This is a genomic window from Thioalkalivibrio sp. ALE16 (assembly GCF_000381305.1).
In the GTDB taxonomy this organism is placed as follows: Bacteria; Pseudomonadota; Gammaproteobacteria; order Ectothiorhodospirales; family Ectothiorhodospiraceae; genus Thioalkalivibrio.
The window spans coordinates 1-57,671 of sequence record NZ_KB906355.1 but is presented as its reverse complement, the minus strand read 5'-3'; the positions used below and the strand labels follow the sequence as shown (position 1 = coordinate 57,671).

Genomic DNA, 57,671 nt, shown 5'->3' with positions numbered 1-57,671 from the left:
GAATCAACAGGCACATCAGGATCCACGTATGGCACATACTCGCCACCTACACGAAAACGCGTTTGGAACTTAGTGTGAATATCACCGTAATGGATATTCTTGACCGTTCCGCCTTCGTAGTTGAGCTTGTCGCGCGAGAGCGTGTTTGTTCGCTTGAACCTATAGAGTTCAGTTAGTTGCAGCGACTGCCAAGCGTCACCATCCCGAAACTCCGGAAACCGCACCCGAGGCACAAGCGCATGTTCTTTGCCCTTCTTGCTCACACGTGTCGCCTCATTGCTCATAAGCACTCAATCCCGAAATCGCCCGCCCACCGGCACGTCTCTTCAGCAGCGGCACAAGGTCTTCCATAAGGGCGAGTTCGCGGCGGGTCCGTTCGCGCCAGCCCAAATCCAGCGGCGCGAGCAGGTCAACGAGCTGCTCACCATCGAAAATCATCCGGTGCAGGATGCCGTCCACGAATTCGGTCAACGCCTTCGCGGGCAGTCCGTGCTTGTCGGCGAGGTCGCGAATTTCCTGCCCCTGCTTTTCAGCCCTGAACTTCTTGTAGCCAGCCCTGACCTGGTTCTCATCGAGTGGCTTGCCGGTTTCCAGTGAGCGGACGTAATCGGCGATTTCCTCGCGTTCATCAAGAAACTTGGCATCCGACTCGATCAGACCGATGAGCTGCTCGCGGCTGATCTTGAGCTTCTTCGGGTCCTGATCGGTGAAGCGCGCGATCAGGTTCGTGATGTAGTCGTAGTCGATGGTTGCCGATGCGAAGAGGACGAACTCGAAGTCGAGCTGATCGACCGCAGGGCTCTCCGAGCCCCCCGGTTTCTCGCGCTGCTCTCGCAGGCGCTGGGCGGTTTCGAGATAGACCCCGCGGTAGCTGCGCAGCTCGTCCTTGGGCAGCGTCTGCTCGATGGCCTGCTTCTGCTCGTCGGTGAGGTCTGTGTACTGGTCGAGCTGGGTCTGAAAGCGCTGGACCTCCCTGAAACGGTTGATGAACTGGGCGCGGGCGTCGTCGCCCTTGAGGTTGGCGATGGCCTCCGGTTTGGGCTCGAGGCCCTGGGAGGTGAGGAACTCGTCCAGGTCGGCCCTGGCCTGCTTGAATTGTTCGATGACCTTCGGCGCCTTGTCCACCAGCCAGATTTCGCGGGCCGTATCGGCCTGGGCGCCGGAGAACAGCGCGATGGCTTCATCGACATTGGCCTGCTGGCCACGGAAGTCGAGGATGTGGCCGTAGGGCTTGCTCGCATTGAGAATGCGGTTGGTGCGACTGAAGGCCTGGATCAGGCCGTGGTGCTTCAGGTTCTTGTCGACGTAGAGGGTATTCAGGTACTTCGAGTCGAAGCCGGTCAGCAGCATGTCGACGACGATGGTGATGTCGATCTTCTCCGCGCCTTTTTCCGGCAGATCGGCGTTGGGGTGCTGCTGGTCCTTGATGCGCTGCTGAACGTCCTTGTAGTAGGCGTCGAACTCAGCCACCGAGTGGTTGGTGCCATAGCGGGTGTTGTAGTCATCGATGATCTGTTTGAGCGCGGCCTTCTTCTTGTCCGGCTCGGTGGCGTTGTCTGCCTTTTCCTGGGGCAGGTCCTCCTGGAGCTGACGGACGTCGGCGTTGCCATCTGCGGGCGGCGAAAAAATGGCAGTGACTTTGAGTGGCTCAAAATCGGGATTCTCGGCCTGCCGCTCAGCCTGCACCTCATTGAACATTTCGTAATAGGCGATCGCGTCGTTGATGCTCGATGTGGCAAGCAGTGCATTGAAGCGCCGCCCCGCGGTGGCAGCATTGTGCTTGTAGAGGATGGCATCCACGACGGCCCGCTTGGTCAGCGTATCACCCGGTTTGGGAGGGTTTTCGCCGTCTGGCTTGAAGTAGTCCACGTGGAAACGCAGGACGTTGCGGTCTTCGATGGCGTGGGTGATGGTGTAGGCGTGGAGTTCCTGCTGGAAGACGTCCTCGGTGGTCTTGAGCGTCTGAATATCGTCGTCGATCTGCTTGACGGTGGCGTTCTGCTCGAAGATGGGCGTGCCGGTGAACCCGAAGAGCTGCCCCCTCGGGAAGAAGTCCTTGATGGTCTGGTGCGTATCGCCAAACTGCGAGCGGTGGCATTCGTCAAAGATGATGGCCATGCGCTTATCGCGGAGCGGTTCGAGAAGGTCCGAGTAGGTGGCCTGGCCCCGTTCTTGGCGATTCCGGTTGCGCTTGCCCTGTTCATCCAGGGCAAGGCCGAGTTTCTGGATCGTGGTGACGATAACCTTGTCGCTGTAGTCGTCGGAGAGTAGCCGGCGCACGAGCGTAGCCGTGTTGGTGTTCTCTTCGACGCAGCCCTCCTGGAAGCGGTTGAATTCCTCGCGGGTCTGGCGGTCCAGGTCCTTGCGGTCGACGACAAACAGGCATTTGTGGATGTCGGGATTGTCCTTGAGGAGCGTAGACGCCTTGAAGGATGTGAGCGTCTTGCCGCTGCCGGTGGTGTGCCAGATATAGCCGTTGCCGCTGTTCTCCTCGATACACCTCACGATGCGATCCACGGCATAGATCTGGTAGGGCCGCATCATCATCAGCTTCTGCTCGCTGGCGACCAGCACGGTGTAGCGGCTGATCATGTCGCCAAGCGTGCACTTGGCGAGAAACGCATCGGCGAAGTCATCGAGGTGCGTGATCTTGGTGTTGTCCTCGGCCGCGAACTGGTAGATCGGAAGGAACCGCTCTTCGGCGTTGAAGGCGAAGTGACGGGTGTTGTTGTTCGTGAAGTACCAGGTATCCGTCCGGTTGCTCACGACAAACAGCTGCACAAAGCACAGCAGCGTACGCGTGTAACCGTTGCCGGGATCATTTTTGTAATCGACGATCTGCTGCATCGCGCGGCGGGGGCTGATACCGAGGGATTTCAGCTCGATCTGGACGGCGGGGACCCCGTTGATCAGGAGCAGCACGTCGTAACGGTGGTGACTGTAGTCCGTATTGATCCGGAGCTGGGTAACCACCTCGAAGGTGTTCTTGCACCAGTCCTTGATGTTGACCAGGGTGTAGTTGAGCGGCGTGCCGTCATCCCGGGTAAAGCCGTTGATCTCGCGCAGCGTCCGGGCGGCGGTGAAGACATCGGGTGTGACGATCTCGTCGAGCAGACGCTCGTACTCGCCGTCGGTGAGTCTGACCCGGTTGAGCGCCTCGAACTTCTCGCGAAAGTTCGCTTCAAGGGCGGCCCGATCATGAATGTCAGACCGAATCGTGTACTTCAGGCCGCCCAGTTTGTCGATAAATGCAGTTTCAAGGTCCACCTCGCGGACACCCTGAGGCCTTGGTGTTGCCGGACGATCATAGGTGAAGTCAGATGGGCTCATAAAGAAGTCCTATGTGGCAGATCTCGCCTTGTGATATACACGTTTTCGAAAACAATCGGGGATTCATGCTGCCAGGCCTTGAGGGTCTCCACCGGCGTGATGTGTCCCAGCGCGAAGGTATAGGGGGGAGGCAGACCTTGCGTTTTGCCCGCACACCGGCCAAGCGGAAGGCAACTCTGGCCGCGTAAATCGCGCATTCAAGCCCTTAATCCGCCTACCCGGCCCGGCCATTTCCTCTAGGTTTCCGCAACTTAACGAGGCCCGACCCCGCTCTCCTGTTCCTGAAGCACTTGAACTGGACCCGCAATGTTACACGGCTCACCTCAGTCGGAAGATCGCGGCCTCAGCCGAAGCGGTAGTGCTTGCGGATGTCGCGGTGGATCTCCCAGGTGCAGCCCATGCCCTCGGGGAAGGTCACCAGATCGCCCTCGCCCACGGTGACGGGCTCGCCACCGTCGTCCGGGGTCACCGTCACCTGACCCTCCAGGATGTAGCAGACCTCGCGCTCGTCGTAGTGCCAGGGGAAGGTCGAGACCTCCTTCTCCCACACCGGCCAGTCGAACACCCCCAGCCGCTCCAGGTGGTCGTGATCGGGTCGATGCATGACTTCGATGGACATGGCGCCTCCTGCGTTGCGCTGCGTCGTATTGGGAATCGCGCAAGACCCTACCGTCTCGCTGCGTCATCGGCCAGCCCGGGCAATCCGGGCTATCGAAACAGCCGCCTCTCCTCGCGCCGGAAACGGCGCACAACCAGCAGCACGAAAGCCACAATGCCGAGTCCGGCCGATATGTAATCGAGGGGCATCCCCAGTTCCCAGGCCATGTAGCCGGTGACCAGCGCCCAGAGACACGGGATGATCGCCAGGATCAGCGGCGGTCGCGGGTATCCGAGCAGCAACAACCCCAGGGTCAGCAACATGGTCGGGCCCGGCGCCACCCCCACATACGACAGTTGCGACCAGGAAGTATCCACCAGCGCGAGTCCAACCAGGGGATAGGCGACGACTGCGTAAAACATCAGTACAACGGCCAATAAACCCGCCCATCCGCCGGGCCAGGCGAAGGCACCGCGCCCCATCACCGTCAGGGCGAACACCATCATCACCCCCTGCGCCACGAACACCCCAGCCAGCCAATGGGCGGCGAAGTGATACGGCGCCAGCGAACCACCAAAGAACGTCAGTCCGATCCAGACCCACAGCACGCCCATCAACAGTCCGATCGCGCGACCCGCGAAACGCCCACTGAAAAACGCCATCGCAATCGATACCAGCACGAACAAGGCCGCCATCCCATGCAGCGGCCAGATCGCCTGGTTGTACTGGTCGAGAATCGCCAGCCAGGTGGGTCCGTCAAACGGCAGCATTTATCTACCCCGTATCCATGGGTTGAAAATCATTACTGTAGGAGGCCAGCCCTCTGGCCGATTCGGCGTGCGACAAGAACCATCGGCCAGAGGGCTGGCCTCCTACAGGTCGCCGACGTAGGCGACCATGCGGCTGCGCATATCGGCATCCGGAAGCGGGCCGTACAGCGCGCCCATGTTCTCCTCCATGTGCGCCACGACCGAGGTCGCCGGGATCGCGCAGGTGACGTCCGGGTGCGAGACGATGAACTTGAGCAGGAACTGCGGCCAGTTCGCGCATTCGATCTCCGCCGCCCAGTCCGGCAGAGGATGACCCTCGAACTGATTGATCAGCGCCTTGCGCCGAAACGGCCGGTTGGCGATCACCGCGACCCCGCGCTCCCGTGCCATGGGCAACAGGCGCTGTTCCGCCTCGCGGTCGAGGATGTTGTAGGTCAGCTGCACGAAGTCCAGATCCTCGCGCCGCAGGATACGCTCCAGCTCGTCGTGGCGGCGTCCGTGCGAGGTGGTCACGCCGATATAGCGCAGCTCCCCCGCCGTGCGACGCTCGCGCAGCGTCTCCAGGTGGGCCTCCCAGTTCTGCAGGTTGTGCACCTGCTGCAGGTCGAGGGTGTCGACGCCCCACAGCTCCCGGGATTTCGCGTGCTGCTCGCGCCCGGTAGCGGTGCTGCGCGTCCAGACCTTGGTGGCCGCGAAGGCACCTTCCGGATGCCCCAGCTCGCGCAGCCCGTGGCCCACCACCGCCTCGGCGCGGCCGTACATCGGGGAGGAGTCGATCATTCCGCCGCCGCGACGGATGAAGGTGTCGAGGATGCGCGTGCGCACCGCCAGCGCCTCCGGGTCCTCCGGCACGTTGAAGGTAATCCAGGTCCCCATGCCGATCACCGGGATGCGTTCCCCGGACGACGGGATCGGCTTGCGCTGCGGTTCACGGCCTTCGGAGGCGCCCGCGACGACCGGCCAGCCCGCCCCGACCACCAGGGCAGAGCCGGCCATCCAGCGCAGGAAGGATCGGCGCGAACGCCGTGTGGACGTTGGTTTCATGGCCCGGATCAACGCAGGGGGTTCAATTCGTGGGCCATTCGCCCGGGTCACAAGTTCCCTACGCAGCCGCCCGCAGATGCCGGGTGAGCGCCGAGACCAGGGGCTTCATGAAGTAGCGGCTCTCGGGGACCACCGTCGGGTGCACCCCGTGGGCGCGCAGCTCGTCGGCCACCACCGGGCCGATCGCGGCGACGACGGTGCGGCCGAGCGCTGCCAGCAGCGCGTCCTCGCGCCCCGCGTCGCGGGCGACGTGCAGCAGGCGCCGGACCTGGGCCTGGCTGGTGAAGGCGATCGCATCCACCTCCCCCGCGATCAGGGCCTCGATCAGCCCGCTCACGCGCCCGGTCTCGGCGGCGTCCGCATAGCGATAGGGCCAGACGGGAAAGACTTCGGCGCCCGCCTGCTCCAGGAACCCGAGCAGGCGGCGGTTGGGTTCCGCGCCGTAGAGCTGCACCCCGATGCGCTGCCCGGCCAGAGGCTGCCCGGAAAGGGTTTCGATGATGCCCTCGGTCGTCGGTGCGGCCGCGATCGCATCCGGCCGCACGCCGAAAGGCTTCATCGCCCGGCCGGGCTTGGGGCCGCGCACCAGGGTCGGCGTCCGCGCCACGGCCGCCAGCCAGGCGTCCTCGCGTTCGGCACTCCGGGCAAAACCGGTCAGGCGGGTAAAGCCCTCGCCGGTCAGGAAGATCAGGCGATCGAACGGGGCCTCGATCGCCCTGTGCAACCAGGCCTCGATCGCCGTGCGGTCGGGGCTGTCGTGGATCGCGATCAGTGGGCAGCGCCAGACCTCGGCCCCGCGCCGCTCCAGCAGACCGGCGAAGACCTCCAGCGCCCGGCTCTCCGGCAGGGCCACGCGGCGACCCGCAAGGCCACTGGCCGCCGCCTCCGGCAGGACGGATGCGGCCGTCACGCCGCGCTCGCCGCCGCGGCCCGCGGCCCCGGCCCCGACATCGGCATCGGCTGCGGGAACACCGTGGAGGCCCCGGCATCCGGCTGGAACCAGGCCAGACGCGCGTGGCAGGCCGCCACCTCGCCGATCACGATCAGGCTGGGCGAACCCACCTGCTCGCGCTCGGCACGCGCGGCCAGGGTATCCAGCGTGCCGCTGACCACGCGCTGGCGGGCGGTGGTGCCGTTCTCGATGATCGCCGCCGGGGTCTGTCCGGCGCGGCCGGCACCCTTCAGCCCCCGGCAGATCTCGCCCACCCCCTTGCGGCCCATATAAAACACCAGGGTCTCGCGGGTACTGGTCAACTGCGACCAGTCCACATCCAGCCGCCCTTCGCGGGTATGGCCGGTGATGAACCGCACCGACTGGGCATGGTCGCGGTGGGTCAGCGGTATGCCCGCATAGGCGGCGCAGCCGCTGGCCGCGGTAATGCCGGGGACGACCTGGTAGGCCACGCCGTCGCGCGCCAGCACGTCCAGCTCCTCGCCGCCACGGCCGAACACGAACGGGTCGCCGCCCTTCAGCCGCGCCACGCGCTTGCCTTCGCGCGCCAGCCGGGAGAGCAGCGCGCTGATCTCCTCCTGCGGCACGCAGTGGTGGTCGCGCTCCTTGCCGACATAGAAGCGCTCGGCCTCGCGCCGGGCCAGGTTCACCACCTCGGACGACACCAGCCGGTCGTAGACGACCACATCCGCCTGCTGCAGCAGGCGCAGCGCGCGAAAGGTCAGCAGGTCGGGATCGCCCGGCCCGGCGCCGATCAGGTAGACCTCGCCCGGCGTACTAGCCGCCGCGTCGGCCAGTTCCTGTTCCAGGCGCGCCTCGGCCGCGTCCATGCGACCGGCCAGGGCGAGCTCGGTGGCCGGCCCGGCAAAGGCCCGTTCCCAGAAGGCGCGCCGGGCGTTCACATGGTCGAAACGGGCGCGCACCCGGTCGCGCAGCCGCCCGGCGAGATCGGCCAGCCGGCCATAGCCGGCCGGGATCAGGCTCTCGATCTTCGCGCGCAGCAGGCGCACCAGCACCGGGGCGCGGCCACCGGAGCCGATCGCGATGGTCAGCGGCCCGCGCTCCACGATGGCCGGCAGAATGAAGCTGCACAGCTCGGGCTGGTCGGCGACGTTCACCGGGATCGAGCGCGCGATGCAGTCCTCCGAGACCTGGCGGTTGACCGCCGCGTCGTCGGTGGCGGCGATCACGATCGCCACCCCCGCCAGGCATTCGGTGTCATAGACCCCCGAATCGCGGCTGATCGACCCCGGTTGTTCGCGCAGCAGGCGCTCGGCGGCCTCGCTGTACGCCGGGGAGCGCAGGCGCACCCGCGCCCCGGCCTCCAGCAGCAGCGCCGCCTTGCGCGTGGCCACCGGACCAGCCCCTACGACCAGGGCCTCGCGGCCGTGCAACTGCATATAAATCGGCAGGTGTTCCATGCTTATCCCTCCCGCGCCACGGGGTCCGTGGGCGCCTCGGCTTCCTCGTTCAACAGGTTCTGGATCTCGGGTCGGCAGGAGCCGCAGTTGGTCCCCGCCTCGAGGGACGCACCCACGGCCTCGCAGGTGGCCAGCCCCTGCTCGCGGATCGCGGCTCGGATTCGCGTCTCGTCCACGCCGAAGCAGGCACACACCATGCGCCCGCGCGCGACCTGCCCGTTCGGCGGTCGCCCGGTCAGGAGCGCCATGCGCTCGGTATCGCTGATGGTCTCGGCCGCGAACAGGCCCGCCAGCCACTCGCGCTCGGGCAGGCCCCGGTCGGGACCCGCGAACAGCACGCAGGCGAGCCGGCCCTCGTGGATCCGCGCGGCGCGGTAGCGGCCCCCGGCGGGATCGGCGAACTCCAGCCATTCCCCCGGCCCGTCCAGGCGTTCGCGCCACGCATCCATCGTGGGCGGTGCGCCCCGCCCGGCCAGTTCGATGCGCAGGTGCCGGGGACCACGGGCGGTGACCGCATAGTCGGCTGCGGGCGCAGCGACCGGCTCGCGGCTCAGCACGAAGCCGTGCCAGTCCAGCGCCGCCGGGCACACGGCCACAGCCGTGTGCTTGAACGCCGGCTGACCGGAGACCGGGTCGACATGCGCGGGCACCAGCGCATCGACCCGGGCGAGCCGCGCGATCGGCCGGCTCCAGTGCATGGGCACGAACACGCTGCCCGGGCGCTGCTCGCGGCTCACCTGTACCCGCGCCAGCAGGCGTCCGTGGCGACTGGTCACCTCGGCGAGATCGCCGGCCTGGACCCGGAACAGCCCGGCATCCACCGGATGGATCTCGACGAACGGCTCCGGCTGATGCGCACTCAAGCGCGGGGTGCATCCCGTACGGGTCATGCTGTGCCACTGGTCGCGGATGCGGCCGGTGTTCAGGCGCAGCGGATAGTCGGCAGCGACGGGGTCGGTCGGGGCCTGCGGAGTCACGGCCGCGAGCCGCGCCCGGCCATTGGCGGTGAAGAAACGGCCATCGGCATAGAGGTGTTCGGCGCCCGTCCGACTCCCCGCCGGCAGCGGCCACTGCACCGGCTCCAGGGCCTCGTACTCGGCGTCGGACAGCCTGGCCAGTGCGCCGATGTCGAAGTCGCGCGTGCCGTGGTTCTCGAAGGCGGACAGCGCCGCATGCTCGCGGAAGATCTCGCCCGGATGGGTATAGGGAAAGGCGTCGGCGAAACCCAGCCGCTGCGCGACTCGGGCCAGCGCCCACCAGTCGTGGCGGGCCTCGCCCGGGGGCGCCCGGAACGGGCGCTGGCGCGAGATGCGGCGCTCGGAGTTGGTTACCGTGCCGTCCTTCTCGCCCCAGGTGGTCGCCGGCAGCAGGACGTCGGCCACCCGCGTGGTCTCGGTCTCGCGCACGCAGTCGGAGACCACGACCAGCGGGCATTCGGCCAGGGCCTGCTCGAAGCGCGCGGCCTCGGGCAGGCTGAACAGCGGATTGGTGCCGATGATCCAGACCGCCTTCACCTGCCCCGACTCGACCGCGCGGAACAGGTCCAGCGCCTTCAGCCCCGGCTGGCGGGCGAGATTCGGCGCGCCCCAGAAACGCCCGACCCGGTCCAGGGCCGCGTCGTCGAAGCCCATATGCGCGGCCAGCTGGCTGGCCAGTCCGCCGACCTCGCGCCCGCCCATCGCGTTCGGCTGGCCGGTCAGCGAGAACGGGCCCATGCCCGGGCGCCCGATGCGGCCGGTGGCCAGGTGGACGTTGAGGATCGTCCCGGCCTTGTCCACGCCGCTGTCGGACTGGTTGATGCCCTGGCAGAAGGCGGTCACGGTGCGTTCGGTACGGGCAAACCACTGGAAGAACGTCGCCACCGCCTCCGGCTCCAGCTCGCAGGCCTCGGCGGTCGCGGCGATCGACGGGCTGGAGGCCCGCGCGGCCGCCAGGGCATCGGCAAAGCCGTCGACGTGGCGCTCCAGGAAGCCGGGGTCCAGCGCATCCTCCCGGCGCAGGTGGTCCAGCAGGCCGTTGAACAGCCAGGCATCCGTGCCCGGCGCCAGCGGCAGGTGCAAGTCGGCCGCCTGGGCGGTGGCCGTGCGCCGCGGGTCGATCACCACCAGCTTCATCCCGGGCCGCGCCGCGCGGGCGGCCTGCAGGCGCTGGAACAGGACCGGGTGGGCCCAGGCCATGTTGGAGCCCGTCACCACGACCAGATCGGCCTGCTCGAGGTCGGTATAGCTCCCCGGCACGCCATCCACCCCGAAGGCGCGGGTATGGGCGGCCACGGCCGTGGACATGCAGAGCCGGGAGTTGGTGTCGATATTGGCCGAGCCGACGAAGCCCTTCATCAGCTTGTTGGCGACGTAGTAGTCCTCGGTCAGGATCTGCCCGGAGACGTACAGGGCGACCGCATCCGGCCCGTATGCCGCGATGGTCTCGCGAAAGCCGTCCGCCACATGATCCAGCGCGGTCTCCCAGTCGACGCGCCGCCCGCCGATCTCCGGGTGCAGCAGCCGGCCCTCGTCATCGAGGGTCTCCGCCAGTGCCGCGCCCTTGGAGCACAGGCGACCGGCATTCGCCGGATGGGCGAGGTCGCCGCGCACCGCGACCGGAAACTCGCCTTCCGGCGTCGCGGTCACCTCCACGCCGCAGCCCACCCCGCAATAGGGGCAGGTCGTGCGGGTCACCGACTCAGCCGTGGCCATCTCAGCCCGCCTCGCGGCAGGCGACCGGCACTGCCGAGGGATCGTCCGCGGAATTGGCCGTGGCGCCGGAGAGATCCAGCCACACCTGACCGTCGGTCACCCGGATCGGGAAGGCATGGGTGCAGCCACTGTCCGCCCCGGTGGCCTCGCCGGACTGCAGGTCGATCACCCAGTTGTGCAGCGGGCAGGTCACGCGCTCGCCGTGGACGATGCCCTGCGACAGCGGCCCGCCCTTGTGCGGGCACTGGTCGCGCAGGGCAAACACGCGGTCATCCGCGGTGCGGAACACGGCGATGTCGCCGTTCGGGCCCGCCACCACGCGCGCACCCAGCGGCGGGATGTCCTCGAGCGGACAGATCGCGAGCCAGCTCATGCCGACACCCCCTGGCGCGGGGCCGCGTCCACCGGCGTGATCGGGATGAACTCGTGCGCCGCATGCCCGGCGGCCCGCTCGGCCCAGGGGTCCACCTGCGCCACCTCCTGCGACTCCAGGAAGCGGGCGTACAGCGCGGCGCGGTTCTCGGCGTCGTCCACCAGGCGTTCCTTCACGCGGGTCAGCCCGACGCGCTCGATCCACGGGGCGGTGCGCTCCAGGTAGCGCGCGTCTTCGCGATAGAACTGCATGAAGGCCCCTGCGTATTCGAGCACCTCGGTCTCGGTTTCCACCTTGCAGAGGAAGTCGGTGGCGCGGACCTTCACCCCGCCGTTGCCGCCCACGTGCAGCTCGTAGCCCGAGTCCACGCAGACCACGCCCAGGTCCTTGATCGTCGCCTCGGCGCAGTTACGCGGACAGCCGGAGACCGCCATCTTGAACTTGTGCGGGGTCCAGGAGCCCCAGGTCATCCGTTCCAGCTGGATGCCGAGCCCGGTCGAGTCCTGGGTGCCGAAGCGGCACCACTCGGAACCGACACAGGTCTTCACCGTGCGCAGGGCCTTGCCGTAGGCATGGCCGGAGACAAACCCGGCGGCGCCGAGATCGCGCCACATCGCCGGCAGGTCGACCTTCTTGACCCCCAACAGGTCGATGCGCTGGCCACCGGTGAACTTGACCGTGGGCACCTGGTAGCGCTCGGCCACCTCGGCGATCGCGCGCAGCTCGGCCGGCGTGGTCACTCCGCCCCAGATGCGCGGCACGACGGAATAGGTGCCGTCCTTCTGGATGTTGCCGTGGGCACGCTCGTTGATGAAGCGCGACTGGGCGTCGTCCTGGTAGTCCTTCGGCCAGGCCGCCAGCAGGTAGTAGTTGAGCGCCGGGCGGCAGACATGGCAGCCGTTCGGGGTCTTCCAGTCGAGGGCCTCGAACACCGCGTCCATGGTCTTCAGCCCGTCGCGGCTGATCGCCGCGCGCACCTCGTCGTGGCTGTGGTCGGTGCAGGCGCAGACCGGCTTTTTCGCCGGGGCGTCGGAGTAGTCGCCGCCCAGCGTGGTGGCGAGCACGGACTCCACCAGCCCGGTGCAGGAGCCACAGGAGTTCGACGCCTTGGTGTGGGCGCGCACGTCCTCCAGCGTGAACAGCTTGTGCTCGCTGATTGCCTGGACGATCTCGCCCTTGCACACGCCGTTGCAGCCGCAGATCTCGGCCTCGTCGGGCATCGCCGCGACCCGCGAGGCCTCGTCGCCGTGGCCGGAGTCACCGATATGCGCCTGGCCGAACAGCAGGTTCTCGCGGATGTCGGCCACCGGCGTGGCATCGCGCATCAGCTGGAAGTACCAGGAGCCGTCCAGGGTATCGCCGTACAGCACCGCCCCCTGGATCCGGTTGTCCTTCAGCACCAGGCGCTTGTAGACGCCGCGCGCGGCATCCTTGAACACCAGGTCCTCGGTGGTCTCGTCGCCGGTGAAGTCGCCGGCAGAGAACAGGTCGATCCCGGTCACCTTCAGCTTGGTGGAGGTCATCGAGCCCTCGTAACGCCCGATGCCGTACTCGGCCAGGTGGTTGGCGCAGACCTTCGCCTGCTCCCACAGGGGCGCGACCAGGCCGTAGGTGGCGCCGCGGTGCTGCACGCACTCGCCGACCGCATAGATCGACGGGTCATAGGTCTGCATGGTGTCGTTCACCACCACGCCGCGCTCGCAGTGCAGCCCGGCGGACTCGGCCAGCGCGGTGTTCGGGCGGATGCCGACCGCCATCACCACCAGATCGGCATCGACCTCGCTGCCGTCGGTGAAGCGCACGCCGGTGACGCGGTCCTCGCCCAGGATCGTCTCGGTCTGGTGCGCCATGCGAAAACGCATGCCGCGCTGCTCCAGCGAGCCGCGCAGCATCCCGGCGGCCTCGGCATCCAACTGGCGCTCCATCAGGTGATCCATCAGGTGCACCACGGTGACCTCCATGCCCTGGCGCATCAGACCGTTGGCGGCCTCCAGGCCTAGCAGGCCACCGCCGATCACCACCGCATGCCGGTGTGCGCGACTGGCCGCGAGCATCGCGTCCACGTCGTGGATATCGCGGAAGGCGACCACGCCCTCGAGTTCGTGCCCCGGCACCGGGATCATCACCGGGTCGGAGCCGGTCGCCAGCAGCAGGCGGTCATAGGGCGCCTCGGTGCCGTCCTCGGCGATCACCCGCCGGTTTACGCGGTCGATCCGCTCAATGCGCTTGCCCTTGTGCAGGGTGATGCCGCGTTCGGCATACCAGGCATCGTCGTTCAGCATGATCTCGTCGACGGTCTTCTCCGAGGCCAGTACCGGCGAGAGCATGATGCGGTTGTAGTTGCCCCAGGGCTCGGCACCGAACACGGTGATGTCGTACATGTCCGGCTTGAGCTTCAAAAGCTCCTCGACCGTGCGCATTCCGGCCATGCCGTTGCCGATCAGGACCAGCCGCGGCTTGTCGTTCGCGGTATCCATCACGCGGCCTCCGACTCGGGGTTCTTGTGGCGCTCGTGGAGAAAGCGCAGCACCTCGGCCCGGTAGTGGTTGTAATCGGCGTTGTCGGCCATCGCCAGGCGCTCGCGCGGCTTCGGCAGGTCGATCTCCAGAATCTCGCCGATGGTCGCCGCCGGGCCGTTGGTCATCATCACGATGCGGTTGGACAGCAACACCGCCTCGTCCACGTCGTGAGTGACCATCAGCACGGTATTGCCCAGCTCCGACTGGATGCGCATCACCTCGTCCTGCAGGTGCGCCCGGGTCAGCGCGTCAAGCGCGCCGAAGGGTTCGTCCATCAGCAGGACCTTCGGCTCCATCGCCAGCGCCCGGGCGATGCCCACGCGCTGCTTCATGCCGCCGGAGATCTCGTCCGGGCGCTTGTCCAGCGCGTGGCTCATGCCGACCATATCCAGCGTCTGCAGGATCCACTCGCGGCGTTCGGCGGCGGACTTGGTGCCCTTGAAGGTCTTGTCCACCGCCAGCGCCACGTTGTCGCGCACGGTCAGCCAGGGCAGCAGGGAGTGGTTCTGGAACACGACACTGCGATCCGGACCCGGCTTGCTGACCTCCTTGCCATCCAGGATCACCGCGCCGGTGCTGGTCTCCAGCAGCCCGGCGACGATGTTGAGCACCGTCGACTTGCCGCAGCCGGAGTGGCCGATGATGGAGATGAACTCGCCGCGGTCCACGTGCAGGTCGACGTCGCGCAGCACCTCGCTGGCCGTCGGGCCTTCGCCAAAGGTCTTGTGGACGTGTTCGATGGAGAGATAGCTGGTCATGATGATTCTCCTTTGAGGGGGCCGGCTCAGCCGGCCTGCGTGCCGCGGGTGACCCAGTTGCCGACGATCGCGACCAGACGGTCGAGGAAGAACCCGACCAGGCCGACGTAGACCAGGGCCAGCACGATGTCGCTGAGCATGGAGGCGTTCCAGGCATCCCAGATGAAGAAGCCGATGCCGACCCCGCCGATCAACATCTCGGCGGCAACGATCGCCAGCCAGGCGAGGCCGATGCCGATGCGCAGACCGGAGAAGACATACGGCGCGGCGGCCGGGAGCATGATCTTGGTGAAGTACTCGAAGCCGTTCAGACGCAGCACGCGGGCCACGTTCACGTAGTCCTGCGAGATGTTCCGGATGCCGACCGAGGTGTTGATGATGATCGGCCAGATCGCGGTGATGAAGATCACGAAGATGGCCGACGGGTTGCTGGCCTGGAAGGCAGCCAGGGAGATCGGCAGCCAGGCCAACGGCGGTACAGTGCGCAGCACCTGGAACAGCGGGTCCAGCCCGCGCATCGCCCAGGTGGACTGGCCGACCAGCACGCCGAGACCGATCCCGGCCACCACCGCCAGGGCATAGCCGTAGGCCACACGTTCCAGGCTGGCAAGCAGCTGCCAGGCCATGCCCACGTCGTTGCCACCGTGGTCATAGAACGGATTGACGATCAGTTCCCAGGTGTCGGTGATCACCTGACTCGGGCCGGGCAGTACGGCTCCCTGGGAGGACGTCATCATTTCCCACAGAAACAAAAAAATCGCGGTCACGATCACCGGGGGCAGCACCACGGTGGCCGCGTGGCGCATACGCCGGCCCCAGAGCCCGGGGTCGGGCGGCGGGGCACCGCCGGAACGGGCCGACGGCGGGGCCGAGCGGGCCACCGGGGCCGTGGAGGTCTCCGCGGCCGCCGGACGTTCGCGCCCGGCGCCGAAGGTCATGTTGCGATCGAGAATGGCACTCATCATCGAATCCTCTTGAATCGTCTGTGCAGGTGTCGGCGGGCCGCCGCGTCAGGACGCGATCGCCTTGATCTCCAGGCTGTCGAGGTAGGCCTGCGGGTCTTCCGGGTCGAAGACCTTGCCGTCGAAGAACGTTTCCTGGCCGCGCGAGGTGGATTCGGGGATGTCGGCCGAATCGATGCCAAGCGTGTCGGCCGCCTCGCGCCAGATATCCTCGCGGTTGACCTCGTCTACCAGGGCCTGCATGTCGAGATCCGGCGGCAGGTAACCCCAGCGGATGTCCTCGGTAAGGAACCACAGGTCGTGGCTCTTGAAGGGATAGGAGGCCTGGTCCTTCCAGTAGCGCATCTGGTCGGGGTGGTCCTCGACCACGCGGCCGGTGCCGTAGTCGAAGTTCCCCTGCATGCGATCGATGATGTCGGCGTACGGGGCGTGGATGTAGCGCCGGCGCGAACAGATCTCGGCGACCTCTTCCTTGTTCGCCGGATCCTCGCAGTACATCTGCGCCTCCATTACCGCCATTGTCAGGGCGCGGGCCGCATTCGGATTGGCTTCCACCCAGTCCGCGCGCATCCCCAGCGCCTTTTCCGGGTGGTTGTGCCAGAGCTCGCCGGTGGTGTTCGCGGTGTAGCCGATGCCCTGGTTGATCAGCTGCATGTTCCAGGGCTCGCAGACACAGAAGGTGTCCATGGAACCGACGCGCATGTTGGCGACCATCTGCGCCGGCGGGACGACGATGGTGGCGATGTCGCGATCCGGGTCGATCCCACCGGCGGCCATCCAGTAGCGGATCCACAGGTCATGGGTCCCGCCGGGAAAGGTCATCGCCGCGCGGATGTCGTCACCGCCGGCGGCCTTCTCGGCCAGCGCGCCCTTGAACTCGGTCGTGTCGGTCCCGACCTTCAGGTCCGCGTATTCGTCGCCCACCGAGATGCACTGCCCGGCCAGGTTCAGCCGCGCGAGGATCGTCATCGGCGTGCCACGGCGGTGGATCAGGTAGGGCATCGGCGTCAGGATGTGCGAGCCATCGATACCGCCGCGGCGCGAGCCCAGTTCCAGGTTGTCGCGCACCGTGCCCCAGGAGGACTGCTTCAGCACCTGCACGTCGGGCATGCCATGGGCGGCGAAGAATCCCTTCTCCAGCGCGACGAACAGCGGCGCGGCGTCGGTCAGGGCGATAAAGCCCAGCTTCGCCTCGGTCGTCTCCGGCTTGCCGTTGCCGGCCTTCGCATAGCCCCACGGCGCGGCCCCGGAAACACCCAGCGCGGTCGCGCCGATCCCGGCGGCCATGCCGCCCAGGAAACGCCGGCGCGACAGGCCGGAGGTCTTTTTCGTGTCATTCGTGTGATCGGTCATTGCGGGTTCACTCCCCTTGTCAGCAAACACATCCCAAAAACGAAAAAAGGCGTCACATCAGCCCGGCCGCGTTTGCAGCCGGGTGATGGACGCCTTTGTCCAGTCCCTTGGGAGGCCCGGTCGTCGGGTCTCCCTGTTGTCAGGCGACGAACCGCCGTTGGCTCGTCTTGCTCAATGTCTTGCAGGAGGTGTGCCAATTAGCCGTTGCTAATCGACCCCGCCAGAAACAATCGCGCCATGGCGCGGGAAAATCGGATGGTTCGCCGTATGGAGTCGAACGCTTTCGGAAAACCCGGCGCCCGGGAGACGATCCGCAAGGCACCAGACTGGGGCGCGCTTGCGGTGCAGATGAACCGCGCTGGTGCACTACCTGTAGGAGCCGCCCTGGCGGCGAAGCCCCTGCCAGTCGCGGACACTGGCAGGGGCTTCGCGGGCAAGCCCGCTCCCACAGGGCCGGCATCCATTTCCCGGGGAGTTAGCTACAGGCCGCCCTTGCCCAGCAGGTCGGACATCGCGACGGTCGCCTCGGCGACCTCGGCCAGGCGCCGGTTCTGGTTCATCGCCGTCTGGCGCAGGAGCTTGTAGGCCTGGTCCTCGCTGAGGCCGCGGTGCTGGATCAGCAGCGCCTTGGCGCGCTCGATGGTCTTGCGCTCGGCCAGGGCCTGGCGTGCCGCATGCAGCTCGTCCTCCACCGACTGCAGCCGGGCCGCCTGGCGCTGCACCAGGTCCATCACCGAGTGTCCGACGATCGGTACGTTGAGTGCGGCATCGCCCTCCTCCTGCGCGGGCTCCAGGCCCTCCGGCGCGCCGAAGAACACCGCATACGGGACGCTGTCGCGCAGTTCCGACTCGGCGAGTTGCGCGACCCGGTCACGCACCGCGCCGAGGTCCGCGCGATCCGCCGTGATGCGTGCCGAGCAGCACTCGTTCAGGTGCATCTCCAGCAGATCCTCGATCTCCTTCATCGCGTCGATGCGCGCGGTGGTACAGGCAAACCATTCCTCGGCCCGGGCGGGGTCGTGGTGCCCGGAGACCTCGGTACAGGCCCGGCGGCGCAGACGCTCGATGTCGGCGGCGAAGGCCGCCGTCTGCAGCTCGCGCCAGGCGGCACAGGCCGCCGGTGCCGCGAACTCGGAGAAGATGCGGAACGCCCGTTCCTGGGCATCGATCCGATGGACCAGCGCCTGGCGCAGTTCGGGCTCGAAGTTCGCGGCGCCAAACCCGGCGGCCCCGATCGCGCGCTCCTGCCCTGCCAGTTCCTTGCCCTGCATGAAGTTCAGCAGGGCCACCAGGGCCCGCGAGACCTCGGGATCGGTCGCCGAATCCGCAGCCTCGAACACCAGGGCCATCAGGGCGCGAATCAGCTCGCTGAAGCCGCGGGTCGAGTCCATCGGGCTCAGGGTCAGCTCCAGGACCTCCTCGCGCAGGCTGCCCAGGCCGGACAGGCCATGCAGCGCCAGCGCCATGCGCCCCAGCAGCCGGCTACGGCCATGGGCGCAGGCGTCCGGGGCCAGCCAGCCATCCAGGTGCTCGCGGAACGCGGCCGCGGCGGCGTCCGACTCGGCCCGGTACTGCTCCAGTTCGCGGGTATAGCGCTGGCCGCCGGACCCGATCCAGAGGCTGGAGGCCCCGCGCTCGCGCTGCAGGGCATGCACCAGCGCACGGATGCGCCCGACCAGCTGCACCGCCTCCAGCAGGCGCTCCAGGCTCACCACCTCGCACTTGCGCGAGGCGACCAGGAAATCGCCAATGGACTCTTCGAGGGAAAAATTAGGGGATGTGTTCTGGGTCATGCTCGTCGTCCGTGAATCACTCCCGGAACAAACAAGCATGCGATGTGCCAGTTCGATCGACTGGCAGCGGGGGTACAAACAAAAACGGGTGGGGCATCACGCCCCGCCCGCGGAACGGCACGGCCGATCAGAAGCTCATGGAGCGGTCGAACTCGGCGACGGCCTGGACGTAGTGGCCCATGCCGGCCATCTCGGCGTTCGGCAGGAAGTTGTGCTCGCCGACGTCGCGACCCTTGGCGCAGGCCTCGCAGGCCCAGAACGGGACGCCTTCACTGACCAGCGAATCCACGATGTCCTTCATTGCCGGCATGTTGTGGCCGACGATCTTGTCGTACACGTTGCGGTTGGCGATGTTCACCGCCTCGCCCTGCAGCCAGACGGTAACATCGTGGCCCTGCTGCTTGGCCACATTGGCGGCGATCATGCCAAGCGTGGCGCGGGTCGGGTCGTCGGTACCGGCGGTGACGGCAACAATAAAGCGCATGGGAGTCTCCCGGGGTTGAAAAGGTGCGAAAACGGTAGCGGCCGGTGATCGCGGCGTCGATTTCCCACAAGCGGCGGGGAAACACTCGGGTCAGGGGGTGCCGCGGGCCGTGACGCTGTTGCGGTAGAGCTTGAAGGCCATCAACAGCCACGGTGTGGCGTGGAGGACCAGGTCAAGAATGTCCGGTAGCCGCGTCAGCTCACCGGCGAACAGCCAGCGCAGTTTCTCCGCAACATGCGGCTCGGGGGTCCAGGGGGCCAGGCCGACGGTCGCAACCAGCAGGGCAAACAGCCACAGGGGTGCGCGATCGACCCAGTGAACGAAGGTTTTCATCGCGCGCATGCTACCCAAGCCCCGGCGGCGGCGCAGCCCGGAGCCGCGATCGTCCTTGCCCGCGCGGACCTGGATGACTAGAATCCTGCCAGCTTCAGGGGAGTAGCGACCCGGGTGGCCTGGCCTCACCGGGGTCTGCATCAACAGATTCGATCCTCCGCTCGGAGGACCGTGGTGCAGACAGCCCCGCCGCCGATGCGGCACCGGGCCCCGCGAGACCTGTGGCATGGCGCCCCGATCCGTGGCCGGGTGGGTGGTGCGATGTCACGTGTCTTGCACACCCACCCGGCCCGGAAGACCGTCATGGAAGCCCTGCTCGTCTCTACCGTCATCGTCGCCATCGCCGAGATGGGTGACAAGACCCAGCTCCTCGCGCTGCTCCTGATCTGCCGCTACCAGCAGACCTGGCCCATCATCTGGGGCATCGTGGTGGCGACCCTGGCCAATCACTTTCTCGCCGCGCTGGCGGGGGTCTGGATCGGCGCCAGCGTGCCGGACGAATGGCTGCGCTGGGGGCTGGGGATCGGCTTCATCATCATGGCCGCCTGGGTACTGGTCCCGGATGGCGAGGACGAGCTGCCGGCCACCTCGAAGCACGGGGTGTTCTGGACCACCACGGTGCTGTTCTTCCTGGTCGAGATGGGCGACAAGACGCAGGTGGCCACCGGCGCGCTGGCCGCGACCTTCGACAACCTGATCCTGGTCGTGATCGGCTCGACCATCGGCATGGTCCTGGCCAATGCGCCGGTGGTCTGGCTGGGCCAGCGCTTCGCCTGCCACCTGCCGCTGCGGCTGCTACGCGCGCTCGCCGCGCTGCTGTTCTTCGCTCTGGGCCTCGGAGTCCTGCTCGCCTGGGTCTGAAACCAGCGAGGTCTCGGCGCGCAGCGTCTTCTGCCCCAACCAGATGCGCCGCACCAGGCGCGGCAGCAACAGAAGCAACGCCAATACCGCGAGCAGCGCCAGACCCAGCTGCACGCCGCTGTCGGCCCCGCTGGCCATCGCGCGGGTGGCATGGCCCAGCCAGGCATAGGCGAACAGGCCCGGGATCAGGGCCAACACGGTCGTCAGTGCAAACACGGGAAGCGGCAGGCGCACCAGCCCCAGGGCATAGTTCGTAGGCGCAAACGGGAACACCGGCACCAGCCGGGTCAGGGCCACCACCCGCCAGCCCTCGGCCTCGACATCCTCGCGCAGTCGGGCACTGCGCGGCCCCATGCGCGGGACCAGCCAGGGCTGCAACCAGGTGCGGGCCAGCATGAAGGCGATGACCGCCGCCAGGGTGGCCGCCAGCAGGCTGAGGGCGCCGCCGGTGAAAGGCCCGAACAACGCCCCGCCCAGCAGGATCCAGAAGGTACTGGGCAGCGGGAACAGGGCCAGCACCATGAAGGCCAGCACAAACACCAGGTAGGCACCCGCACCCCAGCCACGCAGCCAGGCCTCCAGCTCGCCCAGCGGGAACCCGAGGCTGGGCCACTCGGTGGTCAGCAGGATCCACGCCAGCGAGATCCCGAACAGGACCGCCGCGAGCACGAGCGAGCGCTTGTGATGCCGGATCATCATGCCCCGTCAGCCCTCCTCTCCGGACCCTTCGCCATCGCCGCGAAGACGGTCCAGGCGCTCCGCCAGCGCCCGCTCGGTGCCATCCCGACGCGGGCGGTAGAAGCGCGCGTCCTCGAGGCCTTCCGGCAGGTACACCTGACCGCGCGCGAAACCATCCGGTTCGTCGTGATCGTAGCGATATCCCGCACCGAAGCCCTCCTCGCGCATCAACTCGGTCGGCGCGTTGCGCAGGTGCAGCGGCACACCCGCGCTGCCGCTATCACCGATCGCCGAACGTGCCTCGTTCAGGGCCGCATAGGCGCTGTTGCTCTTGGGTGCGGCGGCCAGTTCGATCACCGCCTGCACCAGCGCCAGGTCGCCCTCCGGCCGCCCCAAACGCTCCATGGTCTGCCAGGCGGCCAGTACCCGCGCGCCCAGCCCGACCGCGGCAAGGCCGATGTCCTCGTAAGCCATACGCAGCAGGCGCCGGCCCAGGTAGTCCGGGTCGCATCCGGCATCCAGCATGCGGGTCAACCAGTACACGGCGGCATTCGGATCCGAGCCGCGAACCGATTTGTGCAGGGCGGAGATCTGGTCGTAGAAGGCATCGCCCTGGCGGTCGAAGGCCAGGGACTGCGCGCCCATGACCGCGCGCAGGGCATCACCGGTAATGGCCCCGTCGCGGGCGAGATCGGAGGCGGTCTCCAGCCAGTTCAGTGCGCGCCGGGCATCCCCGTCCGCGGCCCGCGCCAGGCGCTGGCGCTCCTCCGGTTCCAGGGTCAGGCCGCGCCCGCCCAGGCCTCGCTCCGGATCCTCCAGGGCGCGCTCGATCAGGGACTCGACCGCATCCGCCCCCACCGCCTCCATGCGATAGACCCGCGCCCGCGACAGCAGTGCGCTGTTCAGGGCAAACGAAGGGTTCTCGGTGGTCGCGCCGACGAAGGTCAGCGTGCCGTCCTCGATATGCGGCAGCAGCGCATCCTGCTGGCCCTTGTTGAAGCGGTGGATCTCGTCGATGAACAGCAGCGTGCCGACGCCGTTACGCCGGCGCGCCTTCGCGGACTCCACAACGGCGCGCACGTCCTTCACCCCGGCCAGCACGGCGGACAGCGTGACGAGTCGCTGGGCGCCGGCCGCGGCCACCAGTCGCGCCAGCGTGGTCTTGCCGCAGCCGGGCGGGCCCCACAGGATCATCGACGGCGTCTGGCCCTGCTCGATCGCCTGGCGCAGGGCGGCATCCGGGCCGACCAGGTGGTCCTGGCCGACCATCTCGTCCAGCCGCGCCGGACGCATGCGTTCGGCCAGCGGCGCGGTCGGGTCGGGGCCAGCCGGGGGCGGCTCCGGTTCAGGTTCGGGCGAAGCCATGTCCGGATCCGGACCGAACAGATCGCCTTCGGGGGAATCGCTCATAACGGAGATTGTAACCCTTCGGGCGAAAACCCTTTTTTCACCACGAAGCGCACGAAGGCACGAAGAAGGTCAAGGCCGGATTGCACCACGGAGGGCACAGAGAACACGGAGAAGGGCTGGTGTTGGGGTTGGGAACATCCACGGCAAAAGGGATGTACGAACGCTCCGGCCGGAATGACAGCGCGCAGGGCGTCTGTCCAGACACACCATGACGGATGGTTCGGCGTTGCGGGGGGTCGGGATTACACCAACGTCGTCACGTAGCCCGGGCCGTCGGGATTCAAACCAAAGCGCCACACTTCCAGCGACCTCCTTGCAGTTTCCCCACCTTCCTGTAAACGCCCTTGACCTTCTTCGTGCCTTCGTGCGCTTCGTGGTGAACAACAGGACGCGGGCTTGGTTACGGGCGGTAGATGTCGGTGCCGGAGGGTGGGTCGAAGGTGAAGATGGCCGGGTCGAGGTCCGCGTTGCGCTCGGTCTCGTGGAAGCGGATCACGGTCTCCTGGCCGAAGATGTCGCGGAAGGCCATGCGGGTGAGATCCCCCTCCGCGGTCAAGTCCAGGTCCAGGCTGGTGAAATCGGCCTGCTCGTTGCGCGGCACCAGCACCAGGCGCAGGGCGTCGCCCCCCGGCACCGGCTGCAATGACATGCGGAAGTGTTCGTCCAGGCGCTCCGGCTGAGTGATCGCGGCGATCGGGGTCGCATCGAAGGCATCGCCCAGCGGGCGCACCGTGGCCTGCGACAGGTCCGGGTCGTACATCCACAGGTCCTGGCCGTCGGAGACGATGGTCTGCGGAAACGGCTCGGTCACCTCCCAGTGCAGGCGGTTGGGCATGCCCAGCTGCATGCGCCCGTCGGACTCCTGCAGCACGTACCCCGTGTCGTCGCGCACCGTCTGGGTAAACACGGCGGAGAAGCTCTCCAGCCCGTCGACAAAGCGATCCAGCGCGGCGCGGGCATCCGCGGCGGGCGTGCGGTCAGCCGCCTGCACGGCGCCGGCGAACAGCACGGTCGCGACGACCACGGCCACCAGCAAGCGGGGAAGAAGACGAACGTTCATGCAAGCTCCGGAAGGATGGTTGACCTCATCCTGCGCCCGGTCGCTTAACCGGGCGTGAATGTATCGTTCGGGGATGGCGCACCACGTCACCGATCGGGAACATGGACCCTGTCGCTGCGCCGGGGTTCAAGGTGCTCAGTCGTTCGGCCCGGGCACCAGGACCTCGCGGTTACCATTCGACTGGACGGGGCTGACCAGGCCGGCGGCCTCCATGTCCTCGACCATGCGCGCAGCGCGGTTGTAGCCGATCTTGAGGCGCCGCTGGACGAACGAGATCGAGGCCTTGCGCGACTCGATCACTACCTGCACCGCCTGGTCATACAGCGGATCCGACTCGCTCTCGCCCCCCTCGGGCGACTCCAGCCCGGGGATGCTGGCCGCACCCGCCTCGGGCTCCTCGAGGATCGACTCGTTGTAGTCCGGCTCGCCGGTGGATTTCAGGTACTCGACCACCTGGTGCACCTCGTTGTCGCCAACGAAGGCCCCGTGCACGCGCTCGGGCATGGCCTTGCCGGGCGGGAGGTAGAGCATGTCGCCGTGGCCCAGCAGGTGTTCCGCGCCCATCTGGTCGAGGATGGTGCGCGAGTCCACGCGCGAGGAAACCTGGAAGGCGATGCGGGTCGGGATGTTCGCCTTGATCAGGCCGGTGATCACGTCCACCGACGGGCGCTGGGTGGCCAGGATCAGGTGGATGCCGGCGGCACGGGCCTTCTGTGCCAGGCGCGCGATCAGCTCCTCGACCTTCTTGCCGACCACCATGATCATGTCGGCAAACTCGTCGACCACGATCACGATAAACGGCAGCGGCTCCAGCTCCGGCGCCTCGGTCTCGGTAATCGCTTCCTCGGGCTTGAACAGCGGATCCTTCAGGGGCTCGCCGGCGGCCTGGGCATCACGCACCTTCTTGTTGTAGCCGCCGATGTTGCGCACGCCCATTGCCGACATCAGCTTGTAGCGGCGTTCCATCTCCGCCACCGCCCAACGCAGGGCGTTGGAGGCGTCCTTCATGTCGGTCACGACCTCGCACAGCAGATGCGGGATGCCCTCGTACACGGACAGCTCCAGCATCTTCGGGTCGATCAGGATCAGCCGTACCTCGTCCGGAGTCGCCTTGTACAGCAGCGACAGCAGCATGGCGTTCACGCCCACCGATTTGCCGGAACCAGTCGTCCCGGCCACCAGCAGGTGCGGCATCTTCGCCAGATCCGCCATCACCGGGGCACCGCCGATATCCTTGCCCAGCGCCATGGTCAGCGGCGACTTGTTCGAATCGAACAGGTCGGAGCGCAGGATCTCGGAGAGCGCCACGATCTCGCGATTCTCGTTCGGGATCTCCAGGCCCACCGTGGACTTGCCCGGGATCACCTCGACGATGCGCACCGCCATCACCGACAGCGAACGCGCCAGGTCGGTGGACAGCCCGGAGATACGCGAGGCCTTGACCCCGGCGGCCGGTTGCAGTTCGAAGCGCGTAATCACGGGGCCCGGCTGCACCGCGACCACCTCGACCTCCACGCCGAAATCCTTCAGCTTCAGCTCGACCAGCCGCGACAGCGCCTGCAGCGACTCCTCCGAAAAACCTTCGGGCGGCGGTGGCGGCTCGTCCAGCAGCGACAGCGGCGGGTGCGGATCGGCCCCGCTGCCCTCGGTGAACAGCGGAACCTGCTTCTCCTTCTGCACGCGCGGGCTGGGCGGCGGCGTCTCGATGCGCGGCTCTACCCGCGACGGCGGCCGCTTCTCGGTGCGCTTGCGCTCCTTCTCCACCCGCGTCTCGCGCTCGGCGCGCTCGCGGGCGCCAATACGCCGGTCACGGGCCGAGTCGATCGCCGCACGGGTACGCTCCCAACCGCGCACGGCCAGCTGGCCAAGGCGGTCCATCAGCAGGAACCAGGATAGCCCGGTGAACAGGGTCACCCCCGCCAGGAACAGCGCCAGCAGGACCAGCGTGCCACCCACCAGGCTCAACCCGGCGACCGCCCAGCCACCGAACAGGTCACCGAGGATGCCGCCGGCATGCACCGGCATGCCGCCCGGCATCAGGTGCAGCGCGGCCAGCGCCGAACCGGCGATCAGCGCCACGATCAGCGCCAGGCCACGCACAGTCAGCTCCATGGGGCTGGCGATCTGCGCCTCGCGGCGATGCCGGAACAGCCACCAGCCAATGCCGGCGACCGCCAGCGGGATCAGGTAGGCCAGATAGCCCAGCAGGTGAAAGGCGATATCCGCGAACCAGGCCCCGGTAGTACCGCCGAGATTGCGCAGGCCCTCGCCGTCGCCGGTGGTCGACCACGCCGCATCACCCGGGTGATAGCTGGCCAGCGCCACCAGCAGATAGAGCGCCAGCATGCCGAAGATCAGCAGCGCGCCCTCGCGCAGCCCGCGCAGCAGCTGCCCGCTCAGGCTCGGCGGGGCCACCGGCTCCGCCGTCTTCTTCCCCTTGCCCCCGGTCTTGGCCTTGCTTGCGGCCATGCACTCCCCACTGGTCAGGCCCGCGTCGCGGGCAACTCGAATCATCGCGCAGTTTACCGGTTAAACCGGCGTTCGTGGGCGCGCCCGGCCCGGGCTGCGAACCGGTTCCGGGTCGGCGGACCAGATCCATCCCTCGCGCGCGGCGATCGCGGCCTCGTCTGCCGTCGGCGCAACCGCCTGCCCGTCCAGAAAATCGGCCCCGGCCAGTACGCACAGCACGGCATCCACCACATCGTCAGTGACATCGTCCAGGTCCGGCACGGACACCTCGAAGGACCCCGGCAGCCGGGCTCGGACGTCGACCCGAGTCTCCCAGCCTCGGACCTTGCGCAAGGCAGCCGGATACACCTCGATCGCGGTCGAATCGGCAATCGGCCCGGCCACCCTGGGCAGCGGAAGCGACTGCCCGCTGTGGTCGCGCAGGGCCTGCAACAGGTTGACCGCCGCCAGCGCGGTGCGCGCGATGAAGTTCGCCCCCACCTCCAGCGGGCGTTTGCCAAGGCGCTCCCGGATCACCCGGTCTGTATGACGGTGGAACATTGCATCGGCGTGCGCCGCGATGCCCGCCCCGGCCTGGTGCCCGGCCAGCTCGCTTGCCAGGCTCGATGGCCAGCCAAGCGGCGCATCCAGGCACAGCAAAACGGGTTCCGGTGTATCCATCCAGCCGCCCAGGATCGCGGCGGGCGGTTCAGTCGGGGATGCGCGCCGTGCCGCCTCCAGACGCAGAACCCCGCCGGACCAGCGGGCCAGAGCCAGGCCCGTCTTGCGTGGCTGGGTCGCACAATCGACGCCGATGATGCGGACGGTGCCGCTCACGGCCGCCGGCTCCAGACCGCGAACACCGGATCGGCATGCCCCAGTCGCCCGGCATACGGGTCGTCCGGGGGCCGCGGCAGCCCACGCAGGGAGAAGGTCGACAGATCCACGAAGCCGGCGCGCAGAAAGACGTCGAGGACCAGCCCCATGCGCTCGAAGTCGTACAGCGGCTCCCAGGCCGCGATCGCCTTGGTCGGAAAGCAGCGATCGGAGAACGTGACCATGAACACCCCGTCCGGGCGCAGCACCTCGCGTACCGCGCGGAACACCGCCTCGGGCTGCGTCAGATACTCGACCGACGCGGTACAGACCACGGCATCGAAGCTCGCCGCCGCATATGGCAGTTCCGGACGGAGGTTCAGGTCGTGCACCAGGGATGACGTCAGCCGGGGGTTGTCCGCCAGCTCCTCGGCGTTCATGCCCAGCCCGATCACGGCTTCCGGCGACTCGACTCGGTCCAGGTGGGACTCCCAGCTGCTCATCAGGTCGAGCACCCTCGCGCCTGGCGGGATGCAGGAGGCATACAGCGCGGCGATCTCGGCCCGCGCGGTCGCGTCCAGGTGGTGCACCCGGCGCGGCTCGGCATAGAACACCGCATCGGACTCCGGGTCCTCGCGCCCCAGCGCCCCGTCGGCCCAGAAGTCGGTCGGCCGTCCACGCCAGCGGGCCTGCATGCCCGGCCCGCGGGCCGTCAGCAGCCGGGCAACATCCACCGTCCGCTCATCGTCACGCCCAACCTCGTGGCGCGCCATAACCCGCGCCTGCAGCCGCAGGTCGTGCCCTGCCAGCGGATGATTCAGATCCGCCACCAGGTGATCACCCTCCAGCGCCCCGATCCGGAACAGCTCGCGATCCCCGGCCTCGATCCCCGCATAACCGGCAAGGAACGCACGCGGGTAGAAACGCCCCGCACGGGGCTCCACCCGGCGATGCCGGCGCAGGTCCCGGTTGAATGCCGACGCCGGGAGCTCCAGCACGCGGTCGGGCTCCTCTTGCGGAACCAGGGTCGCGGCGGCCTCGCGGGAGGCCTCGTGCACCACCCCCGCGCCCGAGCCGCGCAGGGCGGCCCCGAGATCGCCCGGCCAGCGGTCCCGTTCCAGCTCCAACCACGGCAGGAACAGACACTCCCGGTGACGGGCCTCGGCACTCGCCCAGTCCAGCGTGAAGCCGACATCCACCGCCATTCCCTGCGTCGGTCGCGCTTCACTGTTATTCGGATTGGCGAATGGATCCCGCATGAACACCCTCCCGTAGACTGCCTCGTTGACGATCTTCCGGTTATGGTACGGGCAAGCCCCCACCGGATGTCCGCATGCCCCGTACCCTCTGCTCGCTCCCGTTTGTGTCGCTGCTGGCCGGCGCAGTGTTCGTGTTCGCCACGTTGCTGACCCTGCCGTCCGCTCAGGCCGAGGGAGATGGGGCCCGCGGCATCGGCGCCGACTCGCCCCTGCGCGTGGGGACGCGCTTCGTGCCACCGTTCGTGATTGCGCCGGAGGAGCCGGGCGCCGCTCCTTCCGGCATTGCCATCGAACTGTGGGAGCGGGTCGCCGAACGCATGGAACTGGACTCCGACTACCGGGAGACCAGCCTCGAGGGACTCATCGAGGGCCTGGGGGATGACCGTATCGATATCTCGGTCGCGGCCCTAACCGCGACCGCTGAACGCGCCGAACGGGTCGACTTCACCCATCCGTACTACAGCACCGGGCTGTCGATTGCAGTGCCCCAGCAGGGCAACCCGGTCGCCGGGGCCCTGCGCGCGTTCATCTCCATACCCTTCCTGATGGTCATCCTCGCGCTCTCCGGACTGCTCCTGCTGGTGGGTGCGCTGCTCTGGCTGTTCGAACGCCGGCGCAACGCTGACGAGTTCGGCGGCAGTGCCGCACAAGGGCTCGGCTCCGCGTTCTGGTGGGCCGCCGTGACCATGACCACGGTGGGCTATGGCGACAAGGCCCCGCGCACCCTGCCCGGCCGCGCGATTGCGCTGGTCTGGATGTTCGCGGCGCTGATCCTGGTCTCCACCTTCACCGCCGCCATTGCGACCACGCTGACCGTCAGTTCGCTGGACACCGGCATCCAGAATGTCTCCGACCTGGAGGGCCAGCGCATCGCCACCATCGGCGGCTCCAGTGCCGCCGCCTGGCTGGACGACCAGGGCTTTGCCTACCGTGACCATGCGGACCTCGCCACCGCACTGGGCGCAGTCGCCGAGGGCCGGGCCGACGCCATGGTCTACGACGCTCCGCTGCTGCGCTATCAGGTCCGCGAGCACTTTGCGGGGCAACTGGAGGTTCTGCCGGTCGAGTTTCTGCGCCAGGACTATGCCCTCGCCCTGCCCCAGGGCTCGCCGCTGCGCGCCCCGATGAACGTCGCTATCCTCGAGATTCTGGAATCCGACGAATGGCAGCGCGTGCTGCGGCGCTATCTCGGCAACTGACGGAACCCGTCACGGGGGGGACAGCATCATGGAGGAGACCTTTCTGATCGCGATCGTCGACCAGGACCGCGAGGAGCAGGCCCTGGCCATCGCCGCCGAGGAAGGCGGCGCGGACGGGGCGGTGATCCAGGGTTCGGGCCTCGGTTTCCCCGAGCACATGACCTTTCTCGGCGTGACCTACCAGGGCAACGAGTCGGTCTGCATCTGGCAGCTGGATACCGCGCGCGCCGAACGCATTGCGCAGCGCCTGAACCTGGAGCTCGACCTGTTCCAGCCCTACAACGGGCTTGCCTTCACCCTGGACGTGAACGCCCTTCAGGGCATGGAGTTCGTCGGCCACCTGACCACCACGCCCTGACGCCCCCGGATACGGAGACTCTGCCATGCAATTCGTTCTGCTCGCCGCCGTCATCCCGCGCAGCCTGGCCGACCGCGCGATCGAGATCGTTCAGCGCGACGGGGCCGCCGGCCTGACCCTACTGGATGCCCAGGGCATCGCCCAGCTGCGGCGCAACCCGGTCATGGACCTGAAGGACACCTCCGGCCGCAAGGTGCTGCTGATGGTGCTGGAGTCCAGCCTTGCCCGGCGCATGCTGGACCACCTGGACGCGGAACTGGAACTGAGCCGACTGGGCAACGGGTTTGCCGTGACCCTGCCGATCAAGGACATCGCCGGCATCAAGCCGGAACAGATCGAGCACCTGCGCAAGACGCTCGGGAAACACTGAACGCGGCTCAACGCCAGGGCGGATCCACGCCCTCCACACGATACTCGCGGCCCAGCGCGCGCAGCAGGCTGAAGCAGCAGAAGACCAGGATGATTGCCACTGGCAGCCCGGCGGTCAGGGAGCCGGTCTGCAGGCTGTCCAGCGCGCGCTCGCCGCCGACGATCAGCAGCGTCGCGGCCACCGCGCCCTCGGTAATCCCCCAGATCACCCGCTGGCGCTTCGGCGAGTGCTTCGAGCCGCGCGAGATCAGTGCATCCACCACGTAGGTGCCGGAGGCCGACGAGGTGATGAAGTAGGTCGCGATCAGCAGGGTCGCCACGCCAGAGGCGATCGTGGTCCAGGGCAGCTGCGCGAGGGTCGCGTACAGGGCCACGGTGGTGTCCTCGGCGACCGCCGCGGCGATGCCCGCGCCGTCGTCGAACAGCTCCATGTGCAATGCAGTGCCGCCGAAGATCGCCATCCAGGCGAACACGAACAGGCTGGGCAGGGCGAGCACGCCGACGATGAACTCGCGGATGGTGCGCCCGCGCGAGATGCGCGCGATGAAGATGCCGACGAACGGCGACCAGGCGATCCACCACGCCCAGTAGAACATGGTCCAGTCCTTCTGCCACTGCGAACCGCCGATGGCGTCGGTGTGCAGGCTGAGCTGGATGATCTGCTGCAGATAGCCGCCGGTGGAGTCGAGGAAGAAGCGCAGGATGAACAGCGTCGGCCCGGCGATCAGCACGAACAGCATGAAGCTGATCGCCAGCACCAGGTTGAACACGCTGACCCACTTCAGCCCGCGATCGAGCCCGGAGATCACCGACAGCACTGCCACCGCGGTGATCGCGGTAATGATGCCCACCTGCCACCAGTGCGAGACCGGCATGTCGACCAGCACGTTGAGCCCGGTATTGAGCTGCATCGCCCCGAACCCCAGCGAAGTCGCCAGCCCGAACAGGGTGCCGAACACCGCGAGGATGTCGATCACATGCCCGATCGGGCCGTAGATGCGATCCCCCAGCAGCGGGTAGAAGATCGAGCGGATGGTCAGCGGCAGGCGGTGCCGGAAGCTGAAATAGGCGACCGACAGCCCCAGCACCACGTACACCGCCCAGGCGTGCAGCCCCCAGTGGAAAAACGTGTAGACCATCGCCTGGCGCGCGGCCGCGTCGGTCTCGCCATCGCCGGTCGGCGGGTGCTGGTAGTGCAGGATCGGCTCGGCCACACTCCAGAACACCAGCCCGATCCCCATACCGGCGGAGAACAGCATCGCGAACCAGGCAGCGAAACCGAACTCCGGCCGGTCGTCCGGCTGCCCCAGCCGGATCACGCCATAGCGGCTGAAGCCCAGCCAGATCAGGAAGCCGAGGAAAAAGGTCACCACCAGCAGGTAGCCCCAGCCGAGATACTCGGTGATGAAGCCGTGGATGCTGGCGAACACCTCGCTGGCCGTGGCGGGGAAGATCACCCCGAAGGCGACGAACACCACCACCATGATCGCGGAGGCGGTGAACACCGTCGGGTTCACCGTGGCGAAGAAGGCCTCCGGGCGGTAGTCATTCATGCCGCCGCCTCCCCGCTGGCCGGATCAGCCCGGCGCATCGGGATCCGTGCCCTCGTCGGCGGAGCACAGCGCCCCGGTGAGATCCGCCTCGTCCAGCACGTGCCCCTCGGCCACGGCATCGAACTGGCTGCGGGTCGCCCCCGCCTCCAGCTCCAGCTCGGCATCCAGCGCCAGCAGGCGGAAGCGGTAGTGATGACAGCCCTCCGGCGGCACCGGGCCGAGATAGCCGACCTTGCCGAAGGCATCCATCCCCAACCGCCCCTCGCTCGGCAGATGCAGGGCATCCACCCGCGTCGTATCCGGCGGCAGGTTCCAGACCAGCCAGTGAGTGACCTCCCCCAGCGGCGAATCCAGGTCCTCCAGGATCAGCGCGAGGCTGCGCGCGCCCGCCGGCACCTCGCGGATCTCCAGTTGCGGCAGCTCGTTGGCATCCCGCGCCGAGACCTCGATCGGCATCCGTTCTCCGTCAGCAAACGCCGGACTGCTCAATCGCATGGCCCGCATCCTCCTCCATGACCCGATTACAGGCTCGCCCGCGGCCGGGGGCGGGTCAAGCCGTGCGTCGGACAATCCGGGGCCGGATTGATCGGGATCAAGCCCGGACACTTTGACTGCCCATCGCACCCGCGTCCCGCGTACACTTCTCCCCATGGCACAACTGACCTTTCAGGGGGCGACCGGCGAGGTCACCGGATCGCGTTATCTCCTCGAGACCGACGACGCCCGCGTCCTGCTGGAATGCGGCATGTATCAGGGCAACAGCGATGCGGACGAGGCGAACCGCGCCCCGCTCGCCGAACTGGCGGAAAGCCTCGACGCGGTGGTGCTGTCACACGGCCACCTCGACCACTCGGGGCTCCTGCCCAAGCTGGTGCGCGATGGCTACCGCGGCCCGATCTACTGCACGCCGGGCACCGAGGAACTGCTCGAGATCATGCTCGAGGATGCCGCGTTCGTAATGAGCAAGGACATCGAGTGGGAGAACAAGTGGCGCCGGCGGGCGGACAAGCCGCTGCTGGAGCCGGTCTACGACATCGATGATGTCGCCACCACCCTCGGGCTGTGCGAGGCCGTGCCCTACGGCCAGGCGCGCAAGATCGCGGGCGGGATTGGCCTGACCTTTCGCGATGCCGGGCATATCCTCGGCTCCGCGATCGTGGACCTGATCGTGCCCGCTGGCGGTCGCGACCGGCACCTGGTGTTCTCGGGCGATCTCGGCAATGCCGACGCCGTGCTGATGCACGAGCCCGCGCGCCCGGAACACGCCGACCACGTGCTGCTGGAGAGCACCTACGGCGACCGCGACCACCGCCCGATGGAGGAGACGGTCGAGGAGTTCGCGCAGGTGCTGGCCGAGGCCGACAAGAGCGGCGGCAACGTGCTGATCCCGGCCTTCGCGGTCGGCCGCACCCAGGAGGTCCTCTACCACCTGAGCATGTTGCACCACGCCGGGCGCCTGCCGCAGCAAAAGGTCTTCCTCGACAGCCCGATGGCGATCAAGGTCACCGAGCTGTACGCCCGCCTGCGCCGAACGCTGGACCCGGAGGACATGGACCGGCTGCACCAGGCCGCGAATGGGGATCCGGCTGCCTACCTGCCCGGGCTGCAGGTCTGTCGCACGGTGGAAGAATCCATGGCGATCAACCGCATCACGGGCGGCGCGATCATCATCGCCGGCTCCGGCATGTGCAATGGCGGGCGCATTCGTCACCACATGAAATACAACCTGTGGCGGCGCGAGGCGCATCTGGTGATCGTCGGCTTCCAGGCCGCCGGCACGCTCGGGCGGCGTCTGGTGGACGGCGCCGAGAAGGTCAAGCTGCTGGGCGACGAGGTCGCGGTGAACGCCAAGATCCATACCCTGGGCGGCTTTTCCGCTCACGCCGGGCGCAGCCAGCTGCTCGACTGGGCACGCGGCTTTCAGGACCAGCCGGTGTTCCATCTGGTTCACGGCGAGCCGGAGGCGCGCGAGGCCCTGGCCGCCGGCCTGCGTGACGAGCTGGGGGCCGAGGCGCATGTGCCGGCCTTTGGCGAGACCATCACCCTGTAACGCCGCATCCCCACAGCTGCGATGCCGGAGGCCGAAGCCGTCAGCACCTACGCCCTGATCGCCGGTTTTCTCGGCGGTCTCGGCCTGTTCCTGCTCGGGATGACCCTGCTGACCGACGGCCTGAAGACCGCCGGCGGCAAGGCGTTGCAGCATATCCTCGGGCAATGGACCCGCACCCGGCCGCGCGCCCTCGCCTCGGGCATGGGCGTGACCGCACTGGTGCAGTCCTCCAGCGCGGTCACCGTGGCCACCATCGGCTTCGCCAACGCCGGCCTGCTGACGCTCGGACAGTCGGTCTGGGTGATCTTCGGCTCTAACGTCGGCACCACCATGACCGGCTGGCTGGTCGCGCTGATCGGCTTCAACATCCGCATCGAGGCCTTCGCCCTGCCGGCGATCGGCATCGGCGCCCTGCTCTACCTGTTCATGAAGGCCGCGCGGCCGCGCTACCTGGGACTGGCCCTGGCCGGCTTCGGGTTGCTGTTCTTCGGCATCGACGTACTGCGCGAGGCCTTCGAGGGGCTTAGTGCCACCTTCGACCTGGGCGCGCTGGCCCGCCCCGGCTTCCTCGGGCTGGTCATCATGGTCGGCATCGGCGCGCTGCTGACCGTGCTGATGCAGAGCTCCTCGGCCTCCATGGCCATGGCCCTGACCGCCGCGATGAGCGGCGCGGTCCCGCTGGAGGCGGCGGCCGCCGCCGTGATCGGCGCCAACCTCGGCACCACGGTCAAGGCACTGCTGGTCGTGATCGGCGCGACCCCGAACGCCAAGCGTGTCGCCGCGGCCCATGTGATCTTCAACGGCCTGACCGCGATCGTCGCGCTGCTGATCCTGCCCTGGTTCCTGGCCGCAATCGCCTGGATCTGGGGCAGCACCGGCGAGGCCCCGGCCCCGGCGGTGCTGCTGGCGCTGTTCCATACCGCGTTCAACCTGCTGGGCGTGGCGCTGATGATCCCGGTCGCCCCGCCGATGATCCGCTGGCTGCAGACTCGCTTTCGCACCATCGAGGAAGACATCGCCCGGCCCCGGTATCTGGACCGCAGCAGCTCCGGGGTCCCGGATCTTGCCCTGCAGTCGCTGATCCAGGAGACCGAACGCCTGGCCGACATCGGCCACTCGATGGCGCGCGAGGCCCTGCAGACCGCACCGCCGGCGGCCGGCATCCTCGACCGCCGGCGCCTGGCCGCGGAGCAGCTGACTCAGGCCATCGCCGAGTTCGCGGCGCATACCGCCAATCACCCGATGCCGGAACAGGTCGGGCACGGGATCGCCGAGGCCGTGCGCATCGCCCGCTACCACCGCGAGGTCGCCATACTGGCCGACGACATCGCCGACCTGCGCCGCCAGTCCAGCGGCGAGGAGCGCCCGATCGTGACCGAGCAGCGCCGCGCCTGGCAGGAACAGGCGATCCGCGCCCTGGACCTGTGCAACCTGGAGGCGGACGACGGTGACAATGGCCATGATCTGGCCGCCGCCGAGGCCGTGGACACGGTGGAAACCGCCTATGCCGAACTGAAGGCCGCCCTGCTACGCGAGGGCACCTTCGGCTCGCTGAGCATGGCCGAGATGGAACGCCAGCTGCGGATCATCAGCATGGCGCGGCGCCTGGTCACTCAGGCGGCCAAGGCGCGTCACCACACCGAGGCGCTGAAAGACCAGATCCGGGGGCTGCGCAAGGGAAACACGGATTGATGTACACGCTCGCGTTGGCAATGGAGAACGCATGATCGACCGGGACACGCTGCAGGACGCGATCGCGAACCACCGAGCCGAGGCCCTGACCTTTGACGGGCTGGAATACGCCCGTCTGCTGGAGCCGGTGAACCACTACCCCCGGGGCTCCGTGGTGCTGACGGACGGTGCGGTAGTACCCGGCTACCCGGCCATCGGACGGATCCAGTCACTGGAGGCCGGGTTGCCGCGCCAGTTCGAGCAGCCGTTCTGGGCGGAGGAGAAGATCGACGGCTTCAACGTGCGCATCCTGCGCCGGGACGGCCGGGTCTACGCCTTCAGTCGGGGCGGCTTTGTCTGCGCCTTCAGCACCGACCGGGTGCCCGATTTCGTGGACCTCGGGGTGTTCGACGCCGAGCCCGACCTGGTGCTGTGCGCGGAGATCGCCGGACCGGACACCCCCTACCTGGAAGGCTCCACGCCGCGCGTCGCACAGGATGTCGGCCTGTTCGTGTTTGACCTGATGCGGTTGGGCCAACCCGGATTCGTGCCGCAGGACGAGAAATTTGCCCTGATGCAGCGCCACCAGCTACCCCCGGCACCCCTGCACGGACGGTTCACGCCCACGGACAGCGCAGCCCTCGGGCAGCTGATCCGGCAACTGGATGCGGAGGGGGCCGAGGGGCTGGTACTGAAGACCGCGGACGGCCAGCACCGCGCCAAGTACGTGGCCGGGGGCTCCTGCATCAACGACATCCGCGTGTGTTCCGAGCAGCTGCTGGACCTCCCGCCGGAGTACTTCACCAATCGCCTGACCCGCCTGGCGGTGTTCCTAGCGGAGCACCCGCCCAGTGAACGTGCCGCCGTGGAACGGGAACTGGGCGAGGCCCTGCTGTCCGGGCTGGCGACCGCAGTGGACAAGAGCCGGCGCGAGGGACGCGTCGGCCACACCTACCGCTGCCGCTTTCGCGAGCGCGCGGGGGCGCAGCGCTTTGTCGACCACATGCAGGCAACCGGCGGGCGCCACGTGCGCTTCCTGCCGGGCACCCCGCGTCAGGAAGAAAGCGGCTACTGGCTGCTGGAGTTCGAACGCCTGTTCGACCGCATCACCGGCACCCTGGCCTCCGCCCTGGCCGGAGACCGGCAATACGACTGAGCCCTTCGCCTGCTTGCAGGCGAACACGGGAAAGGCCCCGACTTGCGGCCTCAGGCGCCGCCCTGACCGGGGATGCCCGACTCGGAGAGGTTCTCCATCACCTGGCGCAGGTAGTCGGCGGTGACCAGCTTGATGCCCATGCGGTTGCCCAGCTTGCGCATGCCCTCGTCGGCGCTGGCCAGCTCGGCATCCAGCTCCATCGCCAGCAGCACGGCATCGACATCCTCGCGCGAGTCCACCAGGCCTTTGCGCATGGCCTCGCGGAAGCGCTCGCGCAGCTGCGTGATCAGCTCCGGGCGCAGCGACTCGGCCGCCCCGGCTTGGCGCGTGTGTTCCTCGGCGATGCGCAGGCCGCGATCGATGCGCGTGCGCACCTCGTCGATGAACTCGTAGAGGATGTCGCTCGGCAGGGTCAGCGCAAAGCGACGCGGCGAGCGCACCCAGACCACGGTCTCGAAGTCGGCCGCCAGGGCCTCGAGGTCGCGCATGCCGCGAAACTCCTCGTACACGGACAGCGGCATGTAGAACTCGGCGGGGCAGTGGCGCGCCAGGTTGAGAAAGGTCCGCAGGATGTCCTCGGGGTCCTCGCCGAACTGCCCGGCCACATGCGGGTTGGTAAAGACGCTGGTATCCAGCACGAATCGGCGCATCACGACCTCCTGTCGGCTCCCTTCATCATCGGCAGGGGCCGGCAGCCCGTCAACCGGCCCGCGACACCCCGCCCGTGCCAACGCCTGTGGCATAATCGGCGCGTCTTTACCCAGCCGGACACGGATTGCCCTTGGCCACCCGAGCGGAAGTCGAAAAATTCCTGGAGCGCCTGCGCGAGGACCTCGAACGTCACCAGATCGAGATCCCGACCCTGCCCGATGTCTCGGTGCAGGCGCTGTTCATCACCCAGGACGAATCCAGCTCCATCGCCGATCTGGTCAACCTGATCTCGCGCGACACGGCCCTGGCTTCGCGCCTGGTGCGCCATGCCAACAGCCCGGCCTACCGGGGGCTGACCCGCTGCGCCACCATCCGCTCCGCGGTCACCCGCCTGGGCATGGAGCGCGCCCGCCAGACCATCATCGCGCTGTCCATGAAGGAGGTCTTCCAGAGCGGGAACGAGGCCATCCGCATCCGGATGGAAGAGCTGTGGAATCACAGCCTGGAGGTGGCGATCATCAGCTACCTGCTGGCCCGTCGCCACCCCCATCTGGACCCGGATACCGCCCTGCTCGCCGGGCTCGTTCACGACATCGGCATGATCCCGATCCTGCGCCGCGCAGAGAAGACCCAGGAGATCTACGAGGATCCGCGCGCCCTGCAGGCCGCGGCCGATGCCGCGCACGTCGCCATCGGCCGCGCGATGCTGAAGAGCTGGAACTTCGAGCCGGAGATCATCCGCGCCGTGGCCGAACACGAAAACCTCAAGCGCGAGCCGGAGGAAGGCGAACCGGTCAATTACAGCGACATTCTGCAGGCCGCCAACATCGAGAGCCACAACGCCACCCGGCATCGACTGGCCCATATCGACCGCAGCTCGGTCGCCTCCATCCGCCGTCTGGCGGCCAAGCCCGGCACCACCCGGCTGAACTGGGAAGACGACGCAATCGGCCTGGAACACGTCAACCAGATGATCGAGTGAACCCCGCGGGGCGCAGGCGGTCTTCTTCATATCGCCCCGGAACGGACGCCCGCATGCCCGCCATTCTCCAGCTCGTCTACGCCTCTCGCGCCACCTTCCGCGAGAACACCTCCAGCCAGGGCATCGAGCCCGAAGTCAGCCGCATCCTGATGCAGTCACGCCAGAACAACCCGCGCAGCGGGATTGTCGGCGCGCTCTATTACGGGGATGGCCACTTCTTCCAGTGTCTGGAGGGCGAGCCCGAGGCCGTACGCGACACCCTGGAGCGGATCCGGCGTGACGATCGCCACGAGGAGGTCCGGGTGCTACGCGAGCAGTCACTGGACAGCCCGGGATTTGGCGAATGGTCGATGAAATACGTCCCGGCAGCGGGGGACGTCCGTCAGCTGCTACAGCGCTTTGGCCAGCGCCAGTTCGACCCCTTCGCCTTCGACGATGACCGTATCGACGCAATGCTGGACCTGCTGCGTCAGGGCCGGGACAACGCACCTGCCGAGGGAGCGGGGTCGACGGGCGGCAAGGCGGAAGATGCCACACGGGGCAGCACCCGTGCGCTGTTCGGGATCGGCCTGGTCGCGGTGGCGATCGTGCTCGGCGTGATAGGAGCCGCGACCTACCTGCTCGTCACGTCGTAGAGGCCTCGGAACATTGCGGCAGCGTGGGCGCCGGGAACGCCTGCTGGATTTGATCACGCCCACCCCACTTGGCCCGGTATAGCGCCTCGTCGGCAACGACCAGCAGATCGGGACCATCCTCCTCGGGATAGTCGGCCGAACACACCATACCGATCGAGATAGTGCAGCCGAAGCGCTCGTCCCGATGGTTGAAATCAAGGGAAGCGAAGTTCCGGCGGATATCCTCGAGCACCCGCCGGGCATTCTCCGCGTCGCACTCCGGCAGCACCGCGACGAATTCCTCCCCGCCATAGCGGCCGATGATGTCGGACTGGCGCAGGCGCTGTCGCAGCAGGGTCGCGATCGACATGATCACCACGTCCCCCACGGCATGCCCGTAAGTATCGTTGACCCTCTTGAAGTGGTCGATGTCGAGCATCGCAAGCGTGACGGGTCGCCCGATCCGGCGGGCGCGCAACACCTCCCGACTGGCGGCCTCCTTGATGCTGGCATGCTTGAGCAGTCCGGTCAGACTGTCTTTGCTGATCCGCTCCTCCAGCTGGCGTGCGCGCGCGATCCGCGAGCGGACGGCCGCCACCAGTTGCAGGTCGGAAATCGGCTTGGTCAGAAAGTCGTCCGCGCCCCGACCCATGGCCTCGATCTGGCGCTCGATATCGGTTTCCGCGGACAGATACACAATCGGCAGATGGATATAGGCCTCGTGCTGGCGGATCACCCCCGCCAGGTCGGTGCCCGCGTATTCGGGCATATACAGATCCATCAGCACCAGTTCCGGCCGAAAGGCGGCGATCGTATCCATGATCTCGCGCGGCGCATTCAGCACCCGGGCCTCCATCCCGGCCGCGGTCAGTACCAGCCGCATATGCTCGGCAAGATCGCCATCGTCATCCACGATCAGCACCCGTTGCGCCGGCGCACGGCGTTCTTCGAAGATCTGCGAGATGCGGCACACGAGCCGGGGTACATCCAGCGGTTTCAGGAAATACCCATGCGCACCTAGTTGTACCGCGCGCACACGCGACGGGAAGTCGTCATTCACGGAGATGAAGATCAGCGGGCAATCCAGCGCCTGCACCTGCGGGCAATCCACCAGCCGCTCGGTCGCGTTTTCGCGACCATCTTCCATCATCACGTCCACGAGCAGCAGATCCGGCTGCTGGTCTTCCACCGCACGCCGGAGCGCGTCGATGCCGTTGAACACCCGAACCTCGTAGTTGAAGGATTCCAGCTGCTGCTTGAGTTGACGGGCCAGTTCCGCGTCGTCCTCGACGAGCCAGATTGCCATGGCGTTGTCAACGGCACTCCGTGCATCCGGCACCCACCGGACCGCCGAGCGCTCCGGGCTTTCGGGCACCGTACGCGCAAGGGCCGCCAGCTCGTTCGCCAGGGACCGCCGAGTCGGCGCATCCAGCGACAATTCCCGCACCTGCAGCCAGTCCCCGATTCGCTGCTCCAGCGCACGGGCTGCCGTGCTCAGCGACGCACAGCCGAAACTGCCCCCGCTGCCGGCCAGCTTGTGCAGACGCTGTTGCAGTTCGTCCAGCACCTCGCGGTCCTGCTCCTTCCCGGCCAACCGGCCCTGCAGAGAACTCAATGCAGCCAGCTCATCCGGCAGGTGTTCCAGATACCGAGCACGCAGTTGTGCCAGGCGGTCCTTCAAGGCCTGCTCGGCGCCAGCACTTGTCATGCCGCCCCCTGCCAGATCCGCCGTACCTCGTCGGAAAGCGTCATGGGGTCGAACGGTTTGGCGATCACGTCACGCGCCCCCAGCGACTTGTAGTGTGCGATCTCGGAGGGCTGCACCTTGGCGGTCATGAACGCCACCGGCACCTCGGCCAGCGCCGGAATCCCGCGTAGGGCCTCCAGGGTCGTGGGACCATCCATCCCGGGCATCATCACATCCAGCAGGATCAGGTCTGGTGCAAATGCCTCGGCATCGCGTACCGCCTCCTCGCCCGAAGCACAGGTCTTCACGGTGTAACCACCCACCGTCTCCAGGGCCAGTTCGGCAACCGCCTGAATATCCGGCTCGTCTTCGACATAGAGAATGCGTTGCAACTCGGACACTTTCGACTCCCCTGGGGTGAACCGCTACGGGTCCGTGACGTGCGGGCCGTAGCCGGACCCTGGTTCTGAACTGGATGGATAACCATTCGCATCGCGGGCAAGCGGCAACTCGAACCAGAATGTCGCTCCCTCGCCCTCCACGGAGTCAAAGCCTATACGCCCGCCCATATGTTCTACCAGTTCCTGGCTAATCGCGAGGCCGAGCCCGGTCCCGCCCTTCGTTCGGCTGTCGGAGCCATCCGCCTGTGCGAATTTCCCGAAGATCTGCTCGCGGAAGTTGTCCGGAACACCCGGCCCATCATCCGCCACACTGACCCGGACGCCTTCAGTCGGTTCATTCGACGCCTGCACCGAAACCCGCACGCTGCCGCCCGGGGGCGAGAACTTCACCGCGTTCGACAGAAGATTGGCGAGCACCTGCAACAGGCGCTGGTCATCGACCCGAACCGCAACCCCGGGCGCGCCACTATCGAGCACCAGCTGGACCTGGTGTTGTTCGGCATAACCCCGATAACTCTCGAGCGCCTGTTCGAGCAGCGGCTCGAGCCGCTCCGCACGCATATCAAAGTGCAGCTTGCCCGCCGCGATCTTCTCCATATCGAGCAGATCGTTGATCAACAGCGTTAGCCGCTGGCTGTTGCGCTGGGCAATCGTGACCATTTCGCCGACCTTGCCGGGCAGTTCGCCGAGCGCGCCGCTGGCAATCATCCCGAGGGCGCCCGAGATCGACGTCAGTGGTGTCCGCAGTTCGTGGCTGACCGTGGAGACGAATTCGTTCTTCATGCGCTCCACCCGCTTGCGTTCGGTGATGTCACGCACAACCCCCACATAGAGGGGCTCGCCGTGTTGCGTGACCTCCGATACGGCGAGTTCCATCGGGAACACGGTTCCATCCTTGCGGCGCCCCTGCAGTTCCCTGCTGGTGCCAATCACCCGCCGGTTGCCAGTGGCCTGATAATTACGCAGGTATACGTCATGGCTCTCACGATCAGGCCCGGTCATCAACACGCTTACATTGCGACCGGCAACCTCACGGGGCATATACCCGAAGATGCGACTTGCACCCGGATTGAACGACTGGATCAACCCATCGCGATCGATCGTGATGATCCCGTCTACGATGTTATCGATGATCGTCTGCGTGCGAAGCGCCTGCTCCGCCAGGGCTCGCTCCGCCTCCATACGCTCGGTTACGTCTTCGTTCACGCCAATCGCCCGCACGACCACACCTGCCGCATCGGTTATCGCCTGTGCCATAGCGCGAATATGACGTGTCGCCCCATCGCCCCGGAGAATTCGGAACGTGAACTCGCGGGGTGTCCCGGGACGTTCAAGGATCGTTTCGAGGCTGGCTTCTGCGTGCTCCACGTCTTCGGGCAGCAAGGCGCGCCTCCAGTCATCGGCATGGTGACCAAAATCGCGGGGTAACACGCCGTAAAGACGGAACATCCCGGAATCCCAGTCAAGCCGCCCACTGGTCAGGTTCAAATCCCATACACCCAGCTGCGCCGCCTCGGTGGCCAGCGTCAACTGCTGGGTGGCATCCCGGAAGCGTTTTTCGCTCTCGCGCACGGCCCGTTCAGCGGCCTTGCGCTCGGTGATGTCCTCGGCGATACCCAGGTAGCCGTTGATATTTCCCTGTTTGTCGGTCTGGGGTGTCACCGTCAGGGAAACGGGAATGCGCATGCCGCCCTTGCGCACAAAGGTCCATTCCCGGGTTTCTGCTCCCTCGCGATCCGCGACCTCGGTAAAGACTTGGAAGCCTTCGATCGGCCGTTCACTGGCGGCGCTCAGTTGCGCCGCGCGCGCGGCGATCTCCTCGGGCACATGGAACAGGGCGGGTGACTGCTGGCCCACCATTTCGTCGGCAGCATAGCCCGTCATCTTTTCCGCGCCCGGATTGAACAGGGTGATCAGACCATCGCGGTCGGTCACCACAATGGCGAATTCCGACGCCGCCGCCAGAACCGCCTGTAACTGATCGGCGGTCTGCGCAAGCTCTGCGGTACGCGCTTGCACCTCGGACTCGAGTTCGATGCGCGCCTGCGCCTGCTGGCGGAAACTGGCCACCAGTTGCCGCGACATCTCCCGCAGGGTCCCGGCCAGGCCGTCGTATTCGAAAATCCGGCTTTCCGGCAGTTCCGGCGCACGCCCCGCGGCGATGTCCGAACTCAACCCTGCACTGACCGCATCCAGCTTGCGCAAGGGACGGCTGATGGCATAACTCAAGGCGGCCGAGACCAGGATGGCCAGGGCCACGATCACCGTCAGGAGGGCAAACAACTCCACGCGCTGCTGCTCCAGCGCCCGGACCACCGGTGCCGCCGGCATCTCCGCATACACCTGCTCGATATCCGGCACGGGGCCCACCGGCGCTGCAACGAAGTAGGCCCCCTGCCCCCAGCGACCCACAGCCGACATCGAACCGTCCGGCAACCAGATCGAGAGCTCGCGATCCAGGGTCTCCACCTGGCCGTCCGACGCCTCCAGCACGCTGCGGACGTCGCCCCGACTGGCCAGCACCCGACCTTCCGGGGACACAATCGCAAGCCCCAGGTCCTCGCGCGTCTGCACCCGCCGCAGATGGTAGTCATACCGGACCCGGCCCTCGCGGTAATCGCTCGCGAGCCGTTCGGACAGATTCTCGGCGCGTTCCTGCAGGCGCTCGACCATGAAGGACTCCTGCTCGTCGCGCTGCTGATAGCTCTCGTGCAGGATCGGTGCCAGCCCGGCCAGCAGGGTGACCGGGAGCATCGCGTGGAACAACAGGCTCGCCAGCGAAGGCCTGCCCAGTCGGGAGGCCTGCTCGCCGCGCCGCGACAACCGCCACAGCATCACCAACAGGCTGGCGATCAGCGTGTTGAACAGCGCATTCACCGCCTGCTTCAGGGCGATCATGGTGGTGGGTTCCCAGTCCATCCCGATCAAGCCGCGATAGAACAGCAACACCAGCGGAACCCCGATCACCAGCCAGTACAGCAGGTCGGCCACCACCACGTTGTACAGCCAGCGCCGGTAAACGAGGCCCACTACCAGTGCCTCGATCACGAACACCACCATCGGATACGGAACGCCCCACAGGACCAGGGTGTAGAGTCCTCCGGCGATCGCGACAATCACCGCGGGCAGCGTCCCCAGCAGCAGCACCGCGAGCATCACCGCGATCGATCCGAAGATGAAGTCCAGACCGAACAGCAGCGGCAGATGGAAGAAATTGCCGGCCACCGCCAGCAGGGCCAGCGCCAACGTCGCAAGCCCGCGCTCCACCGGGCCTGACCACTGCTGCCTCATCCGCGGGCCTCCTCACGGTGGCATCCCAGTTCGAACCAGAACGTCGCCCCCGCGTCCGGCACGGAGTCGAACCCGACCTCGCCGCCCATGCGCTCCACCAGCTCCCGGGTGATCGCCAGTCCCAGGCCGCTACCACCCTTCTGGCGGGTGTCGGAGGCATCGGCCTGGGAAAACTTCTGGAAGATGCGTTCGCGGAACGCCTCCGGGATCCCGGGGCCGTGATCGATCACCGAGACGCGCACCCGCGCCTCGCCATGCTCCATCGTCATCCGCACCTCGCCACCCTCCGGCGAGAACTTGGCTGCGTTGGAGAGCAGATTGGCCAGCACCTGCTGCAGGCGGTCGGCATCCACTTCGACCCGGACCCCGTCGTCCTCCGCATCCAGCATCAGGTGCACCTCGTACTGGTCGGCATAGCTCTGGTTGCTGCGCACAGCCTGCTCCAGCAACGGGAACAGCGGCTGCTCTTGCATCTCGAAGCGCATCTTGCCGGCCACCAGCTTTTCCATGTCCAGCAGGTCGTTGATCAGCAGCCCCAGGCGCTGGCTGTTCTTGTGGGCAATCTCCAGCATCTCCTGCATCCGCTCCGGCAACGCTCCTGCCGCCCCGCCCGTCAGCAGGCCCAGGGCCCCGGAGATCGACGTGAGCGGCGTGCGCAGCTCGTGGCTGACGGTGGAGATGAACTCGTTTTTCATGCGCTCGATGCGCTTGCGCTCGGAGATATCCTCGATGATGGACCAGATCAGTTTGCGACCGGACTTGTCGTGCACGACCATTCCGTTGAGCAGTACCGGATACCGGGTGCCGTCCTTGCGGATGTATTCCTTCTCGTAGGGGCCGTAACGGCCCGTCTGTTCCATGCTCTCCAGTTGCTGCGCTTCCTGCGCTGCGTACTCCCGGGGCGTGACATCCCAGTAGCTGAGTGCAACGAACTCCTCGCGGGTATAACCGGTCGGGCGCAACAGGGCCGCGTTGAGATCCACAAACGCCCCGGTCTCGTAATCGTTCAGAGCGATCCCCACCGGTGAGAGCTCGAACAGCCCCCGCAGGCGGGCCTCGCTGTCCGCGACGGCCAGCTCGGCCTCCTTTTCATCCGTGATATCCCGAATATATCCGTGCCACAGCGTACTGCCGTCGTCGAGGGGCTCGGGCGAGGCGTGACCCTGCACCCACCCCACGCGACCATCATCCCGCAGGGTGCGATACTCGCAATGCCAGTTGCTCAGTTCCCGCCGCGACCGTTCGATGGACTGCGCCACCCGATCCCGGTCCTTCGGGTGCAGACTGCGGAACACCGCGCTGGCATCCTCGCGTGCCGCCTCTGCGCTGATGCCGTAGATGTCCCGGATGCCGGGGCTGCTGTACGGGAAGGCCACGCGGCCGTCCGGCCACTGCCGATACTGATACACCATACCCGGGACCAGTGAGGTCAGCTTCTTCAACTGCTCGTGCGACTGTTCCCGCTCCAGGCTCGCGGCCACCCAGCGCCCCAACAGACGCACGAACATGCGTTCACCCTCGCTGAACGCGGCCGGTCTGGGGTGCGCCGACGAAAAGTTCAGGGTGCCAAAGCGCTGTCCCTCAACCTCCAGCACGACACCGATGTAGGCTTCCAGGCCGAAGTCCGCGTAACACGGGTGGCCCTGGTGCTCGGACGCGGCCATGTGCTCGATCGTCAGCAGGTCGTTGTGCGCAAGGGTCAGCGCACAGTAGGTACGCCCGAGCGCAAAGCGCTGACCACGCTCGAGGGGGGCGCCAGCCGGCGCGACGAACGCCCGCACCGTATAGTCGTCGCCGCGGATCCGGCTGACGATGCCCAGTTCCAGCCCCAGAAAGTCGGCCCCCATTTGTAGCGCGCGCTCGAGCTGGTCATCGAGGTCCAGCGCCACCAGGGATGCAATCTCGTTGAGCGCCGCGAACGCGTCCAGCTGGCGCTGATGCTGTTCACGATGTTCCCGTTCCCGGGTCGCATCGAGGATGAAGCCGTCGAGGTAGCGTACTCGGCCATCCGGATCACGAATGGCGGAGCCCCGTTCCTGGGCCCAGCGGATACTGCCGTCACGATGCCAAATACGGTATTCAACGGACCAGTCGTTGCCGGCGCTCAAGGCCTGTTCCACCGCATCCTGGACTCGTGCCTGGTCATCCTCGTGGATCACGCTGGCGTAACTGCGCACGGAATTGTCGATGAAGTCGCTGGCAGGGTAGCCCGACAACGGATCCACCTGGTCGCTCATGTAGAGCATGGTCCAGTCCGCATCCGGCAGGCAGCGATAGGTGATTCCGGGGATATTGTCGACCAGCGAGCGGAACTGTTGCTCGCTCTCGCGGATCCGCTCGGCATCCTCGCGTTCCCGGGTCACATCGGACTCGATCGCGATGAACCCCTGCAACATCCCCTGCTCGTCGCGCAACGGAGTGCACTGGATACGCACCCAGTACGGGTGGCCGTCGATCCGGTAGTTCAACAGCTCTTCAACGAATGGTTCGCCCCGCGCCAGTGCCTCACCGATCCGGGCTACCGTCTCCGGATCGGTCCCGGCACCCTGCAACAGTTCACCCGGCTGGCGGCCAAGCATTGCGTCCAGGGTATAGCCACTCAAGCGGGTAAAGCCGTCGTTGATCCACTCGACCCGGCCGTCGGCGTCGGTAATGATCACGCCATTGGTCGTCTCGCTCGCCACTCGGGACAGCCGCGCCCGCTCCAACTGGCCCGCCCGGTAACGACGACGGGTGCGAGCCGCATCCACCAATTGCCCCAGCGTGGCGAGCAGCGGCTGCAGAAACTCCACCATGCCCGGGTCGTAGCCACCCGGACGGTTGGCGATCCCCAGCACGGCGATCCGCTCGCCCCCGTGCTCGATGGGTATCCCCAGAAAGGCCTTGAGCGGCGGATGTCCTTCGGGCAAGCCCCCGCTGCGCGGGTCTCCCGCGGGGTCGTTGGCAATCACCGGCCCCGCGCCGGTCAGGGCCGCGCCGAACAGGGTCTCCAGGTTGTGAAACTCCAGCCCCTGGGGTGCGTTGGCCGCGTAGAAGGCGCGGGTCGCGTCATCCCAGGCGATATTGGTGATGGCACTGGTCTTGAGGTAAGGCGAACCTTCAGGCGTGTGCAACACCTCTCCGATAAAGCCGTATTCGCTGAGGGTCAGCTCGAGGGTATCCGCAAGCAGTCCGTCGAAGACCTGCCCACGGTCCTGATCGGCATCGCGAATAAACGCCGACTGCGCACGGGTAATCACCTCGCCAAGTTGCCGCAGATCGGTCAGCGCATTGCCAAGCGCTCGTTGCTCGGTGGAATCGATTTCCGCCTGGACCGCATCGGCGAGGTCACGCAGGGAGCGTCGCTCGTCCTCGCTCAACTGCCGCGGCTGGCTGTCAATCAGGCAAAGTGTTCCGATCCGGTAACCGTCGGAGGCGGATAGTGGCGCGCCGGCGTAGAACCGGATGTGCGGCTCCCCGGTCACCAGTGGGTTGTCGGCAAACCGGGCGTCCGCGCGCGCATCGGGAATCTCGAAGATATCGCCCCCGAGAATCGTATGCCCGCAAAAGGAGACATCACGCCCGGTCTCCGCCACCTCGAGACCCTGCCGCGACTTGAACCACTGCCGGTCCTCGTCCACCAGCGAAACCAGCGCGATGGACACCCCGAACATCCGCCGCGCCAGACGCGTGAGTCGGTCGAACCGCTCCTCAGCCGCGGTATCCAACAGCCCTCGAGCCCGCAGCGCTCGCAGCCGGTCTTTTTCGTTGCCGGGGCAGGGAGGCGTTGAAAAGGCCATCAGCCATGGGGCTCCGGGTCTGCGAAACGCTGACGAATCTCCTCGACTTCGGGCAGCACATCCAGAAACACGTCCACCAGCGTCGGGTCGAAGTGCCGGCCACGGTTCTCGCGAAGCAGCTCCACCGCCGCCTCCACCGTCCATGCTTTTTTGTAAGGCCGCACCGAAGTCAGGGCATCGAACACGTCGGCCAGGGCCGCGATGCGTCCGGCCATGGGGATAGCCTCGCCGGCCAGGCCATTGGGGTAGCCGCTACCATCCCATTTTTCGTGATGGGTCAGGGCAATCTCCCGAGCCATGCGCAGGAGATCGCTGTCATCGCCGTCCAGCAGATTGGCACCGATGCTGGCGTGGGTCTTCATGATCTCCCACTCGTGCGGCTCGAATTTGCCCGGTTTGAGCAGGACCGCATCGGGAATGCCGATCTTGCCGATGTCGTGCATCGGGCTCGCGTTCAGGATGAGGTCGCACTGGGCCTCGTCCCACCCGATCTCGCGTGCCAGCAGGGCACAGGTATGGCTCATGCGCAGGATATGGTAGCCGGTCTCCTCGTCGCGATATTCCGCCGCCCGGCCCAGCCGCTGCACCACCTGCAGCCGGGTGGAATACAGCTCGTGGGTGCGCTGCGCCACCAGCCGGTCCAGCGCATCTTTCTGGTCATGGACCAGCCGGTGCGCCAGCTGTGCGTCGAGCAGATTGTGCACCCGCATCAATAGTTCGCTGCGATCAAAGGGCTTGGTAATGTAGTCGCGCGCGCCCGCGCTCAACGCCCGCAGCAGAAAGTCCTGAGCGTGCTGCGCGGTGAGGATGACAATGGGGGGCAGCAGAGGATCATCCAGCGCCTTGAGCTGTTCCATCACCTGGTAGCCGTCCAGGTGCGGCATGTTGATATCCAGCAGGATCAGGTCCGGGCGCGCCGTCTGGTAATGGGTCAGAACCTCGCGCGGATCGTCGATCAGCACCAGGGCCTCGTACCCCTGGCTGCGCAGCATCTTGTCCAGCAATTTGAGATTGGCGGGCTCGTCGTCGACTAAAAGGATTCGGGCGAGCGCGTGCTGTTCGTTGCTCATGATGTTCTCTTGGATGAGGCAAGGTGCGTGTCGATGGCGGTATACAAATCCCGCACGTTGATCGGTTTGACGAGGTAATCCTGAAACCCCGCGGCCATGCCACGTTCGATATCGCGCTTCATGGCGTTGGCACTGACGGCGATCACCGGGATGGCAAGGGTGCCCGGGTCGGCCCGCAGGCGCTGCAGGCCCTCGAAGCCGTCCATGCCCGGCAGGTTGAGATCCAGCAGGATCAGGTCCGGGCGCTCCCGCCCGGCCAGCAGCAAGCCGTCCTCGGCGTTTTCCGCGGAAAGCAGCTCGATATCGGCGCGTTTGTCCAGGATCTTCTGCACCAGACGCAGGTTGGCCGGGTTGTCTTCGACATACAGGATAGTATGCAATTTTCCCTGGGTTGCAGGCTCGGCAATGCTCGTCGACACAGGCGTGTCGTGATCCATGTCTGCGCTGTCATCGCTGAGCGGCAGTTCGAACCAGAAGGTGCTGCCCTCGCCGGGCACGCTGTCCACGCCGATGCTGCCCTGCATACCCTCGACCAGTTGTTTCGCCAGGGCCAGACCAATGCCGGTGCCCTCGATGCCTTCATAGGCCGACTCCAGACGCTCGAAGGGCCGGAACAGGCGTGCCTGCTGTTCGGTGCTCAGGCCATGGCCGGTGTCGCGCACACTCACCCGCACCTGCCCGGGCGTCGCCGGTTCACACCCGACGTCGATCTGACCCCCATCGCGATTGTACTTGACGGCATTGGACAGCAGATTGAGAAGCACCTGACGCAGGCGCAGAGGGTCGGCCAGCACCGTGCTGGGCTCATTCGTCTGCAGCGTCAACGGGATGTTACGTTCCCTGGCGCGCATCTCGATCTGGGCTACGGCATGCTCAAGGACCGGAACCAGGGCCACCGGTTCGGGGGCGATCTCCAGCTGCCCGGCCTCGATACGGGCCAGGTCCAGCACCTCGTTGACCAGACCCAGCAGGTGCTCCCCGGAATGATGGATCTCGCGGACATTATCGGCCTGCTGCGTACTCAGAGGCGCGCCCCCCGGAAGCTGCAGCACCTGCGTAAAGCCGAGGATGGCATTGAGGGGCGTGCGCAGCTCGTGGCTCATGCGCGACAGGAATTCGTTCTTCGCGGCGTTGGCGCGCTCGAGTTCGGCCGTGCGTTCGCGCACCCGCGCCTCCAGCGTCTCGTTCAGATCCTGAATGCGCTGCGCTTCGATCCGACGCTGACTCACATCTCGAAAAATACCGACCATGAGCGAGCGGCCTGACACGGTGACCCAGCTGGCCGATATATCGGCGTAAAACACCGAACCATCGCGACGCAAAACGGGGATATCCCGGGCCACTGTTTGATGCCGACTGGCCAGCTCGTTGAACTGCTCCAGCACCCAGGACAGAGCATCTGGTGGATGAAGGTCCCGCACCGACAACCGGGCGATCTCTGCCTGCGCATACCCCAGCATGTCGGCAAAGCTCGAATTGGCACTCACGAGGTTTGTGGACTCGGCATTGGCGTACACGATCCCGTCGGTGGAAAGCTCGAACAACTGGCGGTACCGCGATTCACTCTCGGCCAGGGCGGCCTCGGCACGCTTGAGCTCGGTAAGGTCGGTGATCACGTTCGCGATGGCTGCCGACGCTCCCGCCTCACCGGGAAGGGCGAACACACTGTTGAGGGTCGAAATGTAACGCCCATCCAGGGCTTTTAGCGCGAGTTCGCCGGTCCATTGGCCGCTGGTCGCGACCGTCGGCAGAACCGTGGATTCAAGAAACGCAAAGACCTCGTCATCGTAGAACGACTGGACGCGGTAACCATCGGAGGGGTCCGCATCCTCCGGCATCGCCAGCAGATTCCGGAAAGCCCTGTTGAAATACAGCACGGTTCCATCGGGGTCTGCCCAGCCCACCGCCTGCGGTGCCCCTTCCACCAGCGCCTGCATGCGGCGGCGAGCCTCCTCGGCCCGATGACGTTCGTCATCATTGCGGACAAGGCCTTCCAGGTACAGCAGTTCGCCGCGGGCATCGAAATGACCACGGCCCTCCTCGTAACACCAGCGAACGCGACCTGCGCGATCGAACATGCGGTATTGCAAACGGTACTCGTCACGCTGCGCCAGTGCGGCCTGGACCTCGTTCCACACGTGCTCCTGATCATCGGGATGAATCTGGTCGGCAAAGTGGCGTGCGCCGCGCTGGAAGTCGGCCGCCGGGTATCCGGTCAGGGTCTCCCCACCCTCGGACATGAAGGTCACGGTCCAGTTGCGATCATTGCGGCAGCGGTACACGAACCCGTCGAGATTGTCCGTCACCCGGCGCAGGGTGGTGGCGGCAAGGGCATCGCCTTGCCGATTGAGGATCACAAAACCCGCCGCCAGCAGCACCGCAAGCGCTGCATGCACCAGTTGCACCGGCCATCCGGTGGCGGCCAGGAAATCCGCCGTCGTGGGCAGCCATTCTGCCAGCAGCCGCCCGGAAGCCGGGGACGGCAACAGGGTCAGGACGGCATAGCCCAGCATGGCGAGGGCTGCGATGCGCAACCAGCGGATGCGCGCGAGGGTATCCTGCGCACGGGTCGTGGCCCCCGCCAGGGAGAGCAGCCCGATGCCGGTCAGGGCCGCCGCCGGTGCCCCAAGCAGGTAGCGTGTGCCCAGTTCCAGCCCGGCAGCGGCAGCGGGGGCCACCCACATGGCAGCGCCGACACCCAGACCGGTCACGGCAAACAGGGGCAGCGCGGCCAGTCGGTGCCCCCCGGGCCGCTCGTTCCACAGGCGCCGACCGAACTCCAGCAGCGCGGCAAACGAGCTGACCATCAGAACGGCACTCAGCACCGCGAGCCAGGGGGCAGGATCCCGCAGGCGCTCGCCGTCAATGAACCCCTGCAACCCGTGCAGCATACCGAAGGCGGCCAGCCACCCAAGATGGGCCACCAGACCGGTGCCGCGCTCCCGGCGCATGCCGTGCAGCGCGGCAATACCCAGAACAAAGAACGCCAGCGCGTAGACCTGGAAGATCAGCCCCAGAGAGGTCTCGCCCCACCCAGGCGTCATGTCGTACGTTTCGCGAGGTGGCGCTGCACCGTGTCCAGAAACTGCCCGACATTGAGCGGCTTGGTCAGATAATCCGCAAAACCCGCCGCCATGCCACGTTCGATGTCGCGCGGCATGGCATTGGCGGTGACCGCCACCACCGGGGTTCGCTCCAGCTCGGCCTCGGCCTGGAGCACCTCCAGTACCTGGTAGCCATCCATGCCCGGCAGGTTGATGTCCAGCAGGATCAGATCCGGTCGATGCTCCCGAACCAGATCCATACCCAGCCACGGGGTATGGGCGGTGAGCAGGCGGACCTCCGGCAACTGCCCAACCAGCTGCTCCACCAGCCTCAGGTTCGCGGGGTTATCCTCGATGTACAGCACGGTCCGGCTCTGCTCATCGGAGAGCCCGCAGTCCTCGGGAGACGCCCCCCGGGGCAACGCAGGCTCCGCGCCGCGGAGCGGGCTCCCCTCCGCCCCCGCCCCCGCCAGCGGCAGCTCGATCCAGAAAGTACTGCCCACTTCCGGCTCGCTCTCCACCCCTACCGTGCCACGCATCAGTTCCACCATACGCCGGGTGAGCGTCAGGCCGATGCCAGTGCCCTCGATCCCGCTGTTCTCGGCATCCAGACGGTTGAAGGGATCGAACAGATCTTCCAGCTTGTCTTCCGGGATGCCCTTGCCGGTGTCGGCAACCCGGATCCGGAGCCGGTCGGAGCCTTCACGGTGCGTGTCGACCTTCACGTGACCGCCGTCGCGGTTGTACTTGACCGCATTGGAGACCAGGTTAAGAAGTGCCTGTTTCAATCGGGTCAGGTCCGCCCGTACCACGACACCCTCGGTCCCCTCGTGGTGAAGGTGGATATGGCGCTGGTCGGCCGCCGTACCCACAAGCGAGAGACATTCCTGAACGACCGGATCGACTTCCACTGGCTCCAGCGACATATCGATTCTGCCGGATTCGATCTTGGCCAGATCCAGGATTTCGTTGATCAGTTCCAGCAGATGCTTGCCAGCCCGCAGGATCTCGCTGACATTCTCCTGTGGTTCCTCGCCAAGGCTGTCGTCGTATTCCAGCAACTGGCCGAACCCGAGGATCGCATTCATCGGCGTCCGCAGCTCGTGGCTCATGCTCGAGAGGAACTCGGACTTGGCCTGATTGGCGCGATCGGCTTCCTCGCGCGCGGCGACCAGGGCCTCTTCGGCCTGCTTGCGCTCGCTGATGTCACGGAGCAACCCGACAAAGTACTGCTGCCCGGCAATCGCAATTTCGCTGACCGAGACCTCCAGCGGGAATTCGGCCCCATCGGCCTTCTGCCCGGTCACCTCGACGAGTCGATTGATGACGCGCGCTTCACCGCTGGCCCGATACCGCTGCAGGTAGCCGTCGTGTTCCGAACGCACCGGGTCCGGCATCAGCATGGATACATTATTGCCGACCAGGTCCTGCTGGTCGTATCCAAAGATGGCCCGAACCGCGGGGCTGGCCAGCTGGATCACGCCCGCCGCGTCGATCACCAGCACGCCATCCAGCACGGAATTGACCACATGCCGGAAGATCTGTAGGGTCTCTTCAGCGGCCTTGCGCGCATCAATGTCGCTGTGGATGCCGATCATGCGTACCGGATCACCCCGGACATCGCGTTCCACCACTGTGCCCCGGCACAGCACCCATTTGTAACTGCCGTTCTTGCAGCGCAGCCGCAACTCCACGTTATATCGGTCACTGTCTCCCGCGAGATAGTCAGCCAGCTGTTGCTGTACCCCCCCCAGGTCTTCGGGATGCACCGAGCCCTTCCAGGACTCGACACTCGGCTCCAGTTCACCAGGCCGGTAACCCAGCATGGGTTCATATTGGCCGGAGAACGTCATGCGACCGCTTTTGATATCCCAGTCCCAGACGCCATCGCCGGCCCCTTCCACCGCAAAGACGAAACGCTCTTCGCTCTCGCGTATGCGCTGTTCGGCCTCGACCTGCTCGGTCACGTCCTGCACGGTACCCGTCAGGCGAATCAGGTTGCCGTCGGCGTCCGTTTCCGCCTGCGCGAGTTCGTTGACGTGGCGAATGCTGCCGTCGGGCCGAACGATGCGGTGCACGACATCGTGGCGGCCGGTCCTTTCGGCTTCCAGCACATCGTCGCGAACCCGCTGGAGGTCATCCGGATGAACGGCTGCATAAAACACGTCGACACTCGGGGTGATACTGCCGGGCTCATGGCCAAAGATGCGGTAGATCTCGTCGGACCAGAACAGCTCACCGCTGACCAGATCGGCCCGCCAGTTTCCGAGCGATGCCAGGGCCTGTGCCTCCACGAGTTGCCGCTCCCGCTCGGCCAGCGCCAGTTCGGCGTTCTTGCGGTCATCGATGTCCTGGACCACCCCGATCATGCGCAAGGCCCTGCCATCGGCATCACGCACTGCAGCACCGCGCTCCATGAGCCAGCGCACGGTGCCATCTGGCCACACCACACGATGCTCGATGTCGTAGGGCACATCGTCCGCCACACAGGCGTTTACCGCGGCAATCACCGCGTCGCGGTCTTCCGGGTGGATAGCGGCAAGAAAGTTGTCGTAGAAGGTTTCCAGTTCGCCTTCGAGGTACCCGAACAACGGCGGGATGCGCTCCGACCAGTACAGCTCGCCCGTGACGATGTTCCATTCCCAGGTACCGATATTGGCGAACATCTGCCCCCGGCGCAGGCGCTCCTTGGCGGTCTCCGCCGCCTGCTCGGCAAGCTTGCGCTCGGTGATGTTGGCGTGACTCACCACGACACCACGTCCTTCGTGTGTCAACGGCAGCACCGTCATCTCGTACCACTGAGCCCGGGTAGGCGAATGGCAGGGATACTCGAGCCGGAAACGAGGTGAGCGTCCTGCGATGACTGCCTCGATCCCTCTGGCCGCGTCACTGGCCGTTGGCTCTATGGTGTCCTCGGCGTGCCGACAGATCTCGAGGTAGTTGGTACCAACATCGTCACCCCGATCCGCGTCAGCCGGTTCGGGGGCGTTCTCCGCCCCGTAGCGTCGCCAGGGTTCGTTGACCGCCACGATCACGCCGTCGCGATCGAGCACCGCGATGTGCGCGGAAACCGAGTCCAGCACGTCCTGGGTAAAACGCTGCTGTTCCCGGATCTCCCGGTCGACCGCAGCACGAAGCAGCGCACTGCCGACCAGACCGGCCAGCAAACCCAGCAGATCCAGATTCGTCGATGCCAAAGGGGTGCCGACTCGATGATGGAAGCAGATGGCCCCCAGGCTCTTCCCGCCGCGCCGGATCGGAAAGTCCGAAAAGGACCGGATACCCATGGATTCGAACAAGGCCTTCTCCGCCGCCGCCTCGAGCGGAAGTGCGGCCACGTCGGAAACCATTACCGGCTGGTCGCCCAGGAGATGGGCCCGCCACCAGGGAACCGCCGTCAGCGGAATATCCTGCAGATCCTCCTGCTTGCGATCCACCCCGGGCGCGCACCATTCGTGGCTGCTGCCCATGCGCGTACCATCTTCCGAGAACTGGAACAGGTAGGCGCAGTCGGCCCCCAGGTGCATACCGATCCGACGCAAGGTCCGATCAATAGCCGCATCCAGCGAGTCGGCACCGGCCGCGAGCAAGTCGGCCGCAGCCTGACCCACCACCTTGCGCATGGCGTTCTGCGCGCGCTGCGCGGCCTCGGCCGCCTTGATACCCGTGATGTCGGTGCGGATCGAGACGTACTGGTAGGGCAGTCCGTGCTCGTCCAGAAACGGCGTAATGGTGGACTGCACCCAGTACAGCGAACCGTCCTTCGCCCGGTTGCAGATCTCGCCATACCAGACCTGTCCCGAGGAGATCGTCTCCCACATCGCCTCGTAGAACGCCCGTGAGTGCTCCTGCGACTTGAGCATGCGGTGGTTCTGGCCGATCAGTTCTGCGCGCTGGTAGCCACTGATCTCGCAGAACTTGTCGTTGGCATAGATGATGTTGCCCGCGACGTCGGCCATACTGACGATGGCGTGCTGATCCAGCGCGAGGTGCTCGCGTTCCCGTTCGTACAGCGTGTCCTGCAGGCGCTGCTGCATCGCGGCATGCTGGCGCGAGCGGCGCGCCCGGGCGCTGACCGCAGCAATCAGGTGATCGGCCTCCACCGGCTTGACCAGGAAATCGTCACCCCCCTGGCTGAGCGCTTCCAGTTGCAGGCTTTTGTCGGTCTCGGTAGACAGGAACAGGATGGGCAGGGCCAGATACTCATCGCGCTCTCGCACCAGCGCCGCGAGTTCGGGCCCGCGAAGCTCGGGCATGTGGACGTCCAGCACCACAACATCGGGGCGGAAGGCGTCCAGTGCTTCCAGGGCCTCGAGCGGCCGGCTTAGCGCCTGCACCGTCATGCCGGCGCCGCGCAGCACGGCGGACTGGGCCTCCAGCAACAGGGGGTCGTCATCCACCAGTAACACCCGGAAGGGATTCGACGGCATGCGCCCCGTAAGGGCATCCAGCAGTTCGACAAGCGCCTGCGGGTTTATCGGCTTCAACAGGTAGCGACGGGCACCGCCTCGAAGGGCGGCGAGACGCGCCTCGATGTCGTCGCGTACCGAAGTCACCACCACCGGCGGGCTGCCCTTGCTGCCCGCCTTGAGTTCGGCCAGGAGTTCGGCGCCTGCGGTATCACCCTCGGGAAAGACCATGTCCAGGACAACGGCATCGGGCGCTTCATCCGCGCCGCGGAACTCATCCGGCGCGGAGAATATCCGCACACGGTACTCTGCGTCCCTCAGGATCCGGGCCAGGTGTTCAGCCTGCTCGGTATCGTCCTCGACGATATCGATCAGCGGTGGACGGTCGAGGTGCGGTGTGGCCTGGGGCGACGTCAGGCTGGGCTCTTCGCTATGGAGCGGGCTGTGCGCCAGTTGTTGGAGACGCTCCAGCTCCGCGCCGATGGCGGCCCAGGCGTTCTCCTCCGGGGCCGCCCCGGAATCCACGATGGCCTTGAGGCGGATTTCCAGTTGCCGTGCCGCAGCCGATACCGACTGCATGCCGAAGGTGCCGGCACTGCCAATCAGGCTGTGGATATGACGGTGCAGTTCCGCCGCTGCGTCCACCTGCCAGGCACCGGGGCATAGCCCACGGTAACGCTCGTGCAGAACATCCAGCCTCTCGGGCAAGCCGGCCACAAACTGACGCTGTAGTTCACGCAGGGAATCATCGATCACGGACATGCGGACAGGAACCCCTGCATCAGCGACAATTTCCGGTGCGTAAAAGCATCGGTGCTCGGGCCGTCGCGGCGGCCGACACACGTCCAGCCCTCAACAAAACTATCCCAGAATATTCTGGCCTCCAGTCAACCCCTTAAAATATTAATGGATATTGCCCGCGGGTGCCCATGCCGCCCCGACCAGCCCCGGGCCGCCGTCCCGCTGGGCAAGAAGACCGGGTTCTGGTACAGGTGGGCAACAGCGGCGTAGGGAAACACTGATGAATGTACACGCTCGCGCTCGAGTCGCTTTTGCTTGCGTTTAATGCGCGGTGACTGCCGTGCAGTCATTCTGCACAAAGGAACCGCAACACCGTGAGCGCGCCCGTTTTTGATAACAGCAGGCGGCCGAGCCCCTGCATTCAATCGCTTGCGGGGCTGGCACCCCAGGTTCCCCGATCCGGCGTTGCGCCGCTTGACCGTAGAATGACTACGGCGCTGCACGGCGCGCCTTGTCTCGGAAAACCGGGGGTGCCAACGCGAGCGTGTACATTAATCAGGTTGTGTGCGTCAAGTTGTGCAGAAATGAGTCGGCCATGTTCGGTTGGTCCGTATGGCTCAGGCGGCCTCGGCCTGCCGGAGCAAGATCTTCTTGTGTTCTTTGAGCAGATCCATGTTCAGGTAGCGGTTGTCCTCCAGCCAGCCTTCGTGGATTTCGACGGCCAGGGCCCG

41 protein-coding genes (1 of these 41 running past the window's edge) are annotated in these 57,671 nt (G+C 66.6%); 9 read left to right on the top strand and 32 right to left on the bottom strand.

The window, feature by feature from the left end; translation table 11 throughout:
* From F627_RS0102210 to F627_RS0102135, 16 genes are all read right to left on the bottom strand, one after another.
* A protein-coding gene (locus F627_RS0102210; protein ID WP_019583138.1) for a restriction endonuclease subunit S crosses the window boundary here: on the bottom strand, window positions 1–263 show its beginning. The gene continues 1,027 nt to the left of window position 1, outside the view; only the first 263 of its 1,290 coding nucleotides appear in the window; the start codon lies at window positions 261–263; the stop codon falls past the left edge of the window.
* Window positions 264–273: 10 nt separating this feature from the next.
* Window positions 274–3,330, bottom strand: coding sequence for a type I restriction endonuclease subunit R (locus F627_RS0102205; RefSeq protein ID WP_051081473.1), 3,057 nt, complete (start codon window positions 3,328–3,330; stop codon window positions 274–276).
* Window positions 3,331–3,673: 343 nt separating this feature from the next.
* Window positions 3,674–3,949 (bottom strand): cupin domain-containing protein, encoded by a 276-nt coding sequence (locus F627_RS0102200; protein WP_019583136.1) that lies wholly within the window; start codon window positions 3,947–3,949, stop codon window positions 3,674–3,676.
* A gap of 89 nt (window positions 3,950–4,038) precedes the next feature.
* A complete protein-coding gene (locus F627_RS0102195; RefSeq protein WP_019583135.1) occupies window positions 4,039–4,698 on the bottom strand; it encodes a DUF6064 family protein in 660 nt (219 codons plus the stop codon).
* Window positions 4,699–4,800: 102 nt separating this feature from the next.
* Window positions 4,801–5,742 (bottom strand): aldo/keto reductase, encoded by a 942-nt coding sequence (locus F627_RS0102190; protein ID WP_026331999.1) that lies wholly within the window; start codon window positions 5,740–5,742, stop codon window positions 4,801–4,803.
* Window positions 5,743–5,800: 58 nt separating this feature from the next.
* The gene (locus F627_RS0102185) at window positions 5,801–6,652 is read right to left on the bottom strand and encodes a uroporphyrinogen-III synthase (protein WP_019583133.1); all 852 of its coding nucleotides are present in this window, start codon (window positions 6,650–6,652) and stop codon (window positions 5,801–5,803) included.
* Entirely contained in the window at window positions 6,649–8,115 is a 1,467-nt protein-coding gene (gene cysG, locus F627_RS0102180; RefSeq protein WP_019583132.1) for a siroheme synthase CysG, read from the bottom strand. Before cysG ends, F627_RS0102185 begins: the two co-directional genes overlap by 4 nt.
* A gap of 2 nt (window positions 8,116–8,117) precedes the next feature.
* Window positions 8,118–10,808, bottom strand: coding sequence for a nitrate reductase (locus F627_RS0102175; protein ID WP_019583131.1), 2,691 nt, complete (start codon window positions 10,806–10,808; stop codon window positions 8,118–8,120).
* 1 nt (window position 10,809) lies between these two features.
* Window positions 10,810–11,181, bottom strand: a complete 372-nt coding sequence (gene nirD, locus F627_RS0102170; protein ID WP_018876961.1) for a nitrite reductase small subunit NirD — start codon at window positions 11,179–11,181, stop codon at window positions 10,810–10,812.
* Window positions 11,178–13,658, bottom strand: a complete 2,481-nt coding sequence (gene nirB / locus F627_RS0102165; protein ID WP_019583130.1) for a nitrite reductase large subunit NirB — start codon at window positions 13,656–13,658, stop codon at window positions 11,178–11,180. The genes nirD and nirB overlap by 4 nt, the downstream gene beginning before the upstream one ends.
* A complete protein-coding gene (locus F627_RS0102160; protein ID WP_018876963.1) occupies window positions 13,658–14,458 on the bottom strand; it encodes an ABC transporter ATP-binding protein in 801 nt (266 codons plus the stop codon). Before F627_RS0102160 ends, nirB begins: the two co-directional genes overlap by 1 nt.
* 26 nt (window positions 14,459–14,484) lie before the next feature.
* On the bottom strand, window positions 14,485–15,420 hold the full coding sequence (gene ntrB, locus F627_RS0102155) for a nitrate ABC transporter permease (RefSeq protein WP_019583129.1): 936 nt from the start codon (window positions 15,418–15,420) through the stop codon (window positions 14,485–14,487).
* Between the two features lie 48 nt (window positions 15,421–15,468).
* Window positions 15,469–16,773, bottom strand: a complete 1,305-nt coding sequence (locus F627_RS0102150) for a CmpA/NrtA family ABC transporter substrate-binding protein (RefSeq protein WP_018866406.1) — start codon at window positions 16,771–16,773, stop codon at window positions 15,469–15,471.
* A gap of 479 nt (window positions 16,774–17,252) precedes the next feature.
* Window positions 17,253–18,566 (bottom strand): nitrate regulatory protein, encoded by a 1,314-nt coding sequence (locus tag F627_RS0102145; RefSeq protein ID WP_019583128.1) that lies wholly within the window; start codon window positions 18,564–18,566, stop codon window positions 17,253–17,255.
* A gap of 127 nt (window positions 18,567–18,693) precedes the next feature.
* Window positions 18,694–19,050, bottom strand: coding sequence for a DsrE family protein (locus F627_RS0102140; protein ID WP_017941855.1), 357 nt, complete (start codon window positions 19,048–19,050; stop codon window positions 18,694–18,696).
* Between the two features lie 90 nt (window positions 19,051–19,140).
* Window positions 19,141–19,383: a hypothetical protein gene (locus tag F627_RS0102135; RefSeq protein ID WP_026329796.1), complete on the bottom strand. Its 243-nt coding sequence runs from the start codon at window positions 19,381–19,383 to the stop codon at window positions 19,141–19,143.
* Between the two features lie 303 nt (window positions 19,384–19,686).
* Between F627_RS0102135 and F627_RS0102130 the strand changes: the two genes are divergently transcribed.
* Window positions 19,687–20,244, top strand: a complete 558-nt coding sequence (locus tag F627_RS0102130; RefSeq protein ID WP_019583127.1) for a TMEM165/GDT1 family protein — start codon at window positions 19,687–19,689, stop codon at window positions 20,242–20,244.
* On the opposite strand, the gene F627_RS0102125 is transcribed toward F627_RS0102130, so the two are convergent.
* From F627_RS0102125 to F627_RS0102100, 6 genes are all read right to left on the bottom strand, one after another.
* A complete protein-coding gene (locus F627_RS0102125; RefSeq protein ID WP_019583126.1) occupies window positions 20,179–20,943 on the bottom strand; it encodes a TVP38/TMEM64 family protein in 765 nt (254 codons plus the stop codon). The genes F627_RS0102130 and F627_RS0102125 overlap by 66 nt on opposite strands.
* A gap of 6 nt (window positions 20,944–20,949) precedes the next feature.
* Window positions 20,950–22,332 (bottom strand): replication-associated recombination protein A, encoded by a 1,383-nt coding sequence (locus tag F627_RS0102120; RefSeq protein ID WP_019583125.1) that lies wholly within the window; start codon window positions 22,330–22,332, stop codon window positions 20,950–20,952.
* 400 nt (window positions 22,333–22,732) lie between these two features.
* Window positions 22,733–23,392, bottom strand: coding sequence for an outer membrane lipoprotein chaperone LolA (lolA, locus tag F627_RS0102115; protein WP_026331998.1), 660 nt, complete (start codon window positions 23,390–23,392; stop codon window positions 22,733–22,735).
* 135 nt (window positions 23,393–23,527) lie between these two features.
* A complete protein-coding gene (locus F627_RS0102110; RefSeq protein ID WP_038035675.1) occupies window positions 23,528–25,861 on the bottom strand; it encodes a DNA translocase FtsK in 2,334 nt (777 codons plus the stop codon).
* Between the two features lie 60 nt (window positions 25,862–25,921).
* Window positions 25,922–26,677: a DUF429 domain-containing protein gene (locus F627_RS0102105; RefSeq protein ID WP_018876972.1), complete on the bottom strand. Its 756-nt coding sequence runs from the start codon at window positions 26,675–26,677 to the stop codon at window positions 25,922–25,924.
* Window positions 26,674–27,915, bottom strand: coding sequence for a methyltransferase domain-containing protein (locus F627_RS0102100; protein ID WP_026331997.1), 1,242 nt, complete (start codon window positions 27,913–27,915; stop codon window positions 26,674–26,676). The genes F627_RS0102105 and F627_RS0102100 overlap by 4 nt, the downstream gene beginning before the upstream one ends.
* Window positions 27,916–27,989: 74 nt before the next feature.
* Between F627_RS0102100 and F627_RS0102095 the strand changes: the two genes are divergently transcribed.
* Genes F627_RS0102095 through F627_RS0102085 form a run of 3 tightly spaced genes read left to right on the top strand, consistent with a single transcriptional unit; the run spans window position 27,990 to window position 29,842 of the window.
* On the top strand, window positions 27,990–29,114 hold the full coding sequence (locus F627_RS0102095) for a transporter substrate-binding domain-containing protein (protein WP_019583121.1): 1,125 nt from the start codon (window positions 27,990–27,992) through the stop codon (window positions 29,112–29,114).
* Between the two features lie 28 nt (window positions 29,115–29,142).
* Window positions 29,143–29,472: a hypothetical protein gene (locus tag F627_RS0102090; protein ID WP_018876975.1), complete on the top strand. Its 330-nt coding sequence runs from the start codon at window positions 29,143–29,145 to the stop codon at window positions 29,470–29,472.
* A gap of 25 nt (window positions 29,473–29,497) precedes the next feature.
* Window positions 29,498–29,842, top strand: a complete 345-nt coding sequence (locus F627_RS0102085) for a hypothetical protein (RefSeq protein WP_018872340.1) — start codon at window positions 29,498–29,500, stop codon at window positions 29,840–29,842.
* A gap of 7 nt (window positions 29,843–29,849) precedes the next feature.
* On the opposite strand, the gene F627_RS0102080 is transcribed toward F627_RS0102085, so the two are convergent.
* The gene (locus F627_RS0102080) at window positions 29,850–31,394 is read right to left on the bottom strand and encodes a BCCT family transporter (protein WP_019583120.1); all 1,545 of its coding nucleotides are present in this window, start codon (window positions 31,392–31,394) and stop codon (window positions 29,850–29,852) included.
* 24 nt (window positions 31,395–31,418) lie between these two features.
* Complete coding sequence (locus F627_RS0102075) at window positions 31,419–31,850, bottom strand: YbhB/YbcL family Raf kinase inhibitor-like protein (protein WP_019583119.1); 432 nt, start codon at window positions 31,848–31,850, stop codon at window positions 31,419–31,421.
* Window positions 31,851–32,043: 193 nt separating this feature from the next.
* On the opposite strand from F627_RS0102075, the gene F627_RS0102070 reads away from it, so the two are divergent.
* Genes F627_RS0102070 through F627_RS0102060 form a run of 3 tightly spaced genes read left to right on the top strand, consistent with a single transcriptional unit; the run spans window position 32,044 to window position 36,271 of the window.
* Window positions 32,044–33,444: an MBL fold metallo-hydrolase RNA specificity domain-containing protein gene (locus tag F627_RS0102070; RefSeq protein WP_018878014.1), complete on the top strand. Its 1,401-nt coding sequence runs from the start codon at window positions 32,044–32,046 to the stop codon at window positions 33,442–33,444.
* Between the two features lie 21 nt (window positions 33,445–33,465).
* A complete protein-coding gene (locus F627_RS0102065) occupies window positions 33,466–35,136 on the top strand; it encodes a Na/Pi cotransporter family protein (protein ID WP_019583118.1) in 1,671 nt (556 codons plus the stop codon).
* A 31-nt stretch (window positions 35,137–35,167) separates the two neighbouring features.
* A complete protein-coding gene (locus F627_RS0102060; RefSeq protein WP_019583117.1) occupies window positions 35,168–36,271 on the top strand; it encodes an RNA ligase in 1,104 nt (367 codons plus the stop codon).
* Window positions 36,272–36,321: 50 nt separating this feature from the next.
* Here the strand turns inward: F627_RS0102060 and F627_RS0102055 are convergent, their stop codons facing one another.
* Window positions 36,322–36,921, bottom strand: coding sequence for an RNA ligase partner protein (locus F627_RS0102055; RefSeq protein ID WP_017941871.1), 600 nt, complete (start codon window positions 36,919–36,921; stop codon window positions 36,322–36,324).
* 131 nt (window positions 36,922–37,052) lie between these two features.
* Between F627_RS0102055 and F627_RS0102050 the strand changes: the two genes are divergently transcribed.
* Both F627_RS0102050 and F627_RS0102045 read left to right on the top strand, forming a co-directional pair.
* Window positions 37,053–37,904 (top strand): HDOD domain-containing protein, encoded by an 852-nt coding sequence (locus tag F627_RS0102050; protein ID WP_019583116.1) that lies wholly within the window; start codon window positions 37,053–37,055, stop codon window positions 37,902–37,904.
* A 53-nt stretch (window positions 37,905–37,957) separates the two neighbouring features.
* On the top strand, window positions 37,958–38,539 hold the full coding sequence (locus tag F627_RS0102045; RefSeq protein ID WP_018879817.1) for a BLUF domain-containing protein: 582 nt from the start codon (window positions 37,958–37,960) through the stop codon (window positions 38,537–38,539).
* Here F627_RS0102045 and F627_RS0102040 read toward each other — a convergent pair.
* From F627_RS0102040 to F627_RS0102010, 7 genes are all read right to left on the bottom strand, one after another.
* Window positions 38,529–40,226, bottom strand: coding sequence for a diguanylate cyclase (locus F627_RS0102040; protein WP_019583115.1), 1,698 nt, complete (start codon window positions 40,224–40,226; stop codon window positions 38,529–38,531). The genes F627_RS0102045 and F627_RS0102040 overlap by 11 nt on opposite strands.
* The gene (locus F627_RS0102035; RefSeq protein ID WP_018876984.1) at window positions 40,223–40,606 is read right to left on the bottom strand and encodes a response regulator; all 384 of its coding nucleotides are present in this window, start codon (window positions 40,604–40,606) and stop codon (window positions 40,223–40,225) included. Before F627_RS0102035 ends, F627_RS0102040 begins: the two co-directional genes overlap by 4 nt.
* Window positions 40,607–40,630: 24 nt before the next feature.
* The gene (locus F627_RS0102030; protein WP_019583114.1) at window positions 40,631–43,873 is read right to left on the bottom strand and encodes a PAS domain S-box protein; all 3,243 of its coding nucleotides are present in this window, start codon (window positions 43,871–43,873) and stop codon (window positions 40,631–40,633) included.
* A 20-nt stretch (window positions 43,874–43,893) separates the two neighbouring features.
* Window positions 43,894–47,604, bottom strand: a complete 3,711-nt coding sequence (locus F627_RS0102025; protein ID WP_081630704.1) for a PAS domain S-box protein — start codon at window positions 47,602–47,604, stop codon at window positions 43,894–43,896.
* 71 nt (window positions 47,605–47,675) lie between these two features.
* Window positions 47,676–48,746: an HD-GYP domain-containing protein gene (locus F627_RS0102020; protein ID WP_019583112.1), complete on the bottom strand. Its 1,071-nt coding sequence runs from the start codon at window positions 48,744–48,746 to the stop codon at window positions 47,676–47,678.
* A complete protein-coding gene (locus F627_RS0102015) occupies window positions 48,743–51,790 on the bottom strand; it encodes a PAS domain S-box protein (protein WP_019583111.1) in 3,048 nt (1,015 codons plus the stop codon). The genes F627_RS0102020 and F627_RS0102015 overlap by 4 nt, the downstream gene beginning before the upstream one ends.
* On the bottom strand, window positions 51,787–56,961 hold the full coding sequence (locus tag F627_RS0102010) for a PAS domain-containing protein (RefSeq protein WP_019583110.1): 5,175 nt from the start codon (window positions 56,959–56,961) through the stop codon (window positions 51,787–51,789). Before F627_RS0102010 ends, F627_RS0102015 begins: the two co-directional genes overlap by 4 nt.
* Between the last annotated feature and the right edge of the window lie 710 nt (window positions 56,962–57,671).

Bases quoted from the DNA above. Each gene is read 5' to 3' on its own strand.
- F627_RS0102195 (WP_019583135.1), bottom strand. From the start codon at position 4,698: ATGCTGCCGTTTGACGGACCCACCTGGCTGGCGATTCTCGACCAGTAC.
- F627_RS0102070 (WP_018878014.1), top strand. From the start codon at position 32,044: ATGGCACAACTGACCTTTCAGGGGGCGACCGGCGAGGTCACCGGATCG.
- F627_RS0102090 (WP_018876975.1), top strand. From the start codon at position 29,143: ATGGAGGAGACCTTTCTGATCGCGATCGTCGACCAGGACCGCGAGGAG.
- F627_RS0102130 (WP_019583127.1), top strand. From the start codon at position 19,687: ATGGAAGCCCTGCTCGTCTCTACCGTCATCGTCGCCATCGCCGAGATG.
- F627_RS0102015 (WP_019583111.1), bottom strand. From the start codon at position 51,790: ATGACGCCTGGGTGGGGCGAGACCTCTCTGGGGCTGATCTTCCAGGTC.
- F627_RS0102060 (WP_019583117.1), top strand. From the start codon at position 35,168: ATGATCGACCGGGACACGCTGCAGGACGCGATCGCGAACCACCGAGCC.
- F627_RS0102040 (WP_019583115.1), bottom strand. From the start codon at position 40,226: ATGACAAGTGCTGGCGCCGAGCAGGCCTTGAAGGACCGCCTGGCACAA.
- F627_RS0102140 (WP_017941855.1), bottom strand. From the start codon at position 19,050: ATGCGCTTTATTGTTGCCGTCACCGCCGGTACCGACGACCCGACCCGC.
- F627_RS0102190 (WP_026331999.1), bottom strand. From the start codon at position 5,742: ATGAAACCAACGTCCACACGGCGTTCGCGCCGATCCTTCCTGCGCTGG.
- nirB (WP_019583130.1), bottom strand. From the start codon at position 13,658: ATGGATACCGCGAACGACAAGCCGCGGCTGGTCCTGATCGGCAACGGC.
- F627_RS0102020 (WP_019583112.1), bottom strand. From the start codon at position 48,746: ATGAGCAACGAACAGCACGCGCTCGCCCGAATCCTTTTAGTCGACGAC.
- F627_RS0102200 (WP_019583136.1), bottom strand. From the start codon at position 3,949: ATGTCCATCGAAGTCATGCATCGACCCGATCACGACCACCTGGAGCGG.
- F627_RS0102065 (WP_019583118.1), top strand. From the start codon at position 33,466: ATGCCGGAGGCCGAAGCCGTCAGCACCTACGCCCTGATCGCCGGTTTT.
- F627_RS0102010 (WP_019583110.1), bottom strand. From the start codon at position 56,961: ATGTCCGTGATCGATGATTCCCTGCGTGAACTACAGCGTCAGTTTGTG.
- F627_RS0102150 (WP_018866406.1), bottom strand. From the start codon at position 16,773: ATGACCGATCACACGAATGACACGAAAAAGACCTCCGGCCTGTCGCGC.
- nirD (WP_018876961.1), bottom strand. From the start codon at position 11,181: ATGAGCTGGCTCGCGATCTGTCCGCTCGAGGACATCCCGCCGCTGGGT.
- F627_RS0102045 (WP_018879817.1), top strand. From the start codon at position 37,958: ATGCCCGCCATTCTCCAGCTCGTCTACGCCTCTCGCGCCACCTTCCGC.
- F627_RS0102135 (WP_026329796.1), bottom strand. From the start codon at position 19,383: ATGAAAACCTTCGTTCACTGGGTCGATCGCGCACCCCTGTGGCTGTTT.
- cysG (WP_019583132.1), bottom strand. From the start codon at position 8,115: ATGGAACACCTGCCGATTTATATGCAGTTGCACGGCCGCGAGGCCCTG.
- F627_RS0102100 (WP_026331997.1), bottom strand. From the start codon at position 27,915: ATGCGGGATCCATTCGCCAATCCGAATAACAGTGAAGCGCGACCGACG.
- F627_RS0102075 (WP_019583119.1), bottom strand. From the start codon at position 31,850: ATGCCGATCGAGGTCTCGGCGCGGGATGCCAACGAGCTGCCGCAACTG.
- F627_RS0102080 (WP_019583120.1), bottom strand. From the start codon at position 31,394: ATGAATGACTACCGCCCGGAGGCCTTCTTCGCCACGGTGAACCCGACG.
- F627_RS0102055 (WP_017941871.1), bottom strand. From the start codon at position 36,921: ATGCGCCGATTCGTGCTGGATACCAGCGTCTTTACCAACCCGCATGTG.
- F627_RS0102175 (WP_019583131.1), bottom strand. From the start codon at position 10,808: ATGGCCACGGCTGAGTCGGTGACCCGCACGACCTGCCCCTATTGCGGG.
- F627_RS0102160 (WP_018876963.1), bottom strand. From the start codon at position 14,458: ATGACCAGCTATCTCTCCATCGAACACGTCCACAAGACCTTTGGCGAA.
- F627_RS0102120 (WP_019583125.1), bottom strand. From the start codon at position 22,332: ATGAGCGATTCCCCCGAAGGCGATCTGTTCGGTCCGGATCCGGACATG.
- lolA (WP_026331998.1), bottom strand. From the start codon at position 23,392: ATGAACGTTCGTCTTCTTCCCCGCTTGCTGGTGGCCGTGGTCGTCGCG.
- F627_RS0102145 (WP_019583128.1), bottom strand. From the start codon at position 18,566: ATGACCCAGAACACATCCCCTAATTTTTCCCTCGAAGAGTCCATTGGC.
- F627_RS0102095 (WP_019583121.1), top strand. From the start codon at position 27,990: ATGCCCCGTACCCTCTGCTCGCTCCCGTTTGTGTCGCTGCTGGCCGGC.
- F627_RS0102085 (WP_018872340.1), top strand. From the start codon at position 29,498: ATGCAATTCGTTCTGCTCGCCGCCGTCATCCCGCGCAGCCTGGCCGAC.
- F627_RS0102125 (WP_019583126.1), bottom strand. From the start codon at position 20,943: ATGATGATCCGGCATCACAAGCGCTCGCTCGTGCTCGCGGCGGTCCTG.
- F627_RS0102205 (WP_051081473.1), bottom strand. From the start codon at position 3,330: ATGAGCCCATCTGACTTCACCTATGATCGTCCGGCAACACCAAGGCCT.
- ntrB (WP_019583129.1), bottom strand. From the start codon at position 15,420: ATGAGTGCCATTCTCGATCGCAACATGACCTTCGGCGCCGGGCGCGAA.
- F627_RS0102110 (WP_038035675.1), bottom strand. From the start codon at position 25,861: ATGGCCGCAAGCAAGGCCAAGACCGGGGGCAAGGGGAAGAAGACGGCG.